Source organism: Alteromonas sp. BMJM2 (genome assembly GCF_027257845.1).
Lineage (GTDB): Bacteria > Pseudomonadota > Gammaproteobacteria > Enterobacterales > Alteromonadaceae > Alteromonas.
The window spans coordinates 173,014-230,684 of record NZ_JAPVOT010000003.1 but is presented as its reverse complement, the minus strand read 5'-3'; the positions used below and the strand labels follow the sequence as shown (position 1 = coordinate 230,684).

The 57,671-nt window shown below is 44.0% G+C and carries 45 protein-coding genes (1 of these 45 running past the window's edge); 22 read left to right on the top strand and 23 right to left on the bottom strand.

Features of this window, described 5'->3' with window-relative positions; all coding sequences use genetic code 11:
• The 3 genes from dptH to O9X84_RS05440 all read left to right on the top strand — a co-directional run.
• On the top strand, positions 1–2,526 hold the final stretch of the coding sequence (gene dptH / locus O9X84_RS05450; RefSeq protein WP_269518614.1) for a DNA phosphorothioation-dependent restriction protein DptH. The gene continues 2,580 nt to the left of window position 1, outside the view; 2,526 of the gene's 5,106 nt are visible here — the last part of the coding sequence; its start codon lies beyond the left edge, outside the window; its stop codon occupies positions 2,524–2,526.
• Positions 2,513–3,385 (top strand): phosphorothioated DNA-binding restriction endonuclease, encoded by an 873-nt coding sequence (locus O9X84_RS05445; protein WP_269518613.1) that lies wholly within the window; start codon positions 2,513–2,515, stop codon positions 3,383–3,385. Before dptH ends, O9X84_RS05445 begins: the two co-directional genes overlap by 14 nt.
• 151 nt (positions 3,386–3,536) lie before the next feature.
• The gene (locus O9X84_RS05440; protein ID WP_269518612.1) at positions 3,537–5,267 is read left to right on the top strand and encodes a DUF262 domain-containing protein; all 1,731 of its coding nucleotides are present in this window, start codon (positions 3,537–3,539) and stop codon (positions 5,265–5,267) included.
• Positions 5,268–5,341: 74 nt separating this feature from the next.
• Here O9X84_RS05440 and dndE read toward each other — a convergent pair whose 3' ends face one another.
• The 6 genes from dndE to O9X84_RS05410 all read right to left on the bottom strand — a co-directional run bounded on the left by dndE (position 5,342) and on the right by O9X84_RS05410 (position 13,105).
• Positions 5,342–5,698, bottom strand: coding sequence for a DNA sulfur modification protein DndE (gene dndE / locus O9X84_RS05435; RefSeq protein ID WP_269518611.1), 357 nt, complete (start codon positions 5,696–5,698; stop codon positions 5,342–5,344).
• Complete coding sequence (gene dndD, locus O9X84_RS05430; protein WP_269518610.1) at positions 5,698–7,686, bottom strand: DNA sulfur modification protein DndD; 1,989 nt, start codon at positions 7,684–7,686, stop codon at positions 5,698–5,700. Before dndD ends, dndE begins: the two co-directional genes overlap by 1 nt.
• Complete coding sequence (locus O9X84_RS05425; RefSeq protein WP_269518609.1) at positions 7,683–9,308, bottom strand: DNA phosphorothioation system sulfurtransferase DndC; 1,626 nt, start codon at positions 9,306–9,308, stop codon at positions 7,683–7,685. Before O9X84_RS05425 ends, dndD begins: the two co-directional genes overlap by 4 nt.
• The gene (gene dndB / locus O9X84_RS05420; RefSeq protein WP_269518608.1) at positions 9,305–10,390 is read right to left on the bottom strand and encodes a DNA sulfur modification protein DndB; all 1,086 of its coding nucleotides are present in this window, start codon (positions 10,388–10,390) and stop codon (positions 9,305–9,307) included. Before dndB ends, O9X84_RS05425 begins: the two co-directional genes overlap by 4 nt.
• A 166-nt stretch (positions 10,391–10,556) precedes the next feature.
• Complete coding sequence (locus tag O9X84_RS05415) at positions 10,557–12,425, bottom strand: DNA phosphorothioation-associated putative methyltransferase (protein ID WP_269518607.1); 1,869 nt, start codon at positions 12,423–12,425, stop codon at positions 10,557–10,559.
• A complete protein-coding gene (locus tag O9X84_RS05410) occupies positions 12,425–13,105 on the bottom strand; it encodes a hypothetical protein (protein ID WP_269518606.1) in 681 nt (226 codons plus the stop codon). Before O9X84_RS05410 ends, O9X84_RS05415 begins: the two co-directional genes overlap by 1 nt.
• 524 nt (positions 13,106–13,629) lie before the next feature.
• On the opposite strand from O9X84_RS05410, the gene O9X84_RS05405 reads away from it, so the two are divergent.
• Positions 13,630–14,487: a cold shock domain-containing protein gene (locus O9X84_RS05405; protein WP_269518605.1), complete on the top strand. Its 858-nt coding sequence runs from the start codon at positions 13,630–13,632 to the stop codon at positions 14,485–14,487.
• Positions 14,488–14,560: 73 nt separating this feature from the next.
• Here O9X84_RS05405 and O9X84_RS05400 read toward each other — a convergent pair whose 3' ends face one another.
• Both O9X84_RS05400 and O9X84_RS05395 read right to left on the bottom strand, forming a co-directional pair.
• Entirely contained in the window at positions 14,561–15,289 is a 729-nt protein-coding gene (locus O9X84_RS05400; protein ID WP_269518604.1) for a class I SAM-dependent methyltransferase, read from the bottom strand.
• Positions 15,290–15,367: 78 nt separating this feature from the next.
• Entirely contained in the window at positions 15,368–16,087 is a 720-nt protein-coding gene (locus tag O9X84_RS05395) for a hypothetical protein (protein ID WP_269518603.1), read from the bottom strand.
• Between the two features lie 136 nt (positions 16,088–16,223).
• Between O9X84_RS05395 and O9X84_RS05390 the strand changes: the two genes are divergently transcribed.
• Both O9X84_RS05390 and O9X84_RS05385 read left to right on the top strand, forming a co-directional pair.
• Positions 16,224–17,381: a sensor histidine kinase gene (locus O9X84_RS05390; protein ID WP_269518602.1), complete on the top strand. Its 1,158-nt coding sequence runs from the start codon at positions 16,224–16,226 to the stop codon at positions 17,379–17,381.
• Between the two features lie 72 nt (positions 17,382–17,453).
• On the top strand, positions 17,454–18,113 hold the full coding sequence (locus O9X84_RS05385; RefSeq protein WP_269518601.1) for a response regulator: 660 nt from the start codon (positions 17,454–17,456) through the stop codon (positions 18,111–18,113).
• 24 nt (positions 18,114–18,137) lie between these two features.
• Here the strand turns inward: O9X84_RS05385 and O9X84_RS05380 are convergent, their stop codons facing one another.
• From O9X84_RS05380 to O9X84_RS05355, 6 genes are all read right to left on the bottom strand, one after another.
• Positions 18,138–18,443 carry a hypothetical protein gene (locus O9X84_RS05380; protein ID WP_442864511.1) on the bottom strand — a complete coding sequence of 102 codons (306 nt, stop codon included), beginning with the start codon at positions 18,441–18,443 and terminating at the stop codon, positions 18,138–18,140.
• A gap of 104 nt (positions 18,444–18,547) precedes the next feature.
• On the bottom strand, positions 18,548–19,765 hold the full coding sequence (locus tag O9X84_RS05375) for a sulfite oxidase (protein WP_442864510.1): 1,218 nt from the start codon (positions 19,763–19,765) through the stop codon (positions 18,548–18,550).
• A 254-nt stretch (positions 19,766–20,019) separates the two neighbouring features.
• Positions 20,020–21,024, bottom strand: coding sequence for a YeiH family protein (locus O9X84_RS05370; RefSeq protein WP_269518598.1), 1,005 nt, complete (start codon positions 21,022–21,024; stop codon positions 20,020–20,022).
• A 5-nt stretch (positions 21,025–21,029) separates the two neighbouring features.
• Positions 21,030–22,037 (bottom strand): TauD/TfdA family dioxygenase, encoded by a 1,008-nt coding sequence (locus tag O9X84_RS05365; RefSeq protein WP_269518597.1) that lies wholly within the window; start codon positions 22,035–22,037, stop codon positions 21,030–21,032.
• Positions 22,038–22,047: 10 nt separating this feature from the next.
• The gene (locus tag O9X84_RS05360) at positions 22,048–23,001 is read right to left on the bottom strand and encodes an aldo/keto reductase (RefSeq protein WP_269518596.1); all 954 of its coding nucleotides are present in this window, start codon (positions 22,999–23,001) and stop codon (positions 22,048–22,050) included.
• Between the two features lie 271 nt (positions 23,002–23,272).
• Positions 23,273–24,022: a GntR family transcriptional regulator gene (locus O9X84_RS05355; RefSeq protein ID WP_269518595.1), complete on the bottom strand. Its 750-nt coding sequence runs from the start codon at positions 24,020–24,022 to the stop codon at positions 23,273–23,275.
• A gap of 254 nt (positions 24,023–24,276) precedes the next feature.
• Between O9X84_RS05355 and O9X84_RS05350 the strand changes: the two genes are divergently transcribed.
• From O9X84_RS05350 to O9X84_RS05335, 4 genes are all read left to right on the top strand, one after another.
• Positions 24,277–26,346 carry a glycoside hydrolase family 31 protein gene (locus tag O9X84_RS05350; RefSeq protein ID WP_269518594.1) on the top strand — a complete coding sequence of 690 codons (2,070 nt, stop codon included), beginning with the start codon at positions 24,277–24,279 and terminating at the stop codon, positions 26,344–26,346.
• Positions 26,347–26,363: 17 nt separating this feature from the next.
• Complete coding sequence (locus tag O9X84_RS05345; RefSeq protein ID WP_269518593.1) at positions 26,364–28,088, top strand: solute:sodium symporter family transporter; 1,725 nt, start codon at positions 26,364–26,366, stop codon at positions 28,086–28,088.
• A 305-nt stretch (positions 28,089–28,393) separates the two neighbouring features.
• On the top strand, positions 28,394–30,775 hold the full coding sequence (locus O9X84_RS05340; RefSeq protein WP_269518592.1) for a TonB-dependent receptor: 2,382 nt from the start codon (positions 28,394–28,396) through the stop codon (positions 30,773–30,775).
• Between the two features lie 215 nt (positions 30,776–30,990).
• Complete coding sequence (locus O9X84_RS05335) at positions 30,991–32,334, top strand: alpha/beta hydrolase family protein (RefSeq protein WP_269518591.1); 1,344 nt, start codon at positions 30,991–30,993, stop codon at positions 32,332–32,334.
• A gap of 12 nt (positions 32,335–32,346) precedes the next feature.
• Here the strand turns inward: O9X84_RS05335 and O9X84_RS05330 are convergent, their stop codons facing one another.
• A complete protein-coding gene (locus tag O9X84_RS05330) occupies positions 32,347–33,555 on the bottom strand; it encodes an alanine racemase (protein ID WP_269518590.1) in 1,209 nt (402 codons plus the stop codon).
• A 219-nt stretch (positions 33,556–33,774) separates the two neighbouring features.
• Positions 33,775–34,347, bottom strand: a complete 573-nt coding sequence (locus O9X84_RS05325) for an outer membrane beta-barrel protein (RefSeq protein WP_269518589.1) — start codon at positions 34,345–34,347, stop codon at positions 33,775–33,777.
• Between the two features lie 512 nt (positions 34,348–34,859).
• Here O9X84_RS05325 and O9X84_RS05320 point away from each other — a divergent pair.
• A complete protein-coding gene (locus O9X84_RS05320; RefSeq protein ID WP_269518588.1) occupies positions 34,860–37,586 on the top strand; it encodes a TonB-dependent receptor plug domain-containing protein in 2,727 nt (908 codons plus the stop codon).
• 221 nt (positions 37,587–37,807) lie between these two features.
• Here the strand turns inward: O9X84_RS05320 and O9X84_RS05315 are convergent, their stop codons facing one another.
• On the bottom strand, positions 37,808–39,028 hold the full coding sequence (locus tag O9X84_RS05315; protein WP_163106537.1) for an acyl-CoA dehydrogenase family protein: 1,221 nt from the start codon (positions 39,026–39,028) through the stop codon (positions 37,808–37,810).
• Positions 39,029–39,317: 289 nt separating this feature from the next.
• On the opposite strand from O9X84_RS05315, the gene O9X84_RS05310 reads away from it, so the two are divergent.
• The 5 genes from O9X84_RS05310 (at position 39,318) to O9X84_RS05290 (ending at position 45,004) form a co-directional block, all read left to right on the top strand.
• Entirely contained in the window at positions 39,318–40,241 is a 924-nt protein-coding gene (locus O9X84_RS05310) for a LysR family transcriptional regulator (protein ID WP_332108317.1), read from the top strand.
• A gap of 40 nt (positions 40,242–40,281) precedes the next feature.
• Positions 40,282–41,043, top strand: coding sequence for an MBL fold metallo-hydrolase (locus tag O9X84_RS05305; RefSeq protein ID WP_269518584.1), 762 nt, complete (start codon positions 40,282–40,284; stop codon positions 41,041–41,043).
• 220 nt (positions 41,044–41,263) lie between these two features.
• Complete coding sequence (locus O9X84_RS05300; RefSeq protein WP_269518583.1) at positions 41,264–42,652, top strand: YcjX family protein; 1,389 nt, start codon at positions 41,264–41,266, stop codon at positions 42,650–42,652.
• Positions 42,652–43,785, top strand: a complete 1,134-nt coding sequence (locus O9X84_RS05295; RefSeq protein WP_269518581.1) for a YcjF family protein — start codon at positions 42,652–42,654, stop codon at positions 43,783–43,785. Before O9X84_RS05300 ends, O9X84_RS05295 begins: the two co-directional genes overlap by 1 nt.
• A gap of 208 nt (positions 43,786–43,993) precedes the next feature.
• On the top strand, positions 43,994–45,004 hold the full coding sequence (locus tag O9X84_RS05290; protein ID WP_269518580.1) for a GSU2403 family nucleotidyltransferase fold protein: 1,011 nt from the start codon (positions 43,994–43,996) through the stop codon (positions 45,002–45,004).
• Between the two features lie 98 nt (positions 45,005–45,102).
• On the opposite strand, the gene O9X84_RS05285 is transcribed toward O9X84_RS05290, so the two are convergent.
• The 5 genes from O9X84_RS05285 to hemC form a co-directional block, all read right to left on the bottom strand.
• Positions 45,103–46,329, bottom strand: a complete 1,227-nt coding sequence (locus O9X84_RS05285) for a threonine/serine ThrE exporter family protein (RefSeq protein WP_269518579.1) — start codon at positions 46,327–46,329, stop codon at positions 45,103–45,105.
• Positions 46,330–46,679: 350 nt separating this feature from the next.
• Positions 46,680–47,855, bottom strand: a complete 1,176-nt coding sequence (locus O9X84_RS05280) for a heme biosynthesis HemY N-terminal domain-containing protein (protein ID WP_269518578.1) — start codon at positions 47,853–47,855, stop codon at positions 46,680–46,682.
• Positions 47,852–49,036, bottom strand: a complete 1,185-nt coding sequence (locus O9X84_RS05275) for a uroporphyrinogen-III C-methyltransferase (RefSeq protein ID WP_269518577.1) — start codon at positions 49,034–49,036, stop codon at positions 47,852–47,854. The genes O9X84_RS05280 and O9X84_RS05275 overlap by 4 nt, the downstream gene beginning before the upstream one ends.
• 3 nt (positions 49,037–49,039) lie before the next feature.
• The gene (locus tag O9X84_RS05270; protein ID WP_269518575.1) at positions 49,040–49,798 is read right to left on the bottom strand and encodes a uroporphyrinogen-III synthase; all 759 of its coding nucleotides are present in this window, start codon (positions 49,796–49,798) and stop codon (positions 49,040–49,042) included.
• A gap of 10 nt (positions 49,799–49,808) precedes the next feature.
• Positions 49,809–50,747 carry a hydroxymethylbilane synthase gene (hemC, locus tag O9X84_RS05265; protein ID WP_269518574.1) on the bottom strand — a complete coding sequence of 313 codons (939 nt, stop codon included), beginning with the start codon at positions 50,745–50,747 and terminating at the stop codon, positions 49,809–49,811.
• A gap of 320 nt (positions 50,748–51,067) precedes the next feature.
• On the opposite strand from hemC, the gene O9X84_RS05260 reads away from it, so the two are divergent.
• Entirely contained in the window at positions 51,068–52,138 is a 1,071-nt protein-coding gene (locus tag O9X84_RS05260) for a GGDEF domain-containing protein (RefSeq protein ID WP_269518573.1), read from the top strand.
• Positions 52,139–52,165: 27 nt separating this feature from the next.
• Here O9X84_RS05260 and O9X84_RS05255 read toward each other — a convergent pair whose 3' ends face one another.
• Positions 52,166–52,837 carry an alpha/beta hydrolase gene (locus O9X84_RS05255; protein ID WP_269518571.1) on the bottom strand — a complete coding sequence of 224 codons (672 nt, stop codon included), beginning with the start codon at positions 52,835–52,837 and terminating at the stop codon, positions 52,166–52,168.
• A gap of 214 nt (positions 52,838–53,051) precedes the next feature.
• On the opposite strand from O9X84_RS05255, the gene gmk reads away from it, so the two are divergent.
• From gmk to trmH, 5 genes are all read left to right on the top strand, one after another.
• On the top strand, positions 53,052–53,693 hold the full coding sequence (gmk, locus tag O9X84_RS05250) for a guanylate kinase (RefSeq protein ID WP_269518569.1): 642 nt from the start codon (positions 53,052–53,054) through the stop codon (positions 53,691–53,693).
• Between the two features lie 177 nt (positions 53,694–53,870).
• Positions 53,871–54,143: a DNA-directed RNA polymerase subunit omega gene (gene rpoZ, locus O9X84_RS05245; RefSeq protein WP_269518567.1), complete on the top strand. Its 273-nt coding sequence runs from the start codon at positions 53,871–53,873 to the stop codon at positions 54,141–54,143.
• Positions 54,144–54,308: 165 nt separating this feature from the next.
• Positions 54,309–56,420: a bifunctional GTP diphosphokinase/guanosine-3',5'-bis pyrophosphate 3'-pyrophosphohydrolase gene (spoT, locus tag O9X84_RS05240; RefSeq protein WP_269518566.1), complete on the top strand. Its 2,112-nt coding sequence runs from the start codon at positions 54,309–54,311 to the stop codon at positions 56,418–56,420.
• A 24-nt stretch (positions 56,421–56,444) separates the two neighbouring features.
• Entirely contained in the window at positions 56,445–56,831 is a 387-nt protein-coding gene (locus O9X84_RS05235) for a RidA family protein (RefSeq protein WP_032094693.1), read from the top strand.
• Positions 56,832–56,834: 3 nt separating this feature from the next.
• Positions 56,835–57,542: a tRNA (guanosine(18)-2'-O)-methyltransferase TrmH gene (trmH, locus tag O9X84_RS05230; RefSeq protein WP_269518565.1), complete on the top strand. Its 708-nt coding sequence runs from the start codon at positions 56,835–56,837 to the stop codon at positions 57,540–57,542.
• Positions 57,543–57,671: the final 129 nt, after the last annotated feature.

Below are 57,671 nucleotides of genomic sequence, written 5' to 3'. Positions count from 1 at the left end.
AATAACGACAAAGTACAGTCTAGAGACCGCAACGTTAACGAAGAATTAAGTGGCGTTGTTGCTGAAGGTTTATTAGCGGGTGAAGCCTCATCCAGTGAGGAAGATAGCTATTCAACGGCCTTTGGCCTTAAAAGTATCGAATATGACGATAAGCCTCACCTTCAAATAGCGGAACGCTTGAATGGTCTTATAAAACCAGCACGTAAGCCCGATGAGCAGTATTCACGCTCAAAATCTACAGCATTAGTAGTAAGCGGTAAGTTTAGAAAACTTCTTCAATGTGCTTATTCGAGTTCAATTTGGACGACAATTATTGACCCCAAAGTGACACTCGATTTTTTCGACAATGATAAAAACGTAGTGCTAATTCACTATTCGGATAACTACACCAACTCAATAAACTATGACGCGATAACCGTTACGGAAGAATCTGATTTATACAAGAAAGTCCTTGAGCGAGATCAGGGCGGCATCATTGAAGAGTTCAACGCTTTCAATGGTGAATGGCTTCTTAAAATGATCACTGCTAACGACAACGAACGTAAAGAAAAGCGCGGAATTATTGGGGCGTATAAGTTTGTAAATTGTTTGCTGAATAAATCTGATATTACGTGGGTTCCACTTTCAGTTGCCGAGATGCTGAGAGTTGCAGGTAACATTGGCTTGAAAATGTCAGAAAGTGACTTTTCAAAAAGTAATATTGCGGGAACCATCAAGGGCGCTATTTCAGACGACGTTTTATTTGTAGGCTTTAAGCAAGATGCAATGGTGTTACTGCCTGTAGAAGTTAAAACAGGTAAAAGGCAAACGCACAACAAAGGGGTGCAGCAAGCTAAAGAGCTTAAGCGCTATCTGGAAGAAGATGTACTGAAAGGGGAGAGCTTAGCTGCTCAACTTTATCGAGGGTTATTTGTGAGGCAGCTGTTGATGCAGATAGATAAATACAAGCTTTACAACCTATATAGCGATAACTACTTCGATGAATTACTTTCTCGTCGCGAATGGTGGCTCCAGGGTAAGTATGCTATTGCTGATTTGGCTAATTACCCTGAAGGCTTTTTAGTATCTCACGTAGAGAATGACACATTCTTTGAGCCGGCCTTCGAGTTGAAAGAAAATATACTAAAAATAGAGCTACCAATAAGCAACCTTTCGACCTTTATAAAAACACCGCTATCACAACTTTTCGAACAGCAGCCCGAAAAGCTTTGTCATATCAATAGCGAATATATTTTAAGAGATTCCACACTATTAGTCGGTAACAAAATACAGTCAAAAGAAGACACTTCTTTAAATGTGGATGAGCGGGAAACTGACTACAGGACTAACGCTGAGCAACATGCCGAGAAGCTTGGAGTGAATGTGGCTGACGAACATAACGCGGAATCTAGCGAAACTTTGAAGGTGTTAGTTGGCCATTCTGTACAAAACCAAGAGCCTGTGTTTTGGGAACCAACAAATACTGCAAAATTCATGAATACCAACTCGGGTATTATTGGAACAATGGGTACAGGTAAAACCCAGTGTACTAAATCAGTCGTCACACAGCTCCATCGCAATCAAAAAAATAATGTTGATGGTAAGCCTATTGGTATCCTTATTTTCGATTACAAATCGGATTATGTGGATGATAAATTCATCAATGCGACAAGCGGCAAAAAGTACAATTTATTTAGGCTGCCCTACAATCCTCTGAGTCTGTTTGGTTCTACCCCAATGTTGCCGGTGCATACTGCTCGCGGGTTCTCAGAAACAATGGGTAAAGCTTTCGGCTTAGGCCAGAAGCAACAGCTTAGGTTACGACAGCTAATTTCTCAGGCTTATGATTTGGCTGGTATAAGCAAAGCCGACTCTTCAACTTGGAGTAAACCCGCGCCAACTATTGCAGACGTGTGGGCGTTGTTTTTGGACAGCGAGCCAGCTGAAGATTCACTTTATGCAGCGCTTGAAAGCCTTCACGAGCTAGAAGTATTTGAAAGCGATGTCAATAAATGCACAAGTTTGTACGAGTTGATAGTCGGAATTACGATAATTGAGCTGGCAGGTTACCCAAGCGAAATTCAAAGTCTTGTTGTTGCGTTAACACTTGACCTCTTCTACTCACAAATGCAAAAGCAAGGTAAACCATTAGTACAAGGCGACTTCAGGCAAGTCACAAAGCTTATCTTAGTGGATGAAGCTGATAACTTTATGTCGCAAAATTTCCCAAGCTTGCGGAAAATACTTAAGGAAGGTCGCGAATATGGCGTCGGCGTAATCCTGTCTACTCAAGATATAACCCACTTTAAAACAGGTGATAACGACTACTCTACTTATATATTAAGCTGGATTGTTCATCGCGTTTCACAGATAAGAAATCAAGATATTAAGTCACTTTTCAATAAAGACGATAAGACTGACCAAGAGTATCTGATGAAATCGATACGTGAGTTGGAAAAGCACCATAGTTTGTATGTGGATGGTGATAAGAAAATAACAAAAATTAAAGATAAGGCATTTTGGGAATTGCTGAATGACACCAAATGAACTTAGAGCTGCCGTCTTAAACGTTAAGCGGTGGAGCCGAGCTGATCAGCGAGCGCCAAATAAGCCGTTGATGATGGCATATGCGTTGGCAAAATATCTCCAAGGTCATGACCAGTTGTTTAGCTATGCAAACGAGGTTGACCCAGACCTTCATCTTCTATTGCAACGTTTTGGGCCAGCAAGAAGAGTTTATCATCCAGAATATCCTTTTTGGAGGTTAATCAATGATGGAATATGGCGTCTAGACAACGCAGGCGAGTGTCTACCTAGAAAAAGTAATAATGATCCGCCTAAGTCTGAATTAATAAAGTATGGCGTGCTAGGAGGCTTCAGTAACGAAGCGTATTCACTTTTGAAGAAAGATAGGCAACTCAATATTGATCTACTTAATAGTGTGTTAAGTGATAACTTTCCCGAAAGCGTCGTGCCTGACATAAGTGCGCAATTAGGTTTAGAGTTAGCTTTTAAGGAGGTTAATAAACGCGATCCTAAATTTAGAGGCGAAGTACTGAATGCATATAACGGTAGGTGTGCAATCTGTGGTTTTGATGCGCGTTTGAATAATGATCTTTTTGCTATCGAGGCGGCCCATATCAAGTGGAAGCAGTTCAACGGTCCATGCTCAGTCAACAATGGCCTAGCACTTTGTTCAATTCACCATAAAGCGTTAAACAAAGGGGTAATAGCATTTTCACATGATATGAGGCTAAGGATATCTCATGCACTAACAGGCGGACAAATAATCGATGAGCTTTTTTGGGGACTTGAAGGAAAGCAAATCTTCTTGCCTCGCAATAAAAATTTTTTCCCCACAGGGGATTATATTGAATGGCATGAGAAGAATGTTTTTCATAAATAACAAATAACTTTGGGTGTAGCTCAAAAATTACGATTTGATAAGGTTTAGTAAAGCTAGAAGGCTATTTTAGGAGTTTGCCACAATAAATTAAAAAATCTAATTTTCTCTTTGAAACATTTTTAAAGACTGATCTAAAAGGAAGTTGTATCACATGAGCAATATAGTCACTGAACTTGAAAGTCTAGAACGACAATTTAGCAAATACGATAAGTTGAAAATACCCCTATATCAGCGGAGTTATGCCTGGGGTGGTGACGAAGTCCAAGTATTTTGGCAAGACATAAGGGAGTCGATTGATGAAGGTAGGGCTAATTACTTCATAGGCCCAATAGTCTCAAAAACTATTGGAGAAAAAGAAGTAGAAATAATTGATGGGCAACAGAGACTTACTACAAGCCTTGTATTACTTAGTATTATTCGACGGTTATGTCTATTCATGTTTCATGAAGATCGTGAAAAAAATGAGGAATACCATAAATTCTATACGATTCTAAAGCAAAGATTCGAGGTTACAGGAAGTTTATTGGCTGAAAATGGCGCTAACAGATATGTGATGAATGAAGAAAATAACTATATTTACAATTCATTCATCGTTACAGATACAACAAGAGATGAAATTGAAAGAGAGAAAAAGAAATACAAAAAGCATGATTCAAACTATAAATTGTTGGATTGTATAGACAATGCATGGGGCTATGTAGAGCGTTATTGTGGGGACGAGAAAGAGCTCAAAACGTTAAAAGAAATTGCAGTATATTTGTTGGAAAAGCTACAAATACTGAATATCAGTGTATCAGATGAGTCAGATGCTTACCTGATCTTTGAGACAATTAATGATAGAGGGAGGGAGTTGGATACAATGGATCTGGTAAAGAACCTCTTATTTTCTAAAGTATCCGGCAGCTCTTTTGAAAGAGTAAAAAATAACTGGATAAGAATGCAAGAACACTTATCGGATATGAACTCGGCCAATGACTTTCTGTACAATTTTTGGACTGTGCATAAAGGAAGAACTTCAAAACAAAGCCTGTTTACTCAAATTCGAGAATTCATCAGAAATGGAAGCTCTTCAGCAGTTGAGTTTTCTAATGACATTACACAGGCGGCACGTCTGTATAGTGCGATAAATAACCCTTCTGATGCTCTTTGGAATGATTACAATAAAGAAACAACAGACAATCTACAGGTGTTAAAGGTACTCTCTGCGAAAGTAGTGCACCCAATTATTATGGCTGCACAGCCTGTTTTTGATATTAGTGAGTTCAATAAGCTTCTTAAATATTTAATAGTCTTTCAGGTAAGATATGTCTATGTTTCTGATAAACATACAGGAAGATATTCTACTGCTATTTCAACAATTCCTAACAAGATTAAGAATGGTGAACTAACAAAAGCAATTAAAGTAGCTAAAGCGCTGAAGGCAGAAAATATCTATGTTAGTGATCAAGAGTTTTCAGACTCTTTTAAGTACTTAACTTGCAATACCAAGAAGGCCAAATATCTTTTGTCTGCAATTGAGGAATTTGAAGCAGGAATATTGAAAAAGATAAATGCGGATGGATTGGTAGTAAATATTGAGCATGTTTTGCCACAAGAACAATGCGCATCTTGGAGCAATGAAGCTACCAATATTGAGGCGCAAGAATATAGTACATGGGCTAATAGGTTAGGCAATATGGTTTTGTCTTGTACTAAATTAAATAAAGAAGCAGCTAGAAAACCTTTTAAAGAAAAAAAGGTGGTTTTAATTGAAGCATCAAAAGAGTTTGCAACTACCTTTAACATAAAAGAAGAGCCTAATTGGACCAAGGAAAAGATTCAGGCTAGGCAAGATAAATTAGCTGAAAAAGCCATAGATGTATGGAAAATTAGCTTTAGTTGAATATCTACGCGCGTTTTAAATTATTACACCATTTCGAGGAAGTACTTATTTCTAAGTACTTCCTCGAAAAACGATTATGTAGATAATTTACTTAAAAGCAATGAAGCTGACTTAACATTTCTTATCGAAGCAATTCCATGCTCGACATGAGCAGCCCAAGCTTGTTGTAGCTGCTTACCCTCAAGATTTGGGTAAGTGTACTTCAACAAAAGTTCTGTCATTTCTTGCGTACGCCCTAACCAAGTAATCTTGTCCAACGTTAGGCTACCGTTAGTTGTGTAGTCCGTTGTTGGGTCATATCTAAAATCAGACTCAATCGAACGAAAAAAGGCAATACGTGCTGATACGTTAGGTGTTACCCCCGTGTAGCCTTTCAATTTTTTTAGTTGCTCTTCTACAGTACGTGATAATTGCATTCTATTAGGTAACATTAGGCAATCTCCGCTTTTTGGTTTTCCCAAAAGTAACCCTCGGTTACTGATGAACAGCGAGTAGCTTCGTCAAATTTGATTTCAAACGCATGCGACACTTCGGGCTGTAAAATAGAGTAGAAATCAGCATCAACTTCTGTATCTGTAGACAAGAGAATGACTTGCTCCCCAGCTTCTGGGAAATAGTGTTTTATTAGCTTGTCTCTATGCTTTGAATCTAGTCTACCAAGCGGGGTGTCTACAACAACCGGAAGTACTTTTCCTGATAGTTTGCCTAGAGCTTCTAGTATCGCGAATGCAAAGATTTGCTTTTCACCAGCAGAAAGCGATTTTCTGTTAATTTCCATTCCGTCAAGGTCTATAAGCGCTACATCGAAAGTGGCTGGGTTTATTTTAGCCGTTAATTTCATGTCTTCTTTTCTAGCAAGTTTCCGGTAGGCTAAGGCGAATAGCTCTTCAAGTTGAGAAACTCTTAGTTGCGTTAGTTTTTCAGAAAATTCCTGCAATGCACCTTGAGTTGAGCTCACTCTTGTAACAGCCTTTTGTAAAGACTTCTCATTTTTCTGTTGGTTGAACAGTTTTTCCAGTCTTTTTGCTAGTTCTAATGCCTTAGCCATGGCCGCTTGGGCTTTCTCAAGCACTTCTTTGTAAACGCCTTTTTCTTTAGCCACTGCTTTATCTAGTTCTCGTAAGCGTTCGTAAAGACCAACCAGCTCTTTTTCGTCTGGTGCTCTTTGAATTCTAAGTGATAGCGAGTCTAAGTTTGATTCTGCTAAATTTAATTCAGAGAGAGTGTCGCTCAATCTAGTTTTCGATTCATTTGCATCGTCACATAAGCTTTCAAGTTGGTGGAATTCTCTATCAGAGATATCCAGGCTTAAAGCCTCATCAGCAAAGCTTTGCGCGTCACTTTCGACATAGTGTTTAAGTAGCTCACTTACTTGCGCTTCATCCGCAGCTAGAGCTGATGACAATGTAGATGCAAGCTTTTCAGTTTGTGCCAATAACTGGTTGTTAAAAGAATGCTTGGCTTTAAGTTCCTTCTCACGAGTAAGTTGTTGGAACAGGCCACTTATAGCCTTTGGTGCTAAGGATAAAGGAAATGCACCATCTAGTTCTTGAAGTACCTTACCCTTGATGGTATCAATTTCACGTTCTAGCGACTTTTGTTTACTCTTTTCTTCGTCTCTTGTAATAGCAAAGGCACCACCACGTTCTTGAATGCTTTTTTCGATTTGACTCATTTCAAAGCGAAGGCTTGTGATTTTCGGGTACAGCTCATTCGCTTGCTCTTTGTAAGCGTCGGCTTCTGCTTTAAAGCTCTCTTTTTGTTTTTGGAGATTCGTAATTTCTTTTTGAATTGACGCTGACGCTTTACCTTCACTTTCTTTATTTAGGTATATATCTAAATCAATATTTAGCCTTTCAATAATATCCAAGCCCAGCAGTTTTTGAACGGCCTCTTTAAGATAAACACCTGTATCATCTTCCGCTAATTCTGCAATTTTCTCACCGTCAAAGAAGAACAAGTCTCCTATACCCGGAGGGATCATTTCTGAAATGATTGACTGAATTTGTTCTGAAGTTAAGTTGGAATCCTCTTCTGAGTGTTCAAAACTTATCTTTTCTTTACCATCAACGCCCCACGTACGAGTGATAGTAAATACGCCATGTTTGCCTTGATGAGTGTGTGTGAACTCTAGGCTAATTAATGCTTTTGCCGAGTTATCTTCTTTCTTCGCTTTATTATTTAGCTGCTGGGAAAGGTAGTCTGCATACTCTTTGTTATTTGGAATAGAACTAAGAGCACGTTTTCCCAATAGAAGCAGCCGTATAGCTGTAAGAATGGATGTTTTACCTGCACCATTTAAACCGCCGAAAAGAATGATCGGCTTAGACAGCAGGCCATCTTTTTTAGGCTGTAAATCAAGAGAGTGCTTGCCATTGAACACTCTAAAGTTCTGCATGGTTAGCTTTTTAAAAATCATAACTGCATCTCCTTATTTAAAGATGCTGTGATGGCGGCTAACTCTGCTTCGTAGTCTTGCACTTCTTTCGACTGATTGATTTGATTTTGCCTACTGTCTTTATTCTGTTTGATAATTTCTTCAGCTGACTCCCAATCCTGCTGAATAAGCCTTCCTATTTTTTTGTAAATACCAGTACGTCGAGAAAGGCCAGACATTGAAATTTCAAGGCTTATAAGTTTTCTGACTAGATGGGGAGATACGCCATACTCTGGTGCGATATCTGATATCAGTGCAGAGTCTTCGCGACTAAATTGATTTGTATCATCAATGGCCCAATCGAGGTCGAAACCGAATACTTCTCTGAAAATTACTGGCAAATCATCGTCCCAGTCAGGCTCATTTGGGTCATTGAGCCACTCGTGCCTTACAGCGTGAAGTTCTGGAACAGTAATTAGCTCAAGGTCTTTTTGTATAGTTGATAATTTCTTTTGTATTGTAAGCAGTAATTTTAAAGCTATTTTGCGATATTTAAGTTTGTAAGGGCCGGTCGTATAGTCATCGGTAAGAATTTTTTCACCGTCTTCTTTCAGCGTTTTAAATGCTAATCGACCGTCCCTTCGTATATGGCTTCGATATTTCTTCTTAAGTGTTGGAGAAGTACTTCTAGATAAAATGTTACGAAACTTAAGTAAGGGAAGCATCCATGTTTCGCCATTTTGGATAAGACTTTCCATGGCTCTATCTTTTGTTACTACTGTACATGTCCAACATCCAAAACGAGAGTTACCGCATGAAGGAGTAGTTTCATCAATTACCATCGGGCACTCGCCCTGCCCAGAAGAGTCTTTGTATAAGTTCCACAATACAAGGTTTTTACCGCCCCATGGGGTTTCCCATTCGAGGTCGTATTTATCAAACCATTTATTTTTGATTCCGTAGGGAGTTTCTGTTTGCGTAAGATGGCAGAAACGTAAAATCTTCCACACATCATCAACCGCCCACATATCAATAGGCGTGTAAATAAACGCATTTGAAAGCGTAGTGTGCTTTGCTAAATCCGAACCATCTATTTTGTGCTTTGCAATCACTTGAGCTCTTGATGCACTCTCTTGTGAGCGTGAACCTAAAACAACAACAACCTCATCGTATTGACTAACTTTATCGGTTATAAACGAACTTACCGGATCAATTTTCATCCGTTCGGTACACCACCTAAAGTTACGAGTTGGTGCTGGATAACCTTTTCCAAGTAAATTGCTCCAAAACGTTTCATTCGTTTTGGGTACAACTTTATGTGAAGTTATAGGCAGATTATCTCTAGCTGCCCCGCGCTGAATGGCTTCTAAAGAACGGTTTACGTGGTTTACTACAATAGGAGTCTCAACTAAAGTGTCTGAGGCGACAACAAACACTTTCTTATGACGCTCCTCTGGCTTCAGGCCTAATAGTGCTAAATATATGAGCACTACCACTGCTGACGAGTCTTTACCGCCACTATAACCAACTACCCAAGGCCGTGAATCTTTCAGATACACTCGTTGCACACTGGCAACATATTCAGCCAATGGCTGGCCTGCAAAATCTTCTTGGTCTATAAATTCAATATAATCGTCGAGGTCGAATTGTTTAGCTAATGTCATGAGTTAAGTAAGTCTTTTTCTTTCTGCAGGTCTTCTTGATTTAATTCGAGACCTAATTGGCGTTTAATTTCTAATGCTGTTAGAAATATGTTTGAGCTGGCTTTGGACAGTTTTCCGTGCATCATTGCTCTTTTTACCCATTCGGGATTCGACTTTCGCCAATCAATGGCTTGAAACATTTTAATTTTTTCTATCTGTTTATCTTCTGGAAAGTCGAGAAGCTGGTGACCGACGATTGCAATAGCTTGGAGAGCAATACCATGAGCAGTAAGGTATTCTTGACGAAATTCGCTAACGGCGAGTTTCTTTTCCTGTACTAGAAGCCACTCGGTCATATTATCATTAATACAATTCCAAAACCTTAGCGCTAAATCCTTTTCATCGTCTGAAATGTCATCCTTTGGTCCCTTAGCAAGAAGTGCTCGCGTTGCGTGTTTTATAGCGCTAAGTGCAAATATTTTATTGCTCTTTACTGGGATGCTTCCTTTTTCCATCTCAGTAAAACCAATAAAAGGTTTAGCAGAAGTCGCCAAATATTTTGCCACTCTTGCCCCAGGGTCTCTTTCATCATAAAGAGTGGAAAGTGATGAAGATGGTCGGATAGCGTGTTGATTCAAATCTGCAAACATCTGCTGACTTCTATTTAGGCCCTCATCGATATAAAAAACGATTGCAATGTTATCTTGGCCAAGTTCAGGCTTGAGTTTTATCGCTTCTTCTATAGCTGCCCGACGATGTTGTCCGTCGTTGATCAAAATACTCGTATTCATTGAAACCTTTAACGTACCGATGTTAGGTGCATTATCTTGTTCTACAAATGAAACATCGCTGCCCACCGATGCAGTTAGTGCAGAGAAAACATAGTCATCAGGATTGTCGACTAAGTATCTACTCATCTCTGGTATGCGTGCTTTATTCAGAGTTCGCTGTGCGCGCAACTCTGGCGGTACTTCTTCTTCATCATATATAAATATTTTAGGTATAATCCTTAAGGGACATGTGGCGATGTAGAATGGTCGTCCAGCCTGAACGCCTCTTACGGCGGGAAAGGAGTAACAGAAATCATTGTCTAAAGAAGTCATTTATTTACCTTCCATGTTTAATTACGTAAAATTTTTACGTAAAAAAAGTGAAAAGTAAACTAAAAATAACAATTTTACGTAAAATTAATAAAAATAAATTTTTTTGAAGTAAAAGAGTAGAGAGTTGATGATGAGAAAGATACTTGGACGTTGGAGTAGTTTTTAGTCAATAAAAAGCATTTTTATTTTCCAACCTAGGGCCGCTCTCTTCGTTAAGGTGGTAATCAAAAAAGTCTACATCTTGATCAGCCATTTTGATTTTCACACGTTCTTTCAAAAGCGGAATATCGTGTTTTTCGAATTCTTCATAGCCTAACAGCGTTAGTTTACCTGATGTTATATGAATTTTAATAAGCTGAATATCTTCCAGCTCACCATACAATTGCAAAGCAGAGCTAACGTAAACCCGAAGTAGGGGTGAGAGCAGATCAAGATATTGTTTGTGAAATGTCAGCGAATGCGGATGGCCGAACTCTTCTGCTAAAACACTTTTAGGCAATTCTTTGTGAGCCTCGAGGCACTCCTCCTCAATTAATTCTACGTCAGCTATTTTAAACAATAAGTCTTTAGCCTTTTCTTGGGCGTTTTTATTGGTGTCGAAGAATGTTTTTATGTCTCGCTTTGTCTGCTCCGGCTGATATCTATATGGTTTACGCTTACCAAAGTACCCAACGGCAAAGTAAACTAACAAGTCTTCTATTCGCATTTGCTGAGCAATTTTTAACTCGTCATTACCGTAAAAGCCCTGGCAAAGTCTAAATGCTTTTTTCAGCGTTCCAACTATCTCAATAAGCTCATCTGCCCGCTGATATTCTTCCTTTACCGGTGCTCGCCCCAATAAAAGACAAGCTTTCCAGTAATCTTCAAAAAGCTCATCGTGCTTTGTAAAGAGCAGCTGCGTGTTTGCCTCTTTGATATCAATAGGCTTAGATTTATGTTCCCAGCTGCGCTGGCGCTTATGCCTATTTTGCAGAAAATCTTGCTCTAAATATTTATCTTTAAAAATAAAGTAAATGCCTGGGGCAACTGCAATAGCAGATTCGTCTAAGCTAAGCTCAATAAACATCTTGAGTTCGCTTTGCGTATAATATTTTTGAAAAGTTTTGCGGCTGGTAATAATGCCGTCTTTGTAGGGTCTGAACCTTGCTAGATAACTCTCATTTGCAAGCATCGCTGAAACTACTAATAGCTTGTCAGTAAGCGCCCATGCGCCCTGTATAGCTTCCATTCGTTCATTACGTTCTTCTATCACGTTTATAACGAAGCCAATATTTACCAAATCGGCATTTACTTTTTCCGCGTCGGGTAAAAAATTAGGATCCCATCCGAGAACGTCTAGGCCATGGGCTTCAAGTTCCCGCAGGTCGTCGCCTCTACCACAGCCATAATCGAAGATAGAGTATTGACCCTCTAAAAAGCTGTGTTTTGCTAACACCTTCATCGGCGCTGACAATTCATAACGAACAATCGCTGTTTTATCGCGTTGGATCTTTTGTTTATCACCATCGGCGATAAGCGCAGAGTTACGAAAAAGACGGCCGTCTACCAATTCATAGCCGTGGGAGTTAATCAACGCTTCCCATGATGCTTTAAACCCAATATGCCGAGAGTTTTCATATAAGCCCGCTTGTACACCTTCTTCGGTTATTTGCTGGAACTCCTCGTAATTTGGGTGCTCAGGCAAAACCATAGTTTCTTTGCGGTGAAGAATAGGGGGGTTATCGTAATTGCTATAGTCAGTAACTTTATGTGCTAACTTTTCAAGGTCAACGGTTACGCTTTGCTTTAGTGCAGGGTAAGAGTCTTCAACAAAAGTAGGATAGTGAAGCAAGCTTAATGAAAATTGCTTTCGGGATAATTTCACTAAGTTCCAATTCTCGCGCGGTATCTTAAGTGCTTTACCTATGGCTAAAATAACGTTTTGGAGTTTTGTCGGAAGAGCCGTTAATCCACTTTCATGGATATATATCGCATCAGGTAGTTTTTTACCAACGGCCAACTCTGAAACAAGTGATTTAAATAGTGTTGCATCCATTATAATTTCTCTGCCAATAGCTTTGCATCTTCGCCGAAGGCTTTTGATGCGGGGTAGCGCCTACCGCTGTCACTTGTTCCCATTACTTGTAAATGATGCTGTAAGCTTTCAAGGTGGAAACTCACGTGAACTGGCCTGTCGTTACCGTAAAAGTAGATACGGTCGAAACTAAGATTATTCACAATATATCGCACAATATCTGATGCAGCGACTCCTTCAACATAGAAGTCGCAAGCAGCGCCACCCCTACTACAAATTTGGTTGCCTTTACTATTCACTTCATAAGCCGAGTGCTGATCTAGAGATGGAGCTGTGCCGCTAGAGGAGTTTTTTTGGATAAAGTTTTTTAGTTTGAATGATGTGAATCCGTAGGTGACTTTCGGCTTGCCGATGTTTTCATTTATAGGGAGAAGTACTCTGTAAACTAGCTTATTAAGGGCTAGTAATGTCTTGGGAGCTAACGGCTTATTCGCTAAAGTAAACTTATGCCTAATTACATGCCAATCTATAAGTTGTTCGTTGAGCTGAGTCGCTATTTCAACCTGCTTTTCAGGTAACAAATAGAAGTAAGAGTGTTCTCGTTGTTCAAATTCAATATCTCCCTGCTCGCGCATGCTAGCAAGCTCATTACTGTTCACTTGAAGAATAGTTTTTATTTCTAATTCACTAAATTCGGCCATAAGCCCCGTTTCCATTTGTGAACTAACCCTGTTGTGTTGATATTTAATTGCTAAAAAGCACTACACTATAAAAAATAGGATAAGCAGTATTTGAAGAAGTGGTTTAGGTCAACTTTAATAAATGAATAGACTACAACTTTTGTTGAGTATTTCATATTCTGCTTCTAATAGTCATTATCGGCTACTCATACGCTGTTGCTTTAACACTTTAGAACCTTGAATTAGCAACGATGGTAGCAGATTTGAAATATCATGCATGGTGTGGTCTCTAGTTGGCTTCTGGTGAAATGAATTAGAATAATTGCGTCATGCGTGTCTTTATTATTGAATATACTTTAACTTATGAGAGGATTCGTTAGGGCTTGCAAAATGAGTGGTTAAAACTCAAAAGCCACACACAAATATGATAACAAGAGTTTAAGACCGAAATGTATTAACAGCATGATTAGTTCACACCGCTTAACAGACTTAAGATAGTTTAAAACTGTCTGCAAAATATTTTAAAACTAGATTAAAGGGAATTTATGCAAAAGTTTAAACAAGGAAAAATAATTTCATTTGATTGGGGAAAAGGCTTTGGATTTATTATGTCAGACAACGAAAGCTTTTTCTTCCATAAGTCATTCCTTCCTAGCGACACAGGTGAAAGTGACGTCATTATTGGTGATTTGTATAGCTTCGACCCAACACCGGGCAGAAAAGGCATGGAGGCTCGCAGTCTCAAACGTGTAAATTGCTATAAAACTCAGAAAGTTGTCGAAACATTTATTATCAATCAATCAAGTAATCCTAAGTCAGGGAGTGTAGCGTTTGAATTACCAGTTGTCTCTTGTATGTTCGATTCACCAGACGATGCAAAAATCTATTTAAAAAATAAAACACTTCAAGCTGGTGGCAATGCATTGCTTAATGTTAAATACTTCAAAGATACTTTTTCACAACCTTCAGGCCGACGAGGCCGTTATTACTTCACTGTTCATGGCTATACGGCAAATATAGCACTGGTTATAAGTACTCAATTTGTATCATCAGAGAGTGAGTGTACAAAAAGTAATAAGACTACAGAAGAGGCAATTCTTAACTTCAAAGAACAAGTAAAAGAAATCCAAATGGTCATCAAAGCCGAGAGAGAAGAGCAGTATTCAAGTAAATGTTTTATCGCAACTACTGTTTACGGTTGTTCCAATTGTTGGCAGGTAAATCAGTTTCGCAGTTTTAGAGATAACGTACTTAAATGTTCAGTGTTGGGTCGTATTTTCATACGTTTTTATTACTCTAAATCTCCTAGAATTGCACAATTATTAGAGGGTATGCCATTACTGAGACTTTTAACAAAACATATGCTGGACTTCTTTTTAAGGTATTTACCGAGAGCCTCCTGAACCTATATTTTACCGCTAATAGGAAGTTATCGTGACACCCACTGGCGGGGAAAGAAAAATTTGGATCTATATTCTAAGTTTTAGCTTTGTCAGGTTGCCTCATCAACTCAACCGTCACCCATTCAACATCACTACGCTTTAACCCATCCTTGCTCGGAACCGGATTCAAATTACGCGCTGTTAAACCATTTTCTGCTGCCAATGCTTGCAGCTCTTCATAGCTAACAGGGTACATGGGCCGCTCTGGTTCGCTTGGGCCAAAGCGCAGGCTTATGTACATTCGTCCATTTGCTGAGAGTAATTCGGCAAGGCGCTCTATAGCCCTTGGCCTGTCACCTATTGGCAGGTGCATCCACACGGCGGAGAGTAAAATAAGGTCGAAGTGTTGGTGTTGGTGTTTGTGTTGGTGTGCGGTAGGTAAATTGGCCAGCGCGGGTAGGGCGGCGTTACACCAAATCACTTTTTCTTTGGAGTGTTGCTTGGCTAATTTAAGTAATGCTTCGGCAGGCTCTGTTGCTGTTACCTGCCAACCTTTTTCGGCCAGCCAATTAGCATCTCTTCCGCTACCTGCGCCAACGTCTAGTGCAGTGCTTGGCGTAATGTTAGTAAGTGCTTGCTCTAGGTAGCTGTGCACACTGTCTGCACTTATCGATTGATAAAGCGAGTAGTAGTGTTCTGCGTTAGCACTGTAATGGCTAATGGTTGTTTTCAATACTAAGAATCCCTCTTTGTACGCGGCGCCAGTATTTCTGCGCTTTTTCTGGTTTTGCGTATACTGCCGCTGCAACTCCAAATTTAGCATACCATTAATCGCCTTTTAGGTAAGTGAGAAGTGTCGGTTATTCAGCGCATTGCTGAATCTACAAGGCTGCCTCTTTAACTAACTTTGCACCGCTCTCACACTGTACTTACGCGAAAGACGACTTATTGCAATGCCACCTATTAGCCCTGGCAAAACCCAGAACGCATACTGCCATGCGCCAATATCGCTAAATAAGGTGCGCCCACCAAATGCTGCAAACGCAGTGTAAGCCGCAATACCAGAGCCAATATAGCCACCAAGGTGTTCTAGCAGCCATGCTTTTGGCGCTACCTGTTTGGCGAAGATAAAACGCAGCTGGCTTACGCTTAACGTTAGCCCTAGTGGCGCAAAAACTAGCATTAAAATGTGTTGGTGCATAATGCCAATTACCCCAATAAACAAGCTAGTTGCAGTTAACAGTACCGCCGGTGCAATGCGGCTAACACGGCGAAGCGACTGGCGGCTTTGCTTAGCGTCTAGCGCCCATTGCCCCATCATAACCGATGCATACATTTGTACCGCCAAATGCAGTAAAAATATGGCGAAGCGCTGTAAGTTGGCCACAGCAGCAGGGTTGTCTGCCAAGTTAGGGTTAACCGCCACGGGGGCAAATAGCCACACGCCAGCTAACACCACACCGCTAAAAATAGTCCACTGCATAGCGTGGCGATAATGAGCGCCAAATTTACGATGATTCAACGCCCCTTTTTTAGCGGTAACAGGAACCCAAAACAATATTAAAGCAATGGCGCCGGCAAGAATGTGGCTGTACAAAACAATTTGGTATGAAATAGTCATTGTTATCTCTTCTTTGTAAACTTGAGGTGATAAGTTTACCGAGATGGGCAAGGGCGCATCAGTGCACAAAGTCACGATGTGAAAAGTTACTTTTGGCCTATTCCAAAACAAGCCTAATTAACCAATACTGGGCTTTATGAAATTATCTCAATTACGAATGGCGCCCGAACAAAGTGGGGCGATCATCACCATCTTGGTTGTGGCTGCAACTAATGCTTGGTTACTGGCGGGGTCAGAGCGTGTAGGTGTCACGAATTTTGTGGCTATCATGCTGTGTTTTGCTTTGTTCAGCGTGGGTTTTTGGCTTGTTACTCAAGATAAGCCTTTTCGTCACGAACAATGGGCTCGAGTTGCTCTGGTGGGTATGGAGTACGCACTAGTACTACTACTTTTTTCTTTAAGCCCCATAACCTTCAACGCTATTTTGTTAGTGATTTGGTCGGCTGTGTTGCCCTACTTTATGCCGTTTAAACGGGCGCTGTTGCTGTCGCCACTTTGGTCGGCCTTGCCCTGGTTGGTTTTTGGTTGGGTTTGGCAGTCTAATAGCAGTTTGTGGATAAACGCCCTGTTATTCTGGACGTTTAATTTATTCGCACTCGTTATGATGGAAAGCCGTAAAAACGCGGAGCGCCAGACCCAGCGCGCTGAAGAAGCGAATAGGGAACTGCGGGCTTTACAAGATTTAATGCAGCAGGCTAGTCGCAAAGAAGAGCGTACCCGCATTGCCCGCGATATTCACGACTTGGTAGGGCATCATTTAACGGGGTTGTCGCTGCATTTGCAGGTGGCCTCTCGCACAGCGTCGCCGGATCAGCGCCCAGCGATAGACCAGTGTTTAGGTATAGCAAGGTTGCTACTTGCCGACGTGCGCGAAGCCGTATCAGACATGCGTGAATTTGGGCAGCTTAATTTACTGCAAGCCCTTGAGGCCCTCACCGAACCATTGAAAAATAAGATACAGGTTAACATTGACTGCCAAACCAACATTAATCATTTAACGCTGTTACAGGCCACTAATTTACTGCGCTGTATTCAAGAAAGCCTGACTAATACTATGCGCCATAGCCGGGCCAATGAATTTGCGATCAGCATTTACAGCAACGCTAACCAATTGCACATAGACATAAAAGACAATGGCGGCAGTTCAAGCGCCAGCCTTAGCGTGAATAATGTTGTTCAGGGCAACGGGTTAAAAGGTATTGAAGAGCGCATGAGCGAGTTAAACGGTACTGCGGCCTTTAGTAACAGCAGTACCGGTTTTCATACTTTGCTCGCATTGCCGGAGGCAAAATGATTGCCATCGCCGGAGGCGCAATGAAGAAGATGGTGCCGGAAGCGCAATGAAAAGGATAGGGCCGGAGACGAAATGATTAAGGTATTAGTCGTAGACGATCAGCAACTATTACGACAGGGTTTATGCAGCCTGCTAGGTCTTTCTGACAAAGTAGAAGTGGTGGGCCAAGCCAACGATGGCATAGAGGCGATGAACTGGCTACACGATAACCCGAATGGCGCCGATGTGATGCTGTTAGATATTCGCATGCCGCGCATGACAGGTATTGAGCTGCTCGAAGCCCTTAACAAGGCCAATGCTTCTATTTCTAGTATTCCAACTATTATGCTAACTACCTTTGATGATCATGAAAACCTGATGGGGGCGTTACGCGCTGGCGCAAAAGGGTATTTGTTAAAAGACGTGTCGCTAGAAACGCTAGTACAAGGCATAGAGGCCGTTAATGCCGGTGAGTCACTTATTCAGCCTGCCATTACCACTACGCTTATTAACAGTTTACAGGGGCTCAACACGTCGTGTGACGAACCCGAGCCTATTGAGCCGTTATCGAGTAAAGAGAAAGAAATTTTGCGCTTAATGGCCTCTGGCTGCAGTAACCGAGAAATTGCTGGAGCGCTGCATAAATCGGAAGGCACAGTAAAAAACCAAGTGTCGACTATTTTAGCCAAGCTGGGTGCGCGCGATCGCACTCGTGCCGTACTCAGGGCGGTAGAGCTTGGGGTAATTAGCTAATACCTGTTTTAAAGGCAGCTACAGTTATCGCTTTGGCATAAGGTGAGGGGCAAGCAGCGGTCGCCTTGCCGATTCTTTAGGCCCATACCATGTAGCTAAGTAGTCTAAAATAACGGGCTCTGCGTCACCTAGTGGCCACAGTTTTTGTGTGTCTTGCATCCACCTGATAGTTTCTAACCAGCGTTTTTTACTCATGGCGTTTTGCGTAATAAGCGAGGTTGAATGGCACGCGCTACAGTGGGCTAAAACCAGTTTCGAGCCTTCAGCTATTACTAACCCTGATTGCGGGTCTATCGCCGGTTCGGCTGCTTCTGAACTGCTCGCAAACATAGCGCTAAACCCAGTTAAGCAAAGCGCAATAACGAATGAGCGCAACGCTAATGGCATAGTGAAGCTCATGTTATTGGCAGCGGGGTATTGTGTATCTTTCATCTTTACGCCACCACTTTTACTGCAACGCGATGACACGCATTATTTAAATAACCCTTTGGATTCCAGCCAGGCAGCACCATGGGTTGGGCTTTGCCTGTTTCATCTACAGCTTTTGCCCATATTTCATAGTAGCCTTTTTGAGGGAACGAAATACGGGTAGAGAAGTGTTGCCACGCGTGTCGGTTTGCGGGGCGAGATAGCTCGGCCTTTTGCCAAGTTTGGCCAAAGTCGATTGAGGTGAACATGTCTTTTACGCTGGTAGCGCCGCACCACGCGTGTCCCCTCACCGCTAACGCTTTTGAAAGCTTTTGCTCTACACCAGATTGAGGGTAGGTGATAAGCGATTTAATCGGCATGGCCTCAATAATACACATTTCATCATCGGGTACGGTTGTGCCTGGCGCTACGGGTTCACAAGGAACGCGGTAGGCTTTGCCCAGCATTTTTGCGCCATCGTGCACTTGGTTTCGAATAACAATTTTGCTTAACCATTTGCCCGATGTGGATGCAGGCCATCCTCCAAACACTAAACGCAGCGGAAAGCCATTCATTAAAGGTAACGGTTCGCCGTTCATTTCCCAGGCAATAAGCGACTCATCTTCCATGGCCTTACTAATAGGCACGCCTCGGGAGATAGCTGCTTTACCGGGCGTTCTGCTTAAATGCTGATCGTTGCCATAATAACCAATATAAACAGCGTCATCGTTTACGCCCACTGCTTGTAATACGTCTTTTAGCCGAACGCCTGTCCATTTAGGGCAGCCTACTGCACCGGTGGTCCATTGGTTGCCTGTGGCCGCAGGAGAAAACTCAGCCCTGCCGTTACCGCCGCATTCTAACGTTAGTTGATAGGTGTAATGTTTAAAGCGTTGTTTTAGCTCGTTGAGGGTAAATGTTTTAGACTGCTTGGCAGATTCACCCTCTATGGTGAGTGTCCATGTATCTGGATTGGGGGCGCTTGGCACAATACCGTTATTGCGCACAAAAAGGCGATTAGCCGGTGTAACCTTGTCATCAAGTAAGTGTGCGGGTGTTTCTGCATTTACGGGGCGGTCGTTTAATACCACTAGCCCGTCTTTACCTGCTATTTCAAAAGGGGTGTCTGATTGTGCAAACGCAGCGGGAATAAGCCCAGATGGCATGAACTGTCCGTAAACCACTTCGGCGCCAAGCAGTACCGACAGTGTTTTTAACCCAGATAAAAAGCCTCGACGGCTCATTGGGTTACTAGTTCTGCCAAATACGGTGAGGTCTGCTTTTTCAGCATCGTTGGCGTAAAGTTCATGAAGGCCGCGCTTTTTCACTGCATATACCTTTTAAAGTTACGTAAGTTAGTGGCGTCTATATTGCTTTGCTGCTTGGTATTTTTGCTTAGGATTTATTCGCTAGCTTTACCTAGTCGAGCGTTTCCAAATCGGGCTTTGCCCAGTTGAGTTGTATCAAGTTGAGTTGTATCAAGCTGAGCAGAACACCTCTATAAAAAGAACAAGTAGCCTAAGATAAGTAACGCTATCCAAATGGTTTCAGCTAATATCATCATTATGGGTAAGGCGCCTACTTCGGCAAGTTTACCTAAGTTCGACTTCATGCCAATGGCGGTAATAGACACCACAAGGAAAAACCGCGATACCTGCGAGCCAGTTTCAACAATGTATTCAGGTAACGTCACAAAGCTATTGAGTAACATCATGGTAATAAAGCCCACTAAAAACAGCGGCACTTTAGGTACGTCGCCTTCTTTTATATTTTGTTTTGCGGTGTAAAAGTGTTTTATAACCAGCATCATAATAAGCACTACCGGCATTAACATGGCAACGCGCACAAGTTTGGTTAGCGTTGCCATATCGCCGGCTTCTTCCGACACGGAATATCCAGCGCCCACCACCTGTGCTACATCGTGAATAGTACCGCCTAAAAATATGCCCGCTTTAATATCGTTCATACCCAATTGGGCCGCAATAATGGGGTACACAATCATGGCAATGGTAGACATGGCCGTCACGCCAATTACAGTAAGAAGGGTGTCTCGTTCGTGGTTCTCGCCTTTAGGCAGAATAGTAGAAATAGCAAGGGCCGCCGACGCGCCGCAAATGGCTACCGAGCCTCCAGTAAGCGCCCCAAAGCGCTTTTGCAAACCAAAGGCTTTAGCCAGCAAAACACCCAGTACTATGGTGGTGAATATGGCGCCAGCAAGCATAAGGGCCGTTTGCCAACCTAGTACAATAAGATCGCCAAGTGCCACGCGTAAGCCTAGCAGTACTACACCTGCGCGCAGTAGCGTGCTAGCAGTAAAGTCTATTCCGCACGAGCACGGCGTGTCTTGCTGATATAGAAACGACACGGCCATACCCAGCAGTAACGCAAATAACATAACGGGGGCGTTGTAATGTTCACCAAGAAACAGTGCTGCCATTCCAGTAATGGTGGCAATACCTAAGCCCGGCCAAATGTTTTTGCATTTTACTGCTAGGTCGTTCATAACAATTACCGGTCTGCGGCCACTAAAGCCACTAACACAACCCGTTTTCTGTCGCCAGAATAAGGGCGGCGTCCGTGCATGGTGCGGTAATTATCAACCACCGCAACATCACCATCTTGCCATTCAAGGTCGAAGGTAAAATCTTCAGCAAGTTCAGAGGCGCGCTCTAATCCTTCTTTTGGGATATGGCTGCCGTCGCCAAATGTAATGGCCGACGATGGGTTTTCTCTTACCCCTTTCCAACCCATGTAAGCTGCAATTAGCTGATTGTAAAATACCTCAGAGCCGTCTGACATTTCTACCACTGCTGGTAATACTGGTGTAACGGCTTTTAGGCTGCCATCGGGCATCCAGTCCCAGCTGTATCCTAACTCCCTTAATTTATCTTCAGCTTCTTCAACGGTTTCTACACTTAGTGTGCTTTTCCAGCTTCTACCTTGGCCAGAATTCGCATCGTCGGCAGCGGGCATGGTAGTGGTGTATTTCAGGCCCTTTTGCTTAAAGTCGTCAGCTAATTGTGGGTTTTCTGCTTTAAGTGCTTCAAACAGTTTGTCTGAGCGGCACAGGGGCGTAGCACCACCTTCATCGGCTGCCGACTGACAGAAGAAAAATACTTTGCTGGGAGAAATGGGCGTTTGCGCCATTTCGTGATGTAAGAATATTTCCACGTCTTTAGGCGCTTCGTTGGCCGTAAATACACGCTCAGTAAAGTTAATTCTTACCGCATTAGACAACGATTCTTGATAGGTGAAATTTGGATAGCCGAAGCCGGCTGAAAAAACGTCAAATACTTCCGCAGAGTCTAGCGGGAAACCGCGAAATAAAAGAGCACCGGAGCTGGCTAATTTGGCTTCTAGTTCCGCTTGGTTCGCTTTTACAAAGGCAACAGTGTCGGCCACGGTTTCACAGTGTGAGTTATTTACAACAATAGACGGAAATACGTCGTCATTATAATTGTGCTGGGTAGCCACATTGGCATACGCAACATCCGAGGTTTCATTGACGTTTTTCATTAGTAAGCTCCTAGTCGTAAATAGGGTGGAAACGATTGAAGGCAGCTTCGCAGAAATGCCCAGGATCGTTAAAGCGACGGTTCATATTAAGCGCAGATATGGCCTGCATCTCTTCATCGCTTAAGTTGAAGTCGAACAACGCAATGTTCTCTTTCATTCGCTCAACTTTTGAGGTTTTAGGTATAATTGCGTTACCCCGTTGAATGCCCCATCGTAAAACGATTTGAGCCGGTGTTTTGCCATGTGCTTCTGCCGCTGCTTTCACAACGCTTTGCTCTAAAACAGACTCGGTTTTATCAGCCATTTCAAGCTCTAAATAGGAAAGCGCGCCAAGGGGTGAGAATGCCGTTACCGCTAGGCCGTAATTTTTGGCCAGTCGTATTAGTCGTTCTTGAGTAAGGTAAGGATGAGACTCAATTTGCAGCATAGATGGCTTGATGCGAGCGTAGCTCATTAAGTCGTTAATCAGCCCTGTGTTGTAATTACACACACCAATTTGTTTTACCGAACCGGCATCAACAAGCTTCTCCATCGCTTCCCATGTTTTATAAAGCGGCACCGGCGCAAGTTCCATTGTCGGCTCCGGCGCTTCTGGATCGTAAAACCACTCTGGCGGGTAGCGAGTTTCAATGGGAACAAACTTTTGCGCTATAGGAAAGTGAATGAGGTATAGGTCGAGATAGTCTAGCTTTAAGTCGCTTAATGTTTTATTAAGCGCTAGTTCAACATGCTCTGGGGCGTGAAAGGTGTTCCACAGCTTTGACGTGATCCACAGCTCTTCTCGCGAACATATCCCCTCAGCAATGGCGCGAGCAATTCCCTCACCCACTTCTTTTTCGTTGCCGTAATCGGTTGCGCAATCTAAATGGCGATATCCTGCTTTAATTGCTTCATAGGTTGTATCTGCACAAATGGCTTTGTCTACTTTCCAAAAGCCAAATCCTACCTCTGGTATTTTGTCCATTACGTTATTCACCTTATATTTCTCGTATTTTAGCTAAGTGTATTTTAATAATACATTAGTCTTGTATAAGACATAAGTTATTACACAGCTTTAGTTAAGTCAACAATCTGTTAACAAAGTTAATAATTAGCGGGTGGTGTGTTTTAAATCAATGCGTATAAAAGTGTGAAAACAAGAAATAATGTGTGGTGGAAAGATAAGTCTAAACTAGAAGGGGGTAAGAAAGAGTAGTTAAAACAAGCCCTTAACGCAAAAAGGCAGAGCTGATGTACTAATCTAACTCTACCTGATAGTGGTAATGGTCGGTACGGCATTTACTTTCGCGGTACTCAATAAGTTTGCCATCTATCGATTCGGTGACTCGAGTGACAAGTAGAAGGGGTGTGCCCTTTTCTATATGTAATAGGTCTGCGTCGCTTTGCGAGGCCAATACCGCTTTTATGCTGTCCTGGGTTTTAAACACGGTTTGGTTATAGTCGGTCTGATAGAAGTGATAAAGCGTGTGGGGAATATCTTCTCGTGTGTTAATACCAGTAAACAGTTTGGCCGGAAGATACACGGTTTCCAGCATGCAAAACTCATTGTCGAGAATTCGCCTGCGTACAAGCTTGATAACCTTGTCTTTCGCTGAAAGCGACAGGGCTTTTTGCACTACATTAGAGGGCGCAACACGCTCTTTGCTCAGCAATTCGGCTTTGGGAAGATCTGCACCCTTACCATCGGCTTGAAGAGGGAAGAAGCGGAATAAGGCGTCTTGTGCAGTGTGCTCTGACACAAAGGTACCTACGCCCTGTCGGCGAGTGACAATTTTGGTGTCTGTGAGTAAGGTAAGGGCTTTGCGAACCGTGCCCTGACTAACGTTAAATTCGTCTGCCAGTTTAAACTCGCTGGGAAGCATTTCCCCAGGCTGCCATCTGCGTTCAACAATGAGCTGCTTAATATATTCGCCAACCTGCTGGTATAGAGGCTGAAAGGCGAGGCTCGGCCCGCCGAGCTTATGGTCAAATTGAGATGAAGACATAAAACCAAAACCTAAAGTTTGTTTTTCTTTTGTTATATCATACACAAGATGTATAGCGTACTTTTTACTAATTTTGAAAGGGCAATAATAACAAGGGTAACAACAATGGTAGAAGAGTGCTTTGCTCTTGGCTGTTCATTTTAGCGGGTATCCTCAATACCAGTGTTTGTTAGTAAATCTTTAATTGCCGATTGACACTGTGGTTACATTTCATTAACTTGTGTCTTATATAAGACGTTCAGAGTGATGAGTTAATGAGTAAGGCCTTTAGTGTTAGCGAGCCAGATTGGAATCAAATAGAGCCGGCAGATATTACCCAAGCCCCTTATCTAGAGAATAGCGATATTCTTATTGTCCCTACTCAATGTGGTGAGCTTCGAGTATCAATAAGCAATTTTGGACTACGAATTCAAAGTGCTGATGATAGTCAAACCGCGTATGGGATGCTAACAAGTACGCCTGAAAAAGAGCCGCTCACGTTATCTGTTGATAATGACCAATTTACTCTAGAGGGTGGAAGCTACCGCCTTGAGCTATTTACGTCGCCCCTTCACTTTAAACTGTTTAAAAACGATAAGCTGGTACAGCAAAGCGCCACCGATGGGCATTTTGTTCGTCAACATCGCCTTCCTCCTTTTGCTAAAACCGATGCGGGTTGGTTAATTAGTTTAGAGCTGGCCTACGACGAAGCTGTGTATGGTTTAGGCGAAAAATGGGCCAAGCTTGATAAGCGTGGTCAGCTTATTCGCTCATACAACCACGATGCCCTTGGTGTTAACGCAGAGAAGTCTTACAAAAACACACCTTATGCCTGGAGCCCTGAAGGGTGGAACCTATTTGTTCATACCCCTTCGCCGGTAACCCACGGCGTTGGCTATGCGCTATGGTCTCAACGTGCTTACGTGTGCTTAGTTGAAGACGCTTTACTCGATGTGTTTTTGTATCACGAAGACACACCAGCAAAAAGCATTAACACCTATAGCCAGCTAACTGGCTTTGCTCCAACGCCGCCAACGTGGAGCTTGGGCGTCATTCTTTCAAAAGCGTATTACAAAGATGCGGAAGAGCTACTAGCGGTTGCAAAAGAAGTACGCGAAAAAGAAATGCCGTGCGATGTTATTACCCTTGATGGTAGAGCATGGCAAGACACCGATACCCGCTTTGCTTTTGAATGGGACCCATCTCGCTATGCCAATCCGCAACCCGTAATAGATGAGCTCAAGGCATTAGGGTTTAAAATTTGTGTGTGGGAATACCCCATGATTTCCGTGAAGAACCCGTTGTTTAAAAAGGCTGCCGATAAAGGCTGGTTAATAAAAGACAAACGTACAGGCGAGGCTTACCGCTACGAATGGGACTTAAGCCCATTTGGTGAAGTACTTACACCACTGCCAGATTCCGGTATTCTCGATTTTACCCACCCTGAAGCCTACGAGTTTTGGAGAGAGTCTCACAAACCTCTCTTCGATTTAGGCATAGATATGATAAAAGCCGACTTTGGTGAGCAACTAGAAGACGACAACATGCTCTCGCACAGCGGCGATTCGGGCAATCGTCTGCACAATGTGTATAGCATGCTGTATAACCGCTGCGTGTACGAGGCCGCCGAAAAGTACTGTAAAACAGGGCCGTTTTTATTCAGCCGTTCTGCCTGGACTGGCAGTCAGCGTTATCCTTCACAATGGGGCGGCGATCCGCAAGCGGATTGGCAAGGGCTTGCAGCAAGCATCCGCGGTAGTTTGTCGTGGGGGTTATCGGGCGGGCCGTTCTTTGCCACCGATATTGGCGGCTTTTACAAAGATACACGAGATGCAGAACTTTACGTTCGCTGGACTCAGGCATCGGTATTTAGTGCCCACATGCGCCTTCACGGTATAGGGCCTCGCGAACCCTGGTCTTATGGTGAAGCAGCGTCAAGCGCGGTGTTTGAGGCATTAAGGCTTAGATACCAACTTATTCCGTATTTACAAAAGGTGGCGCAGCAGGCGTCGCAAACTGGGTTACCTGTTCAGCGGGCAATGGTTTTGGCATTTCCCAATGAGCCGCTCTCACATAGTTTCGAACAGCAGTTTATGTGTGGTGATGACTTGCTTGTTGTTCCATGTGTAGTGCCCGGTGGAAAAGTAAAATACTACCTTCCTAAAGGCGAGTGGGTGCGTTTGGGCACTGACGAAGTGGTTAGCGGAAATAGCTACAAAGAAGAAACGCTGTCGCTTAATGATATGGCCGTTTTTGTGAAAAAAGGCAGTCAAATTGAGCTTGGGCCAAACGTTCAGCACACTGATATGGACATGTCGAATACCACCCTATGGCCGGCGCAATAGCGAGGAAGGAGTAGTACATGGATATCACCCTTACGCTATTGTCATGTATGGCATTTATGATTTTAGTTGCCGTCATTTCTTACATGAAGACGAAAGGTGAGGTGAATACTCAAGATGGGTACTTCCTTGCCGGGCGTGGGCTTACCGGTACCTTCATTGCCGGTTCCATGATCTTAACTAATCTATCGGCAGAGCAGTTAATAGGGCTAAATGGCTCTGCTTTTGGGTATAACCTAAGTGCCATGGCGTGGGAAGTTACCGCGGGTATTTCTACCATTATTATGGCGCTGGTGTTTTTGCCACGCTATTTGGCCGGCGCTTTTTCTACGTTACCTGAATTTCTTAGAGACAGGTTCGACGACAGCGTTCGGCGAATGACGGTAGTCCTATTCATGGTGGGCTACTCCCTCGTTACCATACCTTCTGTACTGTACTCGGGCTCCATTGCCGTGCTTCGACTTTTTGATGTACCTGGCTTATTAAACCTAAATTATGAGGCAAGCCTAGTACTAACCATTGTGGTAGTGGGAACCGTTGGGGCTTTGTATGCCATTTTTGGTGGCTTAAAAGCAGTGGCCGTGTCAGATACTATTAATGGCGTTGGCCTGTTAATTGTGGGTTTATTAGTACCCATACTTGGTCTTGTAGCATTGGGCGATGGCAGTTTCACACAAGGTTTAACCACTATTGCAACAACCGAAACAGAAAAACTTAACGCAATAGGCGGGCCTGACGATCCCGTTCCATTTGGCACTATTTTTACTGGTATGATTTTGGCGAACCTCTTTTATTGGGGCACTAACCAGTATGTTATTCAGCGTACCCTTGGCGCGAAAAACCTCGTGGAAGGGCAAAAAGGTGTTCTCTTTTCGGGCTATTTTAAAGTGCTTGTGCCTTTTATGATGATGCTGCCAGGCGTTATTGCATACCACCTCTATCAAGATGAAAGTTTGCAAACTATTGATTTAGCTTACCCTCACTTAGTGAAAAATGTTTTACCACAGTACCTTTCAGGCTTTTTCTTAGCAGTATTACTCGGTGCGGTTTTCAGCTCGTTCAACTCGTTACTTAACAGTGCGGCCACTTTGTTTTGCCTCGACGTGTATAAGCCCTTTAAAAAAGACAACGTTAGCGATGAAAAAATTATCCGAGTAGCAAAAATAACCAGCTTGGTTATTGCTGTTTTATCCTTTATTACCGCGCCATTGCTCATGTTTGCTCCAGATGGCTTATGGCAGATTATTCGCATCTTTACCGGCTTCTACAACATTCCGGTCATTACCATTGTGCTAGTGGGCTTGTTCACCAAACGCGTACCTGCTTTGGCGGCTAAAGTGGCCATTATCTTCCACGTTATTGCCTATGGATTATTGAAGTTTGTATGGGAAGTCGATATTAACTTTATTCATATTTACGGTATTTTGTTCGTCATAGAACTTACCATTATGCTAGTGATTGGACGTCTCTATCCCAGAGCTACGCCATGGCAATTCACGTTAAAAGCAGAAGTGAATATGACACCATGGCGCTACGCTATTCCTTGCGCCATTATTCTCATCAGCCTCATTGCCACGCTGTACCTTATGTTCTCACCCGTCGGATTTGTGGGTGGGTTAAGTCAATCGTTTATCCCTATCTTACTAACGCTGTGGGTTTGCTGCTTTATTGCCATTGGCATCAGCCTTAAATGGTGGCGCGCTAGATACGAAAAAAGTCTAGAGCGTTTAACGGTCAGCGCTTAGCTAATGCCTAATGGGTAGGTAGAGACGATCCCCTCATCTCTTCTACCCAGCATTCACCAAAAGCATAGCGAAAAAATTAACAATCTGTTTGCAAATGATTTTACAATTGTTTAACTTAAGTACTCTTATATAAGATACTAGATAAAAGATATCTTCTATACGTAGTAACGTTGAAAACATAAATTACACTGTGGTGTGTTCCACTTATAACAATAAAACCTACATGCTTTGCGTTATCAATATGTCTAAGAAAGTTTGAATATTGATGGCGAAAAAGGCGTGAGAACAGTCCCTTGGAGAACAACATGAATACAACAAGATCTATTGTTAGTCGGGCGGTAACGCTCGCCATGACATCTGGATTACTCGTTAGTGCACACGGCTATGCGCAAGAAAATCAGAAGGCTGAGGAGCCTATTGATGAAAAATCATTAGAAAAGATTATTGTAACGTCGCAAAAGCGTGTAGAGAGTATTAGTGATATTCCTGTTGCTGTTTCGGTATTGCGAGAAGACCAGATTAATTCGGCATTCGCAAACAATATTGAAGGTCTTCAAGCGCTGGTTCCTTCTGTAAGCTTTCGAAAAGGTAATACAACCCGTAACTCGGCGATTACCGTTCGTGGGGTAGGCACAATTTCCTTTAGTGTTGCTGCAGAGCCAAGTGTTTCAACAGTGGTAGATGGCGTTGTACTTGGCCGTTCGGGCCAAGCATTTATGGATCTTTACGACCTTCAAAGAATAGAAGTGTTGCGCGGTCCACAAGGTACTTTATTTGGTAAGAATGCATCCGCCGGTGTAGTAAACATTACCACTAAGCGTCCGCAGGATGAGTTTGGCGGCATGTTAGAGGCTACGTTATTTCAAGGTAATGAATATCGCTTAAGAGGCAGTATGCACGGTGCCTTAAACGAAGACGCAAGCGGCAGTATTACGGTAATGAAATCGGGCTTTGACGGTTATATTGAAAACGTTTTCAATAATGAAATGGTTAACGGCTACGACAAAGAAGGCGTGCGCGCCATGCTCGACTATCGTATTTCTGACGATACAGAAATGCTGTTTATATTTGAAAATATGAAGTCAAACGACGACTGCTGTGCCGATTTAGAGCTCTCACCAAGTGGTCGTCATCAGTCAGAAGCATCACCCGATAGCACCGGTGTAGGTGATTTAGATTTAAGCCAACGCCAAGTCGATCACGACTTCGAAACGCGTACTATTGATGAGCATACTGCATTCTCTATGCAGTTCGACACCATGATTGGCGATCACCAGTTTACTTCAATCACTGCGTATCGCGATTGGTCGAACACTGAATTCCGTGAAGGTGATTTCACCTCTACTGCCGGAGACGCGCCTCTGCCAGTGTTTGGCGTGCCGTTTCAATTGCACGATATTGGCCCACAAGACTGGAACCAAGTATCGCAAGAGTTCCGTATTGCTTCGCCTCTTGGAAACGCACTTGAATATCAAGGTGGTGTGTTCTGGTGGCAACAAAAGTCTAACCGCAGCTTTACCCGCGAAGCGAGCTGTCAAAACAATAACGGACAATTCCCCGCGGCAATTAGTGCTTATTTAAGCGGTACGCTAGGGGTTGAGAACCCTAGCGATGAACAAGTTAATCAGTTTATTGAAGACGAGTCGCTAAGCTGTTTATCAAACGATATTGTTAGCGCAACTGCCTTCATGGAAACTGAGTTTCTCAACTATGCCGTATTTGCTGACGGTAAATACCATTTGAGCGACGATTTACGTTTACTATTTGGTTTGCGTTATACAAAAGATGAAGTGAGCTTTTCTCATAATCGTCGCAGTAATGATGAATATGCAAGAACGGGTGTAGGTGTTCGTGGCTTTGACACCGACTTCGACGGTGAGACCGATGAAACGGATCTGTCGGGCAAGCTTGGCGTTCAGTACGACATTAACGACAATAGCATGACCTACTTTACCTTCTCGCAAGGGTACAAAGGCCCAGCGTTTAACGTATTCTATAATATGGCGCCTAATGACACGCTTCCTATTGGCCCGGAAACCTCTGATGCCTACGAATTAGGATATAAGTATTCTAGCCGTGACTTCGTCTTTAATGCAGCAGTGTTCCACACAGAAATTGATGGCTTCCAAGCGAATAACCCAGAGCTATTAGACGGTGTTTTTATTACCCGTTTAACGAATGCCGGTTCTATTATTACCGAAGGTGTAGAAGTAGACTTTATTTGGCAAGTGAACGACCAATTTAGCTTATTCGGTGGATTGGCTTCTGTCGATGCCACTGTTGATGAGTTTAGATGCCCAGTAGGTTTAGATTCATGTGACGGGAGATCGGGAGCAGACTTACCGTTTGCACCTGATTTGAAATACTCGCTGAGCGGTGAATACGTTTGGGAACTTAACAATATGGACGTTTACTTAAACGGCTCTTATGTTTACACAGACGAAATATTCGCAGGTGGCCCGGGCACAACAGCTGATACAAACCCTGAAGCATTATTACCTGATTATGGCATTGTCAACGCAAGCCTAGCGTTCTCGTTTAACGATGACGATGTTCGCATATCGTTAATTGGTAAAAACCTGACAGATAAGAGCTTTGTTACTACCTACAGTGGTGACAACTTCCGCTATCAAATTCCACGTGATGCTGACAGATACTTTGGTATTCAAGCGCGCTTGAGATACTAAGGTTGCGCTAAAGTGAAAGCCAGCGGTGATGTTATTACCGCTGGTTTTTTTGTTTTTACCCGTTATTAAATTGTAGTACTTCTTAGATATAACTATTCACGTATAGCTATTTACGTATAGCTATTTACGTATTCTAAGGTTAGTGCGGCTTAGCGAATACGATTCGCTGCACTTGACGCCCAACCCACAACTGCTTTTAAGATAGAGGGAACTCAATGAAATATGTATACCCACCGCGCCTTTGTGCATTAATGACGGTCTTTTCTTTGTCTCTGGGAATGAGTACGGGTGTTAATGGCCAAAATAGAATTGATACTCAGCGGCCAGATGCGCCGGAACTCGCCGCTTATGGAGAGCATAAAGTGGGTGTGCGCACGCTTGAGCTTGTTAATCCAAACCAAATTGATGTGGTTAATATTGACACCACAAACCCAGATTTTTCCTCACTTCCAAAATACGATAGGCCGTTAACCGTAGAGCTTTGGTATCCGGCGGCAGAAGATGCCAAAGGCAGCCAAGTACAGACCACTTACTTGCGCGACGGTAAAACCGAAATCGAAGTTGTTGGAAAAGCAATGCGCGATGCAGCTCCGGTTCAAAGTAGCGAGCCTCTTCCCTTTGTTATTATCTCTCATGGCTACCCGGGAAATCGGTATTTACTGTCTCACTTAGGTGAGAACCTAGCGTCAAAGGGATACGTTGTTGCCTCAATTGACCACACCGACTCTACCTATCGTACCCTTGGTGCTTTTAAGTCAACACTCATTAATCGTCCTCTCGACCAAGGCTTTGTGCTTGATGAAATTGAAAGACTGAATAAAACATCAGACTTCTTTTTGCATCACGGGGTGGATACCCAAAATACCGCTATTATTGGTTATTCAATGGGGGGTTACGGCGCGGTAATAATGAGTGGCGCAGGAATTACCCAGCAAGCGGCAGAGTCAAAAAATATGGTGCCCTCTGGTTTGTTAGCCATGTATCAAGAGGGATCGACTTCTCAAGCTAAACGCCCCGACTCGCGAATTAAAACCGTTATTGCGTTTGCTCCATGGGGAATGAATTATCAGGTGTGGAACGAGCAAGGTTTGGACGATATTAATGTGCCCATGTTGTTTGTTGCGGGCTCGGTTGATGATGTGTCTGGTTACGAAAATGGCGTGAGAGCGCTGTGGCAAAATGCCAAGAACACCGAAAGAGCGCTTCTTACCTACGAAAATGCTAATCACAGCGCGGGTGCGCCCATGCCTGCCCCTGAAGAAAGTTTTTACTACAACGAAGAACTTGGTTTTAATGTGAGTACTCACTATACCGACGCAGTTTGGGCAAGCAGCAGAATGAATAATATTGCACAACATTTCACAACAGCTTGGCTTGGGAAGTATTTAAAAAAGAATGCTGACATGCATGATTACTTAGACTTAGTGCCGTCTTCAAATGATGGCAAGTGGGCCAAAGATAAAAACGGTGAGAAAAAGCCAGAGCATACGCACTGGAAGGGCTTTGAAAATCGAACGGCTAAAGGGCTAAAATTTGAATGGTTAGCACCACAACAGTGATGCTATGTTCACTCACCAGCCTGTAACCGAATGCCATTTGTCTACGGCAACGCCATTTTCTACCACGTAATAATGGCTGTATTGCGCTGCCGTGGCGCATGCATGATTGGGCAGAATTTCGATGGTTTTGGCTGCTGGAAAGTGAGTGAAAATATCGACGGTATTTTTTAGCTGGGCTCCTGAAGGGGGTTTTGATTGGCCTTCAAATTGGGTTTCAGGGCTTGCGTTTGAAACCTCAGTAATAATGCCGTGCTCTTGATTGGCATCACTCATGATATAGCGCTTATCTTTGCTGCTTGAGGGGGCAACTAGTCCATAGCCATAATCATTAGCATGACCGGCAGTTCCGCGGTCTCTCGACATGGCCATCCAGCCTGCATCGGTTATTACCCAGCCTTTGTCTTTTTGGTGGCCTATTACCGTGCCCAATACCGACATAGCAATATCGTCTATGTCGCATACGCCTAACCCCGCCATTACAAGGTCGAAAAATACGTACACTCCAGCACGCACTTCGGTGATGCCGTCGAGTTGGTCAACGGCAAATGCGGTAGGGGTAGAGCCAATTGAGACCGTATTACAGTGTATCCCCTCTTCAAACAAACGTTTAACTGCAAGTAGAGTCAGGTCGCGCTCTTGTGCTGCCATGTCTTGCTTTGCTTTTTCAGTAAAGCAGGCATAAGACTCACCAGCATGGGTCATTACTCCTTCAAACGTTGTATGAGCACTATTGTTGATGTGTTTAGCAATACAAATGAGTGTATCAGAGTGTGGGTTAACGCCAGAGCGATGTCCGTCGGTATCTAGCTCAATAATGACCTTAAACACGCAGTTGTGCTTTGCCATTTTCTCAAAGATAAGTGACAGCATATCCTCATTGTCAATGACAACCGTTAGGTCACAACCTTGCTGAATAAGCTGTGCTACGTGGGCTATTTTGTTTGGTGTGATACCCACCGCATATAAAATATCGTTTATGCCGTGTTTGAAGAAATAGTCGGCTTCTTTTAGCGTTGAAACCGTGACGCCCTTTACGTTGCCAGCATCAATAATAGCTTTAGTCACTTCAATCGATTTATGGGTTTTAACATGAGGACGCAGTGTGCAGTTTAAATTACCAATATGCGCAGACAACCGAGCAATATTCCGCTGCATTTTGGCTTTGTCTATCAAGCAGCAGGGTGTAGGTAAGTCTTCAATGTTGGTTGGAGTAAAATGCATAAGCGCCACACTGTAATTTAGATATCATATACAGTAATGCACTAGGACTCAGGTTTCGAGTGTAATTGAATTAATTAGTGAAGTAAGAGTTTTCAGAAGCAAATAAGCCAAAAAATGAAATAAAAAAAGCCGGGTATAGAATTTACCTACCCGGCTTTATCATTAGCGCCTAAAACAACAATAATGCAAAATGTTACGCCACTTAAGCGCTACACCCCATTAAAAGTTATAACGTGCATTCAATCCGAAGGTGCCTACATCGTCTGAAGTTTCATAGCTAACACCTACAGCGAAGGCAGGAGAGAAGAAATAGTCGCCGCCAATGATAAGCGACGTGTCGCTGCCACTGTCAGTATCAATGTATTTCACAGCGCCGCGAAGTTCTATGTTATCCATTACCATAGAGCGAGCTCCGGCTGTTAAGCCATACCCGTCTTCGCTTTCAGACGTACCGCTGCCTGATATTTCAACATCTTCATAGCTAACAATACCAAAAAGGTCTGTAGTGCCAGATAGGGCATAGCGGTAGCCTAAACCGAGAGACAATCTATCGAAGTCTACTTCAATACCAAAGATATCGTCGTTTTGCATTGAGTAGCTACCGGTAACAAACACGTCATTTGTTACTAGTTTTGATGCTGAAATGGCAAAGCCATCAGGCTCATAATTTAGATCATCATCGTCAAAATCGGTCATAACATAGCTGGCTTGGACAAAATCCCAAGCAGGAGCAGCTGCGAAAGAAGCTGCAGAGACTGCACTAAGTGCGGCAGCAAGAATTAGTTTTTTCATGTAATCATTCCTTAATGTTTTATGCCTGAGGTTGGGAAGCCCGAATTCGAGACCAAGGCCAGGCAGGGGGGAATATACGCTTTGTTAGGAATAAATATACTTTTTTCAGATGCTTATATGTTACGAGATGTAATTTTTGACACATTTTTGAGCTCAAAAATAAACGTGATTTATCACTTTTTAGCGCCGTTACTAATGCAAATAGGAATGCGGCTTAATCAATTTAGATGTTTATGGAATGTAAAAATGTAGCTCATAATTTAAACATCGCGTTGCATAAAAGTTAATTTTTCAGTGCGGAGTATTATCCTAAAGTAGTAATTCAAGAAACCTAAAATCGTGATGAACTTTGCTTAAAAGTGCAAATGTCGAAATGTTTGTACTAATATGGCGCTTTATTGTAGCATGAAAAATGCGCATGGTGAGCTCTGGTCTCATCGCGTTATTTTAATATCACAAAACATAATAAAAATAATATTTATACAAACAACACGTCTTGAAGGAGACACACAGTGAACCAAAGTAACTTCACAAAGGGTCGTAAACTTAATCGTATAACCTCAGCGCTGCTAGCTGGGTCTATACCATTATTTGCCGCACTTTCTGCTCCTGTATTGGCACAGGAAGCGGAAGAAGAAGCAGAAAGTTTTGAGAATATTATTGTTACCGGTACGCGCATGACTAACCGTTCTGCGGCAGATTCTCCGGTACCTGTTGATGTGATAAGCGGTGACGAGTTTCGTCAAAACTCATCTTCTGACGTACAAGACATGCTTCGCACCAACGTGCCGTCGTTCGATGTAAACACTCAGCCAATAAGCGACGCGGCAACCATTGTTCGCCCTGCCAACATGCGAGGCTTATCACCCGATAACGTACTCGTGTTGGTTAACGGTAAGCGCAGGCACCGTGGTTCAATTATCTCATTTTTAGGTGGTGGTATTTCTGATGGAGCACAAGGTGTCGACATTTCAGCTATACCGTCACTGGCATTAAAGCAGGTTGAAGTATTGCGCGACGGTGCATCATCACAGTACGGTTCTGATGCCATTGCCGGTGTGCTCAACTTCTTGCTTCGCGATGACGACGAAGGTTTCGAACTTCGCGCTAACTATGGTTCTACCTATGAAGGTGACGGAGACAACTACACTATTTCTGCTAACGCTGGTTTCTCTTTAGGCGATAGCGGCTTTGTAAACGTAACGGGTGAAATTCGCGACGTAGAAGGCACTATCCGCTCGGTAGTTCGCAACGATGTTGCGGCTATGGTTGATGCGGGGTACTTAGCACAGTCAGATTTCTCTACCATTAACGCGTATACAGACGAAGTGCCTCAGTATTGGGGGCAACCAGATGTTGAAGACGATGTAAAAGTGTTCATTAACTCTGGGTATGAGTTTAGCGATGCAGCCGAGGTTTACCTGTTTGGTAACTATGGTCAGCGTACGGTTACTGGCGGTTTCTTCTATCGTAACCCGGTAACCGAAGGCGGTCAGCGTGGTGGTGTTTACGCCGGTCCATTAGTTGATCCACTAACAGGTATGGAAGATGAGAACGGTGTGCACTCAGTGCTTGTTGGCGACTTAGACGGAGTAGGGGTAGGCGGAAGCTGTATTGCAGGTATCCCAATTGGCGGTAACGGTAATGTATTCCCAGACCCAGACTTCCTTGCACAGGTTCAAGCAGACGATAACTGTTTCTCATTCATCGAAACCATTCCGTTTGGCTTTGTGCCACGCTTTGGCGGTGAAAACGAAGACATGGCGTTCACGGTTGGTTTACGTGGCGACCTAGAAGTTGGTACAGGTCTGTATTACGACATTAGTGCGCAGCGCGGCTCTAACAGAACTGACTTCTTCATTAACAACACAATCAATGCATCGTTAGGTCCTGATACGCCGCGTGACTTTAACCCAGGTGGTCAAGAACAAACAGAAACCTTGTTCAACCTTAACTTTGTGTATGGCATAGACGTTGGTTTTGAATCAGATTTAAACGTGGCGTTTGGTGCTGAATACCGTGAAGAAGAGTTTGACCTGTTTGCTGGTGACGCCGCTTCATTTGCATTAGGTCCATTGGCAAGCCAAGGGTTTTCATCAAGCTCGAACGGCTTTGGTGGCTTCCCCCGCGATACCAGTGCCTCACAAGACAGTACAGCTTTCTACGTTGATTTAGAAGCTGACGTTACAGAGTCACTCACACTACAAGCCGCAGTTCGTCGTGAAGACTTCAGCGAGTTTGGCGATACTACCGACTTTAAACTGGCGGGTATTTTCCACGTAACTGACGACTTCCGTCTTCGCAGTGCGTATTCAACGGGCTTCCACGCACCAACAGCGGGCCAGGCGAATATTACAAACGTAACTACACAGAATGTGAACGGCGTGCTTATCGACCAAGGTACATTGCCTTTGTCATCGGCAGCGGGTCAGTTAGCCGCTAATTTCATTGAGAGCCAAGGGAACGGTCGTCCAGACTTAGGCCCTGAGGAAGCAAAGAACTTCTCAGTTGGTTTCTCTGTAGACGTTGCGGACATGAGCTGGACAGTCGATTTCTACAACATCGAGCTTGAAAACCGCGTAGCACTTGGTGCTAACGTAGACTTCCTTGATGCGCTTAACTTTGCAGGTGGCGGAACGAGCTATGCGTCTGTATCTGAAGCGCTAACAGAGCTTGATTCTTCTGGCATTATCGATCGTCAAAACTTTATTGGCTTAGACGATCTATCTCAGTTCAGGTTCTTCTCTAACAGCTTTGATACCACCACGCGCGGTATTGACGTGGTTGGTAACTACAGCTTTGACGCATGGGGCGGTAGTTCACGCTTAACGCTAGCAGCTAACTACAACGAAACCGAAGTGGACGATGTTGGTACGCTTAACCCAATTGGTGAAGGCCGTGTAGCTGCCATTGAAGACTTACTGCCTAACCTACGTGGTAACGTTTCATGGACACACACCCAAGGCGACTTTAGAACGCTAGTGCGCGCTAACTACTACGGTGGTTGGGACGATACTGGCAACGGTGTTAACGGTATTGGTGCAACGGTACTGGTTGATGTTGAAGCCGTGTACTCGTATAGCGAAAACCTTGATCTGGTAGTGGGCGCTAACAACCTGTTCGACACTTACCCAGATGAAAACCCAAGCGCGGGGAGCTTAGGTCAGCTTTATTCTGAAGCTAGCCCGTTTGGTTTCAACGGTGGTTCGTACTACGTACAAGCACGCTACACGTACTAAACGCTTTACTTAAAAAGTATTCAGTACTGATAATGTGGCTGCTAGCAGCCACATACAAAAATGCCGCTTTCTTGTGTTCTCATATTGAGGCACCGGAAAGCGGCATTTTCTCTTTTTGGGCTGCTAGAGCGATTGTTCCAACTCAACATGAGTTGGCACAATACGACTTAGCTCAATACGACTTAGCTCAATACAAGTCAGCCCAACACGCGCTAAATCATTTACTGATATTTCTTAAGCTCTAATCTAGACACCATGCCTTTATGCACCTCGTCTGGTCCGTCGGCTAAACGCAGTGCACGAGCCCCAGCGGCAAAACGCGCTAGCGGGAAGTCGCTACACATACCTGCACCACCGTGTAACTGCAGCGCCATATCCACCACGTCTTGAAGCATATTGGGTACAACGACTTTAATGGCTGAAATTTCAGTCATGGCGTGCTTAACACCTAAATTATCAATTTTCCATGCAGCATGCAGTGTGAGTAGGCGGGCCTGCTCAATAGCCATTCGCGCATCGGCAACTCGCTCTAAGTTACCGCCTAACTTAATAATAGGCTTACCAAATGCAACTCGCTCGTGGCCTCGTTTAAGGGCAAGTTCAAGGGACTTTTCTGCCATACCAATAGCCCGCATGCAGTGGTGAATTCGGCCTGGGCCCAATCGCCCCTGCGCAATGGCAAACCCTTTACCAAGCCCGGTAATCACGTTGGCTTTACTTACGCGTACGTTATCAAAGTGCATTTCGCCATGACCATATGGCGCATCAAAATCACCATAGGCATCTAGCATGCGTTTAATCGTAATTCCCTTGGTATCAAGAGGTACTATCACCATGCTATGACGGCTGTGTCTGTCGTTGTCAGGGTTAGATAAGCCCATGAATATGGTAAAGGCTGCATTAGGATGACCAAGCCCTGTAGACCACCATTTCTTACCATTAATAACTACGTCATCGCCATCTTCAATAATGGTGGCTGCCATATTAGTTGCATCAGAAGAGGCCACATCTGGTTCGGTCATGCCAAACACAGAGCGTATTTCACCTGCAAGTAGCGGCGTTAACCACTGGGCTTTTTGTTCGTCATTACCAAAATGGTAAAGCACTTCCATATTGCCCGTGTCGGGGGCATTACAGTTAAAAATTTCTGGCGCGAATAAAAACTTACCCATGCGCTCGGCCATTGGGGCATATTCAAGCGTGGTTAACCCTTTCCCTAATTTGTCATCAGGCAAAAAGAGGTTGGCTAGCCCAGCATCGCGAGCCTTCTTTTTGAGCTCTTCTGTTTTAGGGTGCAGCTTCCAGCTTTTCCAATCACTGTGATTATTTTCTTTGTGGTGAAAGTCGTACACCTCATTTTCGATAGGCTCGATATGCTCGGCAATAAACGCATCGAGCTTTTCTAGCAAAGCGTTGGTTTTGTCGTTATGTGAAAAGTCCATGGATACCCTTATTAAGCTAAATATAACACTGAAATGTTACCGCTGTGGTGCTGCTAAAAACCCAACTGTGCGGCTCAACGTGTTCAAACTCTGGTGTAATTAACCACTGCGGTTAATTGTTGATAACACCTAGCTTAGTGGAAGAATGGTCTTGAATGAAATGAAATATAATACCAGCAATATATGAATGATGTTCATAGTGTGGTTTACTGAGATGGATTAATGGTGTGGTCGTTTACAGCTCATCAGAGGGTGTAAAAAAAGCATTATCAAGAAGGGTATGCAGAAAATGATTGATACTAGGCAGTTTGAGAAACTCGATTTAAATTTATTGAAAGTGTTCGAAGCCCTGTGGCAGCAGCGTAATATGTCTCGTGTTGCTGAAACTCTGCATATTACGCCTTCTGCTGTTAGTCACGCCATGCGCAGGTTTAGGGAGTTGCTAGGCGACCCACTGTTTGTGCGAGAAAAGCAGCATATGTTACCTACAGCCGCCTGCGAGCGACTTGCCCCCGATATATTGCATGCCCTTACCCAAATACGAAGTGCGCTAGAGCAATTCAATCATTTCGACCCCGCTTTAAGTCATCAGCGTTTTGCTATTGCTATGCAAGAGTCTTTAGAGTTAGGTGTGTTGCCCACTTTGCTTAGCCAGCTTGAGCGAGCAGCGCCAAACATAGAAATAGTAAGTACACGCTTACAGCGCGATACCATGGAAGCTGATTTAAGCAACCGCAGTTTACATTTGGCCATTGATATTGGCCGCGCTGTGCCAAAGCCCATATCTCACAGCATGCTGCGCCGAGATAACTATCGTGTATTGATAAATCGCAACAATCCGCTGGTAAATCAACTAGACAAAAAACACTACCTTGAGGCTAGGCATATTACTGTGTCTAATCGCGCGAAAGGGGCCTCGGTAGAAGAAATAGCGTTACAGCAGCTTGGAGTAAATAGGCCCTCGCTGTGGCGCTGCCAAAATTACCGTGCTGCTGCCGATGTGGTAGCCTGTACTAACGCCATACTTACGCTGCCAGGCTCTGTGGCGGTGGCAATATCAGACGACAAACTTATTTCTGCGCCGCTACCTTATGGATTACCTGCACTAGAAACTCATTTATATTGGCACAGCCAGCACGAGAGTGAGCCGGGCCTTATGTGGTTAAAGGGGTTGATGCTACAGTTGTTCGCCGAATCTGGTCTTACCAGATAATCTTTGCTAGCATGCGAAACGTGCTTATTTAGGTTGTTCTATGAAAATTCATACGTTGCCAGGTTATATACAACACATTTATCTTGCCGAAGATAACGAGGGGCTGCTGTTACTAGACGGCTGCAGCCGCGCGGATGTAGACAAAGTGTGCTTGTATATTACGAGTACGTTAGGGCGGCCATTAAGCGATTTAAAGCTGATAGTCGTTACTCATATGCACCCCGATCATGCCGGTGGCGCAATGCGCTTGCGTAAGAGAACCGGCGCGCAGGTGGCATCTCATCCTAAAGCCGCAGCTTGGTATAAGGGGCTTGGGGGGCGCACTGCGCATATTATCGATTTATTACTCACTTGGTGGGTGGCAGATAGAATTGGCAAAGCGAAAGAGTCTATTTGGTACAACCCTATTCTTGCCCCCGATATACTTTTAAAAGATAAACAAGCGTTGCCTATTTTTGCCAATTGGCAGGTGCTTTATACGCCGGGGCATACCGATCACGACCTTTCAGTTATGCACGTACCTAGCAAGCAAGCCTACATTGCCGATGTGCTGGTAAAGGTAAAAGGAAAGCTGGTTCCACCATACCCTCTTTGCCACCCTAATCAGTACAGAGAAAGTTTAAAAACACTGGCTCAATCATCTATAGACACTTTCTTCTGTGCCCATGTGCCGCCTACGGCTAAAAGTGATATAGACTTTGAGCATGTCATCGATAATGCCCCTATAAAGCCAAAGAACCACTGGCACTCAAGTAAAAACCGCATCAAGAAAAAGCTGTTTGGTGTCACCAAAGATCATTAGCAGCATCGCGTTAATATCTGGCACTGCCCTTGCTTTTAACAACGAAAGAACCACTATTAATAGAACGTACTACCGATAGTTTACGCTGCGTGTTACACATGCAGACTTTTGCTTGCGCGCCACGCTGCTTTAAAAGCGCTGTGAATAACAGCGCGCAGCGGTTTACTAGCCATTTTATAGCGATATTAATAGCCGCACAAAACGGGACATAACCTCTACTATGCAAAAAAATATTGCCGCATTGTTTGATAAAACAATGGCAGCAGCGTCGCTGACAAGCAACACGTTAGCGGATGTTTTTAGTAAAGAAACGCATCGATTCACTATTACTGGGCTTAGTCGCAGCGGAAAGTCTATGCTGTTTACTAGCCTTGTCACTATGCTGAAAAGCAGAAGTGAGGAAGGCTATGCCTGCTTACCGCTATTGCGATACTTACCACCGTCTCAAGTGCTTGATATAAGAATTGAGCCAATAGAGGGCTATAAGCCTTTTCCTCAACAGGGAAATTTAGCTGCCCTTGAACAAGGAAAGTGGCCTGCGGCGACAGAAGAGGCCTTCGGTTTTAAACTTATTGTAAGACTAAAACAAACCGCATCAATTAAGCGTCATGTGCTCCCCCATACCGATATTGTGTTTGAATTTATCGATTATCCCGGTGAGTGGATAACCGATATTCCCATGTTAAGTAAAACCTATGCACAGTGGTCAGACTCTGCGTGGGCACAGCTGAGCGGCGGCCCGCAACAGCACTTTTCGCACGATTGGAAACAAGTATTAAATAGCTTCGACTTTGAGCAGCCGCCAACGTCAGAGAGAATTCAGCACCTTGTGCATGCATACAGACAGTATTTAATTGAAGCTAAGCGCCAAGGAATCTCTTTGCTGCAGCCAGGCAGTTTTTTACTGGATTCCAGCGATTTTGATTGGCAAAATTTCGGTTTTACGCCACTGCCCTCAAGCATTACCAGCGACGTTTCTCACCCGTGGTACAAAGCGTTTGAACAGCATTTCAGGGCGTTTCAAGATAAGTGGTTAGCCCCATTAAAGCAGTCAATTTTTAAAGAAACAGACAAGCAAATTATCTTAGTAGATTTGTTTGAAGGGCTTAACCACAGTCGTCAGCATTTGTATCAGTTAAAGGAAACCCTCAGTCATTTGGCTGACACCTTTGTATATGGGCAAAGTAGCTGGTTTTCCCGCAACGTGCTTAAAAAAGAACAGATAGGAAAAGTCGCGTTTGTGGCAACAAAAGCCGATTTAATTCCCGTTAGTCAGCGAGAGAATTTACAGAGTTTACTAACTCAGATTACTGAAGGTGCAAGAGCTCGCTTTACCGACAAGCCCATTGAGTTTGAGCATTTCTTAGTGTCGGCTATAGAGGTAACAGACAAAGGCAGCACGCCGCAGGCAATTCGTTATAAAAATGGTGATGGTGCCTACGTTGAATCTACGTTCGAGCCTGTGCCTAGTGCGTTAAAAGAAATGGAAGAGGGGGCGCATTTCCCTGTGCCTAATGCAAAGGTGCCCGCAGACTTTAAGGCCAGGATATTAGCCGGCAAAGGGCTAGACAGGCTTCTACAATTTTTACTGGGTAAAGGAGAGCAATAATGAAAGAGCGTAACGAAGGCCCGTTTTATACCAGTGATGACTTTGATGATGATGCACCTTCTAAAGGCTCTGTGCACTTAAAAAATAAGCCCGAAATAAATAGGGCTGCAGAGGCCGGGTTTGATTCACACGATGGTAAAAATTACGATAATAGCGACGTTTGGGGCAATGCTAAAGCTGATCAAGCAGCCGACCGCAGCTCTGAAAATAAAACCGAATACAAAACGCCTTATCGTTCAAAAGTGACGACGCAAACCCTAGATATAGAGCCCCCGGAAACTAAGCTGCCCGCGCAAGTAGAAAACGATAGCTGGACCTTAGAGGTAGAAAAAGAAGGCGTGTCGTTAGGCAGTGCAACCCTGATATTTGGTGTGCTGTCGGTATTAGGTTTTTTTACGTTTGATGCCTACACCACCTTAGTGGCCAATATGAGCGAGCACCCCATTGGTACTGGCGTATTAGGCGCACTGCTAGCAGGTTTTGTTAGCACATTGAGTTATTTAAGTTTTCGTGAATGGCGAGGCTACAAGCAAGTTAATACCGCAATGAATGATGCTGCTGCTATTCGTACATTGCTGCAAGAAAAAAGGGATGCAGCAAAGCAAAGTGATATCAGTATTAATGAGGTTAATCGAGTACTTACCGCCCATGGACAGCGTTTTACAACAGGCTCTTATGCAGCCCACTGTTTTGCGCGCTACAAGCAAACAGTGCAAAGCGATATGACGGCAAGCGAGTTGCTTGGGCTTTATGAAGATACGGTATTAACCCCAGTGCAAGCGAAAGCCCACAAGGTACTGAATAAAGAGTCGGTAACGGCCGGTAGTTTGGCGTTTATTAGCCCAAATAACCTTATTCAAACCTTTGCGGTTATCTGGATAAGCTTTCGCACTATACGTCGCATGGCCCGGGTATACGGCTTACGCCCAAGTACGGCGGGTAACTGGAAGTTATTAAAAGTACTGGCGCAAAACATTGCCGCGCAGGGTATTTTTGATTTAGCCACCGACGAAGTGGCCAATCAAATTGGTGGCAGCTTATCGGCTAAATTTATGGAGAATTCCGCCGAAGCCATTGCTGCCGGCGCCTTAAATGCAAGACTTGGCAGGGCACTTATCGCATTGCTTAAGTAGGTCGAGTTTGATTTTTAAGTATCTGATTTATAGTTAAGAAATTTAATTGTTAGCTGAGTGGTAAATGTGGCGTATTAATGATTTTTTGCGAAGCGAGATTACGTCAATAAACGGTTTAACTAAAAAATAGATAAATTTATTATAAGTTTAGTTAAATGGCTGTATTCTAAAGTATAGGCATTATTCAAGGTTTCGATAGAGGCTTACCATGGGATACCGAAAGCTTACCTCAGAGCAAGCGCGAGTAGTAGTAAACGCGCAGGCGCTTTTCACACAATATGAGGCACACCGTATTGACAGTGGGAAAGTGGCTGGCTCAATGCATTGGAAAACAATCAATGGTACTCAGTACCTTTACAGGGCCTTCTCCCATGGTAGAAATACCTCACTAGGCCGGCGCTGTTCAAGTACTGAGGCATTAATGCTGCGTTTTAAATCCCAGCAGCAAGAGTATAAAGAACGTGATGCGCAGCTGCGTGAACAGATATCCATCCACGCAGGCTATATTCGTGTAAATGGCTTGAACCGCTTTCCTGTAACGGGAGCGCGTGTGATACGAGCGTTACAGAAACAAAACATTCCGTATCGATTAATTGGAACAAATGCCCTTTATGCGTATGAGGCTCGAGCATCTTCAGTCATCATGCCGGAACATTTGGCTACAAACGACGTCGATATTTTAATGGATGCTCGACAGGGAATTCGCATTGCGGCAAATCTAAAACGCCGCACCTTGCTTGATGTTGTCAAGGATAGTGATAAGTCGTTTCGCCGTGTCTCCGCGTCCGAGCATGAATTTTCAGCTGCTAATAACAGTGGGTACAGGGTAGACTTTGTCACTCAAGGTGGTTACCAGTTTAAACCTAACGAGTTTGATGCAATTTTAGAGCAAGACGATCTGACGCCTGTGGCGATTGATTCACTCAAATGGCACGTTGCCGCGCCTAATTTCGAAGCGATCACGTTTGACGATAGGGGTATGCCTTTAAGGCTTCGTACCGTTGACCCAAGAGCTTTCGTATTACACAAGTGGTTTGTCAGCCAGCAGCCGGATCGCAATTCGTTAAAGCGAAACCGTGATGAGGGCCAGGCTAGGCTAATAGCCACCCTGATCCGCCGCGAAATGACAGACTTACCACCTACTAAAGCTATCAAAAAGATTTTTCCTAACTTCGTATCAAGACAGGCTACGGATTCGATGGACGACTTTGATCTGTGAATATGTTGTTTTAGACAGGCGTTAAATTTCCAATTTTGTTATTTAATTAGAGGAGCGCAGAGTCCTGTCTAACCATATAGTAGTTGCCAAAGGCGCTATTACAGCGCCTTTTTCGTGGGCATAACGACGTTGGCAAATATGAGTCCTGCCACTAAAGACATGAAAATAAGAAACACTTCTTGGCCTAAGTGATCAGCCTGCACAAAGTCTTTTCCAGTCATAAACGAGTTCAGCCCAATGTAGGTTTTCGAGCCTGGTACCAGTACTATTAAGCCATGCATAGCCACAATAGTCGCCGGTTGGTTTGCAATGCGGGTAAACCCGTTTGCAAATATACCTAATGCAAATGCGCCTACGAATGCGCCTAAGCCTGGGCTCATGTAATCGGCACTCCACGCTGTAGCACTGTAGGCAATAAAAGCTGCCGCCAGTGCCCATGGTATGTGCTTTACTCGGGTTCTAAAAATGGCCACTAGGGCAATACACAGTAATAATACCGATAGCCAGGTTGCCCAGTAGGGCAGTGACTGTGCTGGTGTATAGATGTTTTCACCAAATAAACTAAAGCCTGCAGTAACACCAAGAAAAGCCCCAAAATACAGTTTAAATAACTGCATGATGGCGTCCATGGTACGCGCTGTGCCCGAAACCATATTTCTAGACGATAATTCCGCTAGCCCCATCGTTAGGGCAAGGCCGGGAACAAATACGATTACCGATGACAGCACAACGAGGGGAATGTTAATGCCGGGGTCTATATAGCTGCCAATGGCACAAGTTAATAGGCCTGCGATAAACGCGGTCATTGGCTCTAGCATTAAGTTAACCCGTTTAGAACGGGTCGCCCAAAGCGTCCATACAAAGGCAAGCAGGCCAAGAGCGCTAGACCATCCAATTTCAGACCAGCTAGCTCCCATCAGCATAGCGAATGCGCCGGTGGCCATGCCATAAGCAATACCCGTTGGAAGTTTGCCGTACGGGCTGCCCATCGCGTCTATTTCGTCTAGGCGAGTATTGGCTTCACTTAAAGAGAGCTCACCGTTTAACAAGGAGCTGGCTAGCTCATCGGTTAGCGAGAGCGCATTCATGTCTAACTCACCAGGCAGTAGGCGCGCTGAGTGGTTATATTCGTCTTCGTGGCGATCGCTCCAAATAACAATAGTTAACGACGTAGGCGTAGAAATAAATGAGGCGTGGACACCAAGATACGTGGCAATTTCAGTTAGGTAGGCCTCTAGTCTGAATGCAGGGGTACCGTACTTGTGCAGCATTTTGCCAAGCTTAACAATAAACTTTCGAATTTGAATAAATTCAATGGTGTCCAACAGAATTCCTTAGTGAGTGAGAGCCAAAAACAAATATATAAACGAAATAGCAAGTGCATAAGCCTTCGAAAGTGCTGCTAACGTGTTTGCAAAAAGAGTATAGGGCAGCACATAGCGTCTGGCTAAAATTTGCACGAGCTGAATTTGTGCGGAGTGTACGGACGCTTGTTTGCGAAAGCAAAACAAATTTTCTCGCTTTTGAGATTAGAAAAAATAATAAGGCGCTGTAGCAGCTTTTACTTTGGCAGGTACAAAAAAACGCGCCTTTATTTTCATAAAAGCGCGTTTTAAATTGGGTAGCTTATGTGTGTTAGCTTGCGTGTAAAAAAAACACGGTGCACTAGGCCGCATTAACCCGCTATTTGTTGCCCTTCTTTATAAAGCTGAAGTGCTGTTGCCGTGTCTTGCTGGCGTTCGCTAATGGCTGACAGTAGCAATAAGTCTTCTTTACGCGATGCCATTTTGGTGGCTTTTAGTAACGCTTTTTCTGCCAATACATCGTCGCCAGAATTAAAGGCAACTTGACCTAAGGTAGAATATAGCTCGATGTTCTCTTCATCTTTTTTAATCCAGCTCTCTAACAGGCGAAGAGACAGTGACGAATCGGGAATGTTAAGCTGGGTGAACAGAGGGAATAGGCTGCTGTTTGGCCCTCGTTTCTGCCATTCTACTAACAGGGTTTGCGCATCAGAATGCATGCCTTGATCAAGCAGTTGCTGAACATACGCCGCCTGATAAATATCGTCGTGGCGCATTTTACGAGGCAAATTTTCCCAGTAGCTTTTAAGCTCAACAGCGCCTTGCTTACTGGCAATTTCAGCAAACTTACCTTTGGCAATGCGTTGCGACCAGGCTTTGTAGTCTTCTTTTGCTAGCGCTTTTCGCCATCCAGACAATTTATTCTGCAGCTCTTGCCACTTGCCTAGTTCCGCGAGTATCTGTGCTTTAAGGCGAATAACTTGCTTACTCTCTTGATCTTTCTCATCTAACGCATTTAGCTTTTCTAATGCTTCAGTATGTTTGCCTTCACTGATATCAATGCGAGACTGCATAACCGTAGCGGCGACTTTCGCATTAGCGTAGTCGCCTGCTTGCTCTAGAAAATAGCGGGCTTTGTTTAGCTCGCCACTTGTAAACGCAATTTGCGCAGAGGCAAGATAATTAACCCCTTCAAAATCACCATTTGTGGTTTTGCTTAACGATTTTTGAGCCTGTTCAACATCGCCTGCGGCCATGGCGTGTAAGCCATCATAAAAGGCGCGCTTGCGCTTACGTTCGCCTAAGGTACCAAACCAGCGATGAGAGCCAGTAATTAAACTTAGTGCCCAAAGTGTTAATCGAGATAGCACATACCATGCGATTACAGCGCCGATCACTAGAATACAAAAGCTGATCACCGTCATTTCAACTGCGGTTTCACCGAGGGATATTAAAACATAGCCTTTGTCGCCTAAAATCATAGGGCCAACAATAAGCGCGACAACGAATGCGGCTAATACCGCAAGGGCAATAGCTAACCATTTCATAGTGCGCTTGCTCCTTGACCAAAGACCTGTTTAACGCGGCGGTCTAACAGTTGCTCTAGCGGCTTTTGCGATACAAGCTCGGTAGGGATAGGGCGCGCCACATCAGTTTCTAGCAAGTTTTGTAAAGCGTTAACAAACCCGCTTACTTGGCTCTTCTCTGTATCAAACTTTTCAATAAGCAGGGTTTGTGCGTATTGTAGAGATTGTTTATAAAGACCAGCGTCGGCAGTTAATGCACCAGATTGTGCGTGCATAAGCTGCAGTCGCAGCTGCTCTTTAATAAGGAACTGTGCTTCTAGCGACAATACCGGTTCAATAGGGCCTTCAATAGATTTTACCGTTAAGAAGTCGTCAACTAATGAGTGCCATACTTTCGCTAAGTTGTCTTTCCAGTCGTCGGTAGACTCAGAAAGAGCATTATCTGCAGCGTCTTTATCTTCAGGCTTTTCAAAGGTGTCTAAGGGCAGTTTATCAATTTGCGCTACCATGCCAGTTAGCGCTAGGGCTACCGAACTCTGCGACACAGGATTTAGCTGCTGAAGGGTTTGAATATCTTGTGCTAGTGCGGCCCGTACGGGTAGTACCGACGGATCGGCTAACGATTTTAAGCGTTTGTCAGCGTTTACTAACAACAAGATGGCAGTGCGAACGTCGTTCTCTAGCCACAGCTTTCGCCCAGCCATACGCACTAAATAATCAGCTTCGGCAATAAGCCAGTCTGCTGGGCGACGCCCTTCCATTTGATTTAGTTGCTCAAGGGTAGATTCTGCTTGTAGAGACAGGGTTTCGTTTTGCTTTTGAAGGTTGCTAATGGTGTCTTTTAAAGCGTCGTTATCACGAGCAATTTGGCTAAGCGTGCTGTTTACGTCGTTTCTTGCAGAAGCTAATGCATTAATCTTTGCCGTAGTTTGCTGCTGTGCACTTGTCATAGAACTGCTGCTTGATTGCTGCTGCGTGTAATACCAGTAGCCAGCGCCGGCGAGGCCTATTACTAATAAGAAGAGAATAAAAACGACAAACCACAACAGGCCATTTCCAGATGATTTCTTTTTTGCCTTTTTGTTGGCGTCTGGCTTGTCAGAAGTTGTTGAATCTTCTGCATTGCGTTTTACATCGACACCAATCACTGCGTCACCGGTTGCTTTACTATCTTGCACGCCATTATCTTTATTATCTGCCATTCATTACTCCCAGTTGTCCTTCACCCAAGCAATTAACGCTTGGTCAGTGGCACGGTGGCATACAAACACCTCTGTCACTCCACGTTTTCTCAGCGACAGGGCTATGCGTTCGCTAACCGTTAGCCAGGGCAGAGATAAAATTGCGTGCCCTAGACTGTGTATAAGTTGTGTTGCCATTGCCTCGCTTGTTGCGATGATGCCGCGAACATCCTCAACTTTCCAGCACTTTGTGTAAATTGGGTCTGCAAGTTGCTCGGTTCGGTATACGCAGAAGCTCTGGCATGAGGCGCCTTTTGCCACAAGACCATCCGCAATGACTTGTCTACCGCCTTCTCCTTTTATAATAACCACTTGTTTGCCATTTGCCTCATTAAGTTGAGACATAGCCAATATACCTTCTGATGTATGTATTTCAGGGGTGAGTATAATGAGCGGTGACATTTGCTGAAGTATGCTTGATAGCGCATCGCGCAGCTTTTTCGCGGTAGCTTCACCCACGGCAATAATTAACGGCAGCTTGCTGTTAGGCACCGCTTTTTCAATCAGTGACTGCACCGCATCTTCAGCCGCATCAACAGCGTAAACACTGGTGACAATGATCACATCTACCTGTGTGTTTGCTAAAAATGTGCTAATGGCATTGCGTTCAGATTTTACATAGACAATGTCGCAGGTGGCCGCGCCCACCGCCTCAAGCCCAGCAGCATCAAACGCTTTTGCGCTAGAGGCAAGTTTTGGTAGAGGGCGAGTATAAAGTAACACTAAGTGAAACTTACTCGTAAAGCGCTTTTAAAATTTCGCCAGCGCCTTGCTCTAGAAGCGCATCGGCGACTTCCACACCAATGTCTTTTGCTTTTTCCGCAGACGCGGTAGCCGAGGCAAACAGTAACGTTGTGCCATCGGGTTTTCCAACCATGCCGGTTAGTGTCAATGTGTTATCGTCGAGGGTAGCAAAACTGCCAATAGGTACCTGACAGCCGCCTTCTAAACGCTCGTTCATTGCGCGCTCTGCAGTTACTCGCACATGGGTTTCGTCATGGTTTAACGCGCTCAATAAATCAATAAGCTGAGCATCGTCGTTGCGACATTCAATGCCTACAGCGCCTTGCCCTACTGCTGGCAAAGACACTTCAGCAGGTAGTACCATTTTAATGCGATCTTGCATTGCTAAACGAATAAGACCGGCTGATGCCAAAATAATAGCGTCATAGTCGCCGGCATCAAGTTTGGCTAATCGGGTATTAACGTTACCGCGCAAGTCTTTAATAATGAGGTCAGGGCGGTGTTTGCGAATTTGGCACTGACGGCGAAGGCTGCTGGTTCCAACTACGGCACCGTTTGGCAAGGCATCTATGCTGTCATAGTGATTAGACACAAATGCGTCAAACGGGTTCTCGCGCTCGCAGATGGCGTGTAGACCAAACTCCTCAGGGAACGCCACCGGTACATCTTTCATAGAATGCACAGCAATGTCTGCTCGGCCCTCAAGCATGGCAATTTCCAGCTCTTTGATAAAAAGACCTTTACCGCCAATTTTGGCAAGGGGAGTATCTAAAATTTTGTCGCCTTGAGTACTCATCGGCACTAATTCTACGATTAGCGATGGATAATGCTTTAACAACTCTGCTTTTACATACTCGGCTTGCCATAGCGCTAGTGCACTTTTTCTGGTTGCAATTCGAATGGTGCGAGACGTGCCTTGGTGACTCATGATAATTCCACGCTATAAATAGTTAAAATGATGACGATGCTAACACTAGGCTATAATGCTGCTCAAATTAGGGTGCGCTATCTGCTATTAACAAAATATTCAAAAAAAAGTAGGCTATATTATACTTATATCGTGGAAAAATGTTTTGAATTCACATTGTTTTCCTTTGGTTTGTATAAAAATACATGCGTTGATGTTATTCAGTTTAATGGCGCAGTTCGATGGTGTATTTGAATAAATTCATTAAGCGAAGCATTAAATTGTTAAAGACGCACTGTTCAACGTGTATTCGCTGCATTTTATAAGTAAGAGCATAGTATATGGACCATTTCTTCCTGCGAAACCTGATAAAGGGGGCACATAAGGACGAGGCGGAAGCTAGGCGTCGGCGGCTAACGTTGTTTTTTATCTCCTATGTGGGCGGCACCATCATGGCTATCATGGCGGGAATTAACATAGGCGGGGATAACCCGTACTTGGTCACTGCCTTGGCAGTGTCGTCTGCTGTTATCTACCTCAACTTAATAATCTCACACATTTATCCCCATACTGATTTCCCCTATTACGTAGCAGGTCTCATTGTTGTATTCACCATTAATGCGCTTGTTTATACGGGTGGCTATAACAATACTGGCTTGTATTTTGTTTATCCGCTTATCTTTGTTCAGATAATTGTCGTGAGTTTTCGACCAGCATTGCTTTATGTGGCTGTCACCATGATGATAGCCGTCTTTATGCTATTCAATCAGGACGTAATTTACGCACAGTACCCTGCAGAGGATGTGTCCCGCTTTCTCATCGCCATGGCGTGCTTTATTTGTGTTGCTTTTATTGCGGAAAACTTTTGGCACCAGAGCCGAAAAGAAATGCTAGAAGAAAACCTAGAGCGCATGCGCCAGGCCAATACCGACCCTCTCACTAAGCTGCCAAATCGTCGGTTCTTAGAAGCGGTTTATTTTGAAAAAGTGACGAAGGACCCCTCAAACTATTTCCCACTAAGTACCGTTGTCGTTGATATCGATCATTTTAAAGTAATCAATGACTCTTACGGGCATGATGTGGGCGATGAGGTACTTATACACTTTACCAAGGTAATGAAAAGTGCAGTGCGCACAACCGATATAGTGGCACGTACCGGTGGAGAAGAGTTTTTGGTGATATTTCCAAAAGCAACGCTGACTCAGGCATTAAAACTTGCTGAGATTATTCGCGGCAAAGTAGAGGCGAATCCGTTCCAAAAAGATGATGCACACCCTGCTATTCATCATAAGATAACGGCAAGCTTTGGCGTGGCAACGGCGTTAACCGACGGCAATATAAACGCCACGCTAAAACTAGCTGATGACAACTTATATCAAGCTAAAAAAAGCGGCAGAAATAAAGTTGTATAGGGAGTAAATACATTACACCTCATGTGCTTACGCTAAAACTTTCTGCAGCCATGCGCTGATATCATTTAACTCCTGCATGCAGACATTGTGCTGCATGGTGTAAGTTTGCCATGTGGCGTTAAACCCGTTTTCTGTCATGGTTTTATACGCGGCATTACCCATAAACACCGGCACTACCTCATCTTGTTCTCCGTGGGCCATCATTATCGGTGTTTGTTTATTAATGTCGTTGGCTTGACTCGCTAGCAACGAGGGCTCGCACATATAAGTGGATAACGCCAACACACCTGCCAGCGCCGCGTTAAACCGCGGAGCAAGATGCAACGCAATTACTCCCCCTTGTGAAAATCCCGCAAGTACAATGCGGTTTGCGGGAATGCCGCTTTTTATTTGCGCGTTGATGAGTTGCTCTACTAAACGTGCAGATTCTTCAACACCATCTAAATCGGCGCGACTTTCAAAATCGAGAGACTTTATATCGTACCAAGCTCGCATTCTCATACCGCCGTTAATGGTAACAGGGCGTTCAGGAGCGTGAGGAAAAAGGAACTTAACCGCCATAGAACCTGGAAGCTTAAGTTCTGGAACAATAGGCGCGAAACCATGCCCTGAGTCGCCAAGACCATGTAACCAGATAACGCAGGCATCTGGCGTGGAGGAAGGCGTATTTTCTACACAGGGTAAAAGTGGCTGGGTCATTGTCTCTGTTCCTAGTGAGTTATTATTCACAACCATCATCGGCGGGCTGTTTCGTTATTCATTATCTGCTTTCTAACAACACGTAAGAAACCCGACCAGCTTTTTCAAAACACAGCCACAGAGTATTAGCTTACGTGATAGTTACGGCATAAACGTCCAATATGCTATCATTGACATATAAAATCACCATACTTTAACAAAACTTTATTATTACATGGCCTCACTACTCGGTAATTTGTTTATTCTTGCAGCTCCCTCAGGCGCTGGAAAATCTAGTCTTATCAAGGCATTAATGGAAAAGTATGAGGGTAATGCTAACACCCCCATGCAGGTGTCTGTATCCCACACCACACGACAACCTCGGCCTGGAGAAGTAGACGGTGTGCACTATCATTTTGTTACCCGTGAACAGTTTGAGGCGCTAATCGAGCAAGGGGTGTTCTTTGAATACGCGGAGGTGTTTGGTAACTATTACGGTACGTCGCGAGTGACTATTGAGCAAACGCTGTATCGTGGAATAGATGTATTCCTAGACATCGATTGGCAAGGTGCGCGGCAAGTGACAGAGCTAATGCCCGATACCTGCGGTATTTTCATTTTACCGCCATCATTGGATGTTTTAGAACAGCGCTTGAATCACCGCGGCCAAGACAGCGATGAAGTTATTGCTAGCCGCATGGCGAAGGCTGTGGATGAAATGTCTCATTTTAACGAGTTCGCAAACATCATTATTAACGATGACTTTGCTACTGCATTAAATGAATTAGAGGCCATTGTGACTGCCCAGCGTTTGCGCTCTGTTAAGCAGCAAATTCGCCATCAGCCTTTACTCGACTTGCTGTTAGGTACTGCTTAGCAGCGACACTACTAAACTCGATTAACACTCGGTTTTCGCGCTTCCTTCAACACAGTAGGATCAGCGCGATCCTACTGTGTTATATTTCAACAAAATGCTAGGATCACAAGCGGTATACGTGTATACTGCGTGGCTGTTTTTTGTATTCCTCGCTCAACCTGATTTTCGGAGAAATAGATGGCTCGCGTAACTGTAGAAGATGCCGTAGATAAAATTGGTAACCGCTTTGACCTAGTGCTAGTTGCTGCTCGTCGTGCACGTCAAATTGCCACTGGCGGGAGAGATCCTATGGTTGACGTTCAAAACGATAAGCCAACCGTAACGGCTTTGCGTGAAATCGAACAAGGTTTGGTTACAGCAGCTACCCTTGAACAAGATGCTCTTCAAACACAAGAGCGTGAAGACAACGTAGAGTTTTCTTCTGTTGCGAATATCCTATCTGAACAGTAAAAGCTGTTTTGTTAGACGATGTAACATACCTTTTTTAGGCTGTTACATGCAAATTTGCGCCAGTGCTTTGAAAAAAGCACTGGCGCTTTGCTTTTAGCGTATTGGATTAATGCGAAAATAAACGTATTCTTAGGGTAACACTGGAATTAGGGGCCGTTTTACACTGTGTATTTGTTTGAAGGTTTAAAGCAGAAAGTTGTTAAGTATTTGCCCGCTGATTTAGTGCAGCTGGTTCAAGATGCCTTCATTCTGGCGCAAGAGGCTCACGACGGTCAAATGCGTTCTAGTGGCGACCCGTACATCACTCACCCTGTAGCAGTAGCTAGCATACTTGCCGACATGCACCTTGACCATGAAACCCTCATGGCTGCCTTATTACACGATGTTATTGAAGATACTCACTACAGTCAGGAAGACTTGGCTGAAGCGTTTGGCGATACCGTTGCAGAACTCGTAGAGGGCGTGAGTAAACTAGACAAAATAGCGTTTAGCAGCAAACAAGAAGCTCAGGCAGAAAACTTTCGCAAAATGATGATGGCCATGGTGCAAGACATCAGGGTTATTCTTATCAAACTTGCTGATAGAACGCACAACATGCGTACTTTAGGTTCATTGAGACCAGACAAGCGCCGTCGTATTGCTCTTGAAACGTTAGAGATTTATTCGCCAATTGCCCACCGCTTGGGCATCCACGATATTAAAAATGAGCTTGAAGACTTAGGTTTCCAAGCTATGTATCCCATGCGTCATCGTGCGCTGAAATCTGCAGTGCGCCAAGCTAGAGGCAATCGAAAAGAAATCATCGAGAATATTCGCGAAGAGCTGAGTCTTCGGCTAGATGCGTATGGCATTGAATCTAACGTATTAGGCCGTGAAAAGCACCTGTACTCTATTTATCGAAAGATGAAAAACAAAGAGTTAATGTTCGGTGAGGTCATGGATGTATATGCATTTCGCATCGTAGTGGATTCTGTAGACAACTGCTACAGAGCATTTGGTGCCATGCACGGCTTGTATAAGCCTATTGAGAACCGCTTTAAAGACTATATCGCTATTCCTCGTACCAACGGCTACCAGTCGCTGCACACTTCACTTATCGGCCCTCATGGTATTCCGGTGGAAGTTCAAATTAGAACCCACGAAATGGACCAAATGGCAGACAAAGGCGTCGCCGCGCACTGGCTATATAAAGAGCCTGGTGACAGTGGCACCACGGCGCAAATGCGGGCCAGAAAATGGGCACAAAGCCTATTAGAGCTACAACAGTCAGCCAGCTCGTCGTTTGAATTTATCGAATCGGTAAAAACAGACTTGTTCCCCGACGAAATTTACGTATTTACTCCCGATGGTCGAATTATAGAACTTCCTACGGGCGCCACTGCCGTGGACTTTGCTTATGCAGTTCATTCCGATGTAGGTAATACCTGTGTTGGCGTGCGTGTAGAACGTCGCAATTTCAGTTTAAGTAAGCCCCTCGAAAATGGGCAGACGGTAGAAATTATTACCTCGCCACGGGCAAAGCCTAATGCAAACTGGCTTAACTTTGTGGTGAGCGCCCGAGCACGCACTCGCATTCGCCAGTATTTGCGTAAGCAGCATTCTCAAGAAGCTGTGAATATGGGTAACCGCCTATTACGACACGCGCTTGGCAGTGTGAAACTAGATGAAATACCCCATGCCGATATAGACAGAGTGGTGGCGGAAACTAAGCATACCGATTTTGATGCTTTGTTAGTGGATATCGGCCTTGGAAACGAGTTAAGTGCCATTGTGGCTAGGCGTTTATTGGGCGAAAGCACCACCGATCTATCGAACAAAAAAGGCAATGTGGCTATTCGCGGTACGGAAGGCTTGCTGGTGAATTATTCTCGCTGCTGCCACCCTATACCCGATGACGAAATTGTTGCCGTACTCAGCCCTGGTAGGGGTATGACTATACATCAAGCGGGTTGTAACAATATTCGCAAGCTAAGCAAAGAAGAGCCACAGCGCGTATTGCCCATGCAATGGGACGATGAGCCTCAAGGCGAATTTAAAGCATCACTTCGCATAGAGCTGTTTAACCATCAAGGCACGCTTGCAACGTTAACAAACACTATTTCGGGTTGTGACTCTAATATCATTGGCCTGCAAACCGAAGAGAAAGAGAGTAATATCTACTTTATTGACCTAGAGCTAACCACGCACAACCGCGTGCATCTGGCCCGTGTTATGAAGAAAATACGCACCATGCCAGAGGTTCAAAAAGTGTCTCGTCATAGTCAATCTCGACACTAATTTTATCAAAATTTAGGAATATTTATGTCTAAGTCTATTATTCAGACCGATAAGGCACCTGCCGCTATTGGTACTTACAGCCAAGCGGCTAAAGCTGGAACTACCGTGTATGTTTCAGGTCAAATTCCACTTGTGCCAGAAACAATGGAAATGGTGTCTGAAGAGTTTGAAGCCCAAGCAGTACAGGTTTTTGAAAACCTAAAAGCGGTGTGTGAAGCAGCCGGTGGAACCACGAACGATTTAGTAAAGGTAAATATCTTTCTTATCGATTTAGGGCACTTCGCGCTGGTCAACGAAATAATGAGCCGCTACTTCAATCAACCTTATCCAGCTCGTGCTGCAGTGCAGGTATCAGCATTACCTAAAGGCGCTCAAATAGAGATAGACGGGGTTATGGAGCTGCCGGAGTAAACCATGTCGCCAGAGCGTTATCAGCGCATTCGATCTGTGCTGGACAAAAGGCAAACCGACCTTACGGTTTGCTTAGAAAATGTGCATAAACCACATAATGTGTCAGCTGTCGTGCGCACCTGCGATGCCGTAGGCATTCACCGTGTGCACACGGTGTGGGAAAAGAAATACCAATTTCGTGGCGGTACCGCCATGGGTAGTCAAGATTGGGTGCGTCAGACCAATCACGACAATATTGGTAGTGCTATGGACACATTGAAAGCGCAGAACATGCAGGTGCTGGTTACTCACCTGTCTGACTCGGCAATAGATTTTCGTGACGTGGATTACACCAAACCCACCGCTATTTTGTTTGGTCAGGAAAAGTACGGTGCCACTGACGAAGCGATTGGCCTTGCCGATCAGGACATTGTTATTCCTATGATGGGCATGGTGCAGTCGCTAAACGTGTCTGTAGCGGCAGCGTTAGTGCTTTATGAAGCCCAGCGCCAGCGCACTATTGCTGGTATGTACAACACTCAGCAATTACCAGAAGAAGAGTGCCAAGCATTGGCATTTCAAAATGGTTATCCGCGTTTGTTTAAGTTGTGCACGCGAAAAGGCTTGCCTTATCCCGCAATCAATAACATGGGTGAAGTGATTGCCGATGAAACTTGGTGGCGTGAAATGCAAATAACCAAAGCTGAGGCTGAAGCACTAGAAGCCAACTAGCAAGTGGTGTAAGCCTAAGGCCAGTCAGTAAAAACTGGCCTAAAGCGTACTCGCCAACCCCGCAACAATCCTTTACACTTCATCTATCGTTTTAGTATCACAATCAACCTTTTGAATTGAGGATTAGGC

Coding starts and splice junctions, on each gene's coding strand:
- O9X84_RS05445 (WP_269518613.1), top strand. CDS start 2,513: ATGACACCAAATGAACTTAGAGCTGCCGTCTTAAACGTTAAGCGGTGG.
- O9X84_RS05440 (WP_269518612.1), top strand. CDS start 3,537: ATGAGCAATATAGTCACTGAACTTGAAAGTCTAGAACGACAATTTAGC.
- dndE (WP_269518611.1), bottom strand. CDS start 5,698: ATGTTACCTAATAGAATGCAATTATCACGTACTGTAGAAGAGCAACTA.
- dndD (WP_269518610.1), bottom strand. CDS start 7,686: ATGATTTTTAAAAAGCTAACCATGCAGAACTTTAGAGTGTTCAATGGC.
- O9X84_RS05425 (WP_269518609.1), bottom strand. CDS start 9,308: ATGACATTAGCTAAACAATTCGACCTCGACGATTATATTGAATTTATA.
- dndB (WP_269518608.1), bottom strand. CDS start 10,390: ATGACTTCTTTAGACAATGATTTCTGTTACTCCTTTCCCGCCGTAAGA.
- O9X84_RS05415 (WP_269518607.1), bottom strand. CDS start 12,425: ATGGATGCAACACTATTTAAATCACTTGTTTCAGAGTTGGCCGTTGGT.
- O9X84_RS05410 (WP_269518606.1), bottom strand. CDS start 13,105: ATGGCCGAATTTAGTGAATTAGAAATAAAAACTATTCTTCAAGTGAAC.
- O9X84_RS05405 (WP_269518605.1), top strand. CDS start 13,630: ATGCAAAAGTTTAAACAAGGAAAAATAATTTCATTTGATTGGGGAAAA.
- O9X84_RS05400 (WP_269518604.1), bottom strand. CDS start 15,289: ATGCTAAATTTGGAGTTGCAGCGGCAGTATACGCAAAACCAGAAAAAG.
- O9X84_RS05395 (WP_269518603.1), bottom strand. CDS start 16,087: ATGACTATTTCATACCAAATTGTTTTGTACAGCCACATTCTTGCCGGC.
- O9X84_RS05390 (WP_269518602.1), top strand. CDS start 16,224: ATGAAATTATCTCAATTACGAATGGCGCCCGAACAAAGTGGGGCGATC.
- O9X84_RS05385 (WP_269518601.1), top strand. CDS start 17,454: ATGATTAAGGTATTAGTCGTAGACGATCAGCAACTATTACGACAGGGT.
- O9X84_RS05380 (WP_442864511.1), bottom strand. CDS start 18,443: ATGTTTGCGAGCAGTTCAGAAGCAGCCGAACCGGCGATAGACCCGCAA.
- O9X84_RS05375 (WP_442864510.1), bottom strand. CDS start 19,765: ATGAGCCGTCGAGGCTTTTTATCTGGGTTAAAAACACTGTCGGTACTG.
- O9X84_RS05370 (WP_269518598.1), bottom strand. CDS start 21,024: ATGAACGACCTAGCAGTAAAATGCAAAAACATTTGGCCGGGCTTAGGT.
- O9X84_RS05365 (WP_269518597.1), bottom strand. CDS start 22,037: ATGAAAAACGTCAATGAAACCTCGGATGTTGCGTATGCCAATGTGGCT.
- O9X84_RS05360 (WP_269518596.1), bottom strand. CDS start 23,001: ATGGACAAAATACCAGAGGTAGGATTTGGCTTTTGGAAAGTAGACAAA.
- O9X84_RS05355 (WP_269518595.1), bottom strand. CDS start 24,022: ATGTCTTCATCTCAATTTGACCATAAGCTCGGCGGGCCGAGCCTCGCC.
- O9X84_RS05350 (WP_269518594.1), top strand. CDS start 24,277: ATGAGTAAGGCCTTTAGTGTTAGCGAGCCAGATTGGAATCAAATAGAG.
- O9X84_RS05345 (WP_269518593.1), top strand. CDS start 26,364: ATGGATATCACCCTTACGCTATTGTCATGTATGGCATTTATGATTTTA.
- O9X84_RS05340 (WP_269518592.1), top strand. CDS start 28,394: ATGAATACAACAAGATCTATTGTTAGTCGGGCGGTAACGCTCGCCATG.
- O9X84_RS05335 (WP_269518591.1), top strand. CDS start 30,991: ATGAAATATGTATACCCACCGCGCCTTTGTGCATTAATGACGGTCTTT.
- O9X84_RS05330 (WP_269518590.1), bottom strand. CDS start 33,555: ATGCATTTTACTCCAACCAACATTGAAGACTTACCTACACCCTGCTGC.
- O9X84_RS05325 (WP_269518589.1), bottom strand. CDS start 34,347: ATGAAAAAACTAATTCTTGCTGCCGCACTTAGTGCAGTCTCTGCAGCT.
- O9X84_RS05315 (WP_163106537.1), bottom strand. CDS start 39,028: ATGGACTTTTCACATAACGACAAAACCAACGCTTTGCTAGAAAAGCTC.
- O9X84_RS05310 (WP_332108317.1), top strand. CDS start 39,318: ATGATTGATACTAGGCAGTTTGAGAAACTCGATTTAAATTTATTGAAA.
- O9X84_RS05305 (WP_269518584.1), top strand. CDS start 40,282: ATGAAAATTCATACGTTGCCAGGTTATATACAACACATTTATCTTGCC.
- O9X84_RS05300 (WP_269518583.1), top strand. CDS start 41,264: ATGCAAAAAAATATTGCCGCATTGTTTGATAAAACAATGGCAGCAGCG.
- O9X84_RS05295 (WP_269518581.1), top strand. CDS start 42,652: ATGAAAGAGCGTAACGAAGGCCCGTTTTATACCAGTGATGACTTTGAT.
- O9X84_RS05290 (WP_269518580.1), top strand. CDS start 43,994: ATGGGATACCGAAAGCTTACCTCAGAGCAAGCGCGAGTAGTAGTAAAC.
- O9X84_RS05280 (WP_269518578.1), bottom strand. CDS start 47,855: ATGAAATGGTTAGCTATTGCCCTTGCGGTATTAGCCGCATTCGTTGTC.
- O9X84_RS05275 (WP_269518577.1), bottom strand. CDS start 49,036: ATGGCAGATAATAAAGATAATGGCGTGCAAGATAGTAAAGCAACCGGT.
- hemC (WP_269518574.1), bottom strand. CDS start 50,747: ATGAGTCACCAAGGCACGTCTCGCACCATTCGAATTGCAACCAGAAAA.
- O9X84_RS05260 (WP_269518573.1), top strand. CDS start 51,068: ATGGACCATTTCTTCCTGCGAAACCTGATAAAGGGGGCACATAAGGAC.
- O9X84_RS05255 (WP_269518571.1), bottom strand. CDS start 52,837: ATGACCCAGCCACTTTTACCCTGTGTAGAAAATACGCCTTCCTCCACG.
- gmk (WP_269518569.1), top strand. CDS start 53,052: ATGGCCTCACTACTCGGTAATTTGTTTATTCTTGCAGCTCCCTCAGGC.
- rpoZ (WP_269518567.1), top strand. CDS start 53,871: ATGGCTCGCGTAACTGTAGAAGATGCCGTAGATAAAATTGGTAACCGC.
- O9X84_RS05235 (WP_032094693.1), top strand. CDS start 56,445: ATGTCTAAGTCTATTATTCAGACCGATAAGGCACCTGCCGCTATTGGT.
- trmH (WP_269518565.1), top strand. CDS start 56,835: ATGTCGCCAGAGCGTTATCAGCGCATTCGATCTGTGCTGGACAAAAGG.